The 56,077-nt window shown below is 64.5% G+C and carries 55 protein-coding genes and 1 tRNA gene (2 of these 56 cut by a window edge); 24 read left to right on the top strand and 32 right to left on the bottom strand.

Annotated elements, in window-relative coordinates; translation table 11 throughout:
- The 3 genes from ACIPY3_RS17590 to ACIPY3_RS17580 form a co-directional block, all read right to left on the bottom strand.
- On the bottom strand, positions 1–216 hold the 5' end (the start) of the coding sequence (locus ACIPY3_RS17590) for an asparagine synthase-related protein (protein WP_400336228.1). Its footprint begins 1,425 nt before the window's first position; 216 of the gene's 1,641 nt are visible here — the first part of the coding sequence; its start codon is at positions 214–216; its stop codon lies off the left edge, out of view.
- A 102-nt stretch (positions 217–318) separates the two neighbouring features.
- On the bottom strand, positions 319–450 hold the full coding sequence (locus ACIPY3_RS17585; protein ID WP_400336226.1) for a lasso RiPP family leader peptide-containing protein: 132 nt from the start codon (positions 448–450) through the stop codon (positions 319–321).
- A 251-nt stretch (positions 451–701) separates the two neighbouring features.
- Positions 702–833: a keywimysin-related RiPP gene (locus tag ACIPY3_RS17580; RefSeq protein ID WP_397323659.1), complete on the bottom strand. Its 132-nt coding sequence runs from the start codon at positions 831–833 to the stop codon at positions 702–704.
- Positions 834–1,156: 323 nt separating this feature from the next.
- Here ACIPY3_RS17580 and ACIPY3_RS17575 point away from each other — a divergent pair, with 323 nt between their 5' ends.
- The gene (locus ACIPY3_RS17575) at positions 1,157–1,729 is read left to right on the top strand and encodes a recombinase family protein (RefSeq protein ID WP_400336224.1); all 573 of its coding nucleotides are present in this window, start codon (positions 1,157–1,159) and stop codon (positions 1,727–1,729) included.
- Positions 1,730–1,791: 62 nt separating this feature from the next.
- Here the strand turns inward: ACIPY3_RS17575 and ACIPY3_RS17570 are convergent, their stop codons facing one another.
- The gene (locus ACIPY3_RS17570) at positions 1,792–2,115 is read right to left on the bottom strand and encodes a hypothetical protein (protein ID WP_400336222.1); all 324 of its coding nucleotides are present in this window, start codon (positions 2,113–2,115) and stop codon (positions 1,792–1,794) included.
- A 303-nt stretch (positions 2,116–2,418) separates the two neighbouring features.
- On the opposite strand from ACIPY3_RS17570, the gene ACIPY3_RS17565 reads away from it, so the two are divergent.
- Positions 2,419–2,503: transfer RNA gene (locus ACIPY3_RS17565), tRNA-Ser, on the top strand.
- 60 nt (positions 2,504–2,563) lie between these two features.
- On the opposite strand, the gene ACIPY3_RS17560 is transcribed toward ACIPY3_RS17565, so the two are convergent.
- A complete protein-coding gene (locus tag ACIPY3_RS17560; protein WP_400336221.1) occupies positions 2,564–3,466 on the bottom strand; it encodes a LysR family transcriptional regulator in 903 nt (300 codons plus the stop codon).
- Positions 3,467–3,590: 124 nt separating this feature from the next.
- Between ACIPY3_RS17560 and ACIPY3_RS17555 the strand changes: the two genes are divergently transcribed.
- Complete coding sequence (locus ACIPY3_RS17555) at positions 3,591–7,052, top strand: proline dehydrogenase family protein (RefSeq protein WP_400336220.1); 3,462 nt, start codon at positions 3,591–3,593, stop codon at positions 7,050–7,052.
- Positions 7,053–7,159: 107 nt separating this feature from the next.
- Positions 7,160–7,963, top strand: a complete 804-nt coding sequence (locus ACIPY3_RS17550) for a DUF3800 domain-containing protein (protein WP_400336218.1) — start codon at positions 7,160–7,162, stop codon at positions 7,961–7,963.
- A gap of 126 nt (positions 7,964–8,089) precedes the next feature.
- Here ACIPY3_RS17550 and ACIPY3_RS17545 read toward each other — a convergent pair whose 3' ends face one another.
- Positions 8,090–9,001 carry an oxygenase MpaB family protein gene (locus ACIPY3_RS17545; RefSeq protein WP_400336216.1) on the bottom strand — a complete coding sequence of 304 codons (912 nt, stop codon included), beginning with the start codon at positions 8,999–9,001 and terminating at the stop codon, positions 8,090–8,092.
- 10 nt (positions 9,002–9,011) lie between these two features.
- Entirely contained in the window at positions 9,012–10,451 is a 1,440-nt protein-coding gene (locus ACIPY3_RS17540; RefSeq protein WP_400336214.1) for an MFS transporter, read from the bottom strand.
- Positions 10,452–10,548: 97 nt separating this feature from the next.
- On the opposite strand from ACIPY3_RS17540, the gene ACIPY3_RS17535 reads away from it, so the two are divergent.
- The 4 genes from ACIPY3_RS17535 (at position 10,549) to ACIPY3_RS17520 (ending at position 14,320) form a co-directional block, all read left to right on the top strand.
- On the top strand, positions 10,549–10,926 hold the full coding sequence (locus tag ACIPY3_RS17535) for a MarR family winged helix-turn-helix transcriptional regulator (RefSeq protein ID WP_400336212.1): 378 nt from the start codon (positions 10,549–10,551) through the stop codon (positions 10,924–10,926).
- Between the two features lie 160 nt (positions 10,927–11,086).
- Positions 11,087–12,631 (top strand): M23 family metallopeptidase, encoded by a 1,545-nt coding sequence (locus tag ACIPY3_RS17530; RefSeq protein WP_400336210.1) that lies wholly within the window; start codon positions 11,087–11,089, stop codon positions 12,629–12,631.
- 100 nt (positions 12,632–12,731) lie between these two features.
- Entirely contained in the window at positions 12,732–13,214 is a 483-nt protein-coding gene (locus ACIPY3_RS17525) for a glutathione peroxidase (RefSeq protein ID WP_400336208.1), read from the top strand.
- A gap of 140 nt (positions 13,215–13,354) precedes the next feature.
- Complete coding sequence (locus ACIPY3_RS17520) at positions 13,355–14,320, top strand: phosphodiesterase (RefSeq protein WP_400336206.1); 966 nt, start codon at positions 13,355–13,357, stop codon at positions 14,318–14,320.
- On the opposite strand, the gene ACIPY3_RS17515 is transcribed toward ACIPY3_RS17520, so the two are convergent.
- Positions 14,298–15,827: a stealth conserved region 3 domain-containing protein gene (locus tag ACIPY3_RS17515; RefSeq protein WP_400336295.1), complete on the bottom strand. Its 1,530-nt coding sequence runs from the start codon at positions 15,825–15,827 to the stop codon at positions 14,298–14,300. The two genes, ACIPY3_RS17520 and ACIPY3_RS17515, sit on opposite strands and share 23 nt — an antisense overlap.
- Here ACIPY3_RS17515 and ACIPY3_RS17510 point away from each other — a divergent pair.
- A complete protein-coding gene (locus ACIPY3_RS17510) occupies positions 15,762–15,935 on the top strand; it encodes a hypothetical protein (protein WP_400336299.1) in 174 nt (57 codons plus the stop codon). The two genes, ACIPY3_RS17515 and ACIPY3_RS17510, sit on opposite strands and share 66 nt — an antisense overlap.
- Here the strand turns inward: ACIPY3_RS17510 and ACIPY3_RS17505 are convergent.
- Entirely contained in the window at positions 15,932–16,852 is a 921-nt protein-coding gene (locus ACIPY3_RS17505) for a hypothetical protein (RefSeq protein ID WP_400336205.1), read from the bottom strand. The two genes, ACIPY3_RS17510 and ACIPY3_RS17505, sit on opposite strands and share 4 nt — an antisense overlap.
- Before the next feature lie 137 nt (positions 16,853–16,989).
- On the opposite strand from ACIPY3_RS17505, the gene ACIPY3_RS17500 reads away from it, so the two are divergent.
- Together ACIPY3_RS17500 and ACIPY3_RS17495 are read left to right on the top strand one after the other, a co-directional pair.
- Positions 16,990–17,289 carry a type II toxin-antitoxin system VapB family antitoxin gene (locus ACIPY3_RS17500; RefSeq protein WP_021471645.1) on the top strand — a complete coding sequence of 100 codons (300 nt, stop codon included), beginning with the start codon at positions 16,990–16,992 and terminating at the stop codon, positions 17,287–17,289.
- Positions 17,282–17,950, top strand: coding sequence for a LytR C-terminal domain-containing protein (locus ACIPY3_RS17495; RefSeq protein WP_400336204.1), 669 nt, complete (start codon positions 17,282–17,284; stop codon positions 17,948–17,950). The genes ACIPY3_RS17500 and ACIPY3_RS17495 overlap by 8 nt, the downstream gene beginning before the upstream one ends.
- Before the next feature lie 4 nt (positions 17,951–17,954).
- Here ACIPY3_RS17495 and ACIPY3_RS17490 read toward each other — a convergent pair whose 3' ends face one another.
- Complete coding sequence (locus ACIPY3_RS17490; RefSeq protein WP_400336203.1) at positions 17,955–18,635, bottom strand: TetR/AcrR family transcriptional regulator; 681 nt, start codon at positions 18,633–18,635, stop codon at positions 17,955–17,957.
- A 221-nt stretch (positions 18,636–18,856) separates the two neighbouring features.
- Here ACIPY3_RS17490 and ACIPY3_RS17485 point away from each other — a divergent pair, with 221 nt between their 5' ends.
- The 6 genes from ACIPY3_RS17485 to ACIPY3_RS17460 all read left to right on the top strand — a co-directional run bounded on the left by ACIPY3_RS17485 (position 18,857) and on the right by ACIPY3_RS17460 (position 25,692).
- Positions 18,857–19,561, top strand: a complete 705-nt coding sequence (locus ACIPY3_RS17485; protein WP_400336202.1) for a hypothetical protein — start codon at positions 18,857–18,859, stop codon at positions 19,559–19,561.
- A gap of 124 nt (positions 19,562–19,685) precedes the next feature.
- Positions 19,686–20,687, top strand: a complete 1,002-nt coding sequence (locus ACIPY3_RS17480; protein ID WP_400336200.1) for a LacI family DNA-binding transcriptional regulator — start codon at positions 19,686–19,688, stop codon at positions 20,685–20,687.
- A 214-nt stretch (positions 20,688–20,901) separates the two neighbouring features.
- Positions 20,902–22,236 carry an extracellular solute-binding protein gene (locus ACIPY3_RS17475; protein ID WP_400336198.1) on the top strand — a complete coding sequence of 445 codons (1,335 nt, stop codon included), beginning with the start codon at positions 20,902–20,904 and terminating at the stop codon, positions 22,234–22,236.
- A 34-nt stretch (positions 22,237–22,270) separates the two neighbouring features.
- Entirely contained in the window at positions 22,271–23,212 is a 942-nt protein-coding gene (locus tag ACIPY3_RS17470) for a carbohydrate ABC transporter permease (protein WP_400336196.1), read from the top strand.
- A 2-nt stretch (positions 23,213–23,214) separates the two neighbouring features.
- Positions 23,215–24,111, top strand: a complete 897-nt coding sequence (locus ACIPY3_RS17465; protein ID WP_400336194.1) for a carbohydrate ABC transporter permease — start codon at positions 23,215–23,217, stop codon at positions 24,109–24,111.
- A 42-nt stretch (positions 24,112–24,153) separates the two neighbouring features.
- The gene (locus ACIPY3_RS17460) at positions 24,154–25,692 is read left to right on the top strand and encodes an alpha-N-arabinofuranosidase (RefSeq protein WP_400336193.1); all 1,539 of its coding nucleotides are present in this window, start codon (positions 24,154–24,156) and stop codon (positions 25,690–25,692) included.
- Between the two features lie 113 nt (positions 25,693–25,805).
- Here the strand turns inward: ACIPY3_RS17460 and ACIPY3_RS17455 are convergent, their stop codons facing one another.
- Entirely contained in the window at positions 25,806–26,504 is a 699-nt protein-coding gene (locus tag ACIPY3_RS17455) for a DsbA family oxidoreductase (RefSeq protein ID WP_400336293.1), read from the bottom strand.
- Between the two features lie 131 nt (positions 26,505–26,635).
- On the opposite strand from ACIPY3_RS17455, the gene ACIPY3_RS17450 reads away from it, so the two are divergent.
- Entirely contained in the window at positions 26,636–27,685 is a 1,050-nt protein-coding gene (locus ACIPY3_RS17450) for a glycosyltransferase family 4 protein (protein ID WP_400336192.1), read from the top strand.
- Here ACIPY3_RS17450 and ACIPY3_RS17445 read toward each other — a convergent pair whose 3' ends face one another.
- The 5 genes from ACIPY3_RS17445 to ACIPY3_RS17425 form a co-directional block, all read right to left on the bottom strand.
- Positions 27,686–28,216 (bottom strand): GNAT family N-acetyltransferase, encoded by a 531-nt coding sequence (locus ACIPY3_RS17445; RefSeq protein ID WP_400336190.1) that lies wholly within the window; start codon positions 28,214–28,216, stop codon positions 27,686–27,688.
- 74 nt (positions 28,217–28,290) lie between these two features.
- Positions 28,291–28,683, bottom strand: coding sequence for a universal stress protein (locus ACIPY3_RS17440; protein ID WP_397323692.1), 393 nt, complete (start codon positions 28,681–28,683; stop codon positions 28,291–28,293).
- A 21-nt stretch (positions 28,684–28,704) separates the two neighbouring features.
- Complete coding sequence (locus ACIPY3_RS17435; protein WP_400336187.1) at positions 28,705–30,243, bottom strand: tripartite tricarboxylate transporter permease; 1,539 nt, start codon at positions 30,241–30,243, stop codon at positions 28,705–28,707.
- Positions 30,243–30,746, bottom strand: coding sequence for a tripartite tricarboxylate transporter TctB family protein (locus ACIPY3_RS17430; RefSeq protein WP_397323694.1), 504 nt, complete (start codon positions 30,744–30,746; stop codon positions 30,243–30,245). The genes ACIPY3_RS17435 and ACIPY3_RS17430 overlap by 1 nt, the downstream gene beginning before the upstream one ends.
- The gene (locus ACIPY3_RS17425; protein ID WP_397323695.1) at positions 30,743–31,750 is read right to left on the bottom strand and encodes a Bug family tripartite tricarboxylate transporter substrate binding protein; all 1,008 of its coding nucleotides are present in this window, start codon (positions 31,748–31,750) and stop codon (positions 30,743–30,745) included. The genes ACIPY3_RS17430 and ACIPY3_RS17425 overlap by 4 nt, the downstream gene beginning before the upstream one ends.
- Positions 31,751–32,046: 296 nt before the next feature.
- Between ACIPY3_RS17425 and ACIPY3_RS17420 the strand changes: the two genes are divergently transcribed.
- Complete coding sequence (locus ACIPY3_RS17420; protein WP_400336185.1) at positions 32,047–33,624, top strand: ATP-binding protein; 1,578 nt, start codon at positions 32,047–32,049, stop codon at positions 33,622–33,624.
- Entirely contained in the window at positions 33,621–34,289 is a 669-nt protein-coding gene (locus tag ACIPY3_RS17415; RefSeq protein WP_400336183.1) for a response regulator, read from the top strand. Before ACIPY3_RS17420 ends, ACIPY3_RS17415 begins: the two co-directional genes overlap by 4 nt.
- Positions 34,290–34,299: 10 nt before the next feature.
- Here ACIPY3_RS17415 and ACIPY3_RS17410 read toward each other — a convergent pair whose 3' ends face one another.
- Entirely contained in the window at positions 34,300–35,199 is a 900-nt protein-coding gene (locus tag ACIPY3_RS17410; RefSeq protein WP_400336182.1) for a LysR substrate-binding domain-containing protein, read from the bottom strand.
- Positions 35,200–35,300: 101 nt separating this feature from the next.
- Here ACIPY3_RS17410 and ACIPY3_RS17405 point away from each other — a divergent pair, with 101 nt between their 5' ends.
- Positions 35,301–36,371 carry a YeiH family protein gene (locus tag ACIPY3_RS17405; protein ID WP_400336181.1) on the top strand — a complete coding sequence of 357 codons (1,071 nt, stop codon included), beginning with the start codon at positions 35,301–35,303 and terminating at the stop codon, positions 36,369–36,371.
- Positions 36,372–36,375: 4 nt separating this feature from the next.
- Here the strand turns inward: ACIPY3_RS17405 and ACIPY3_RS17400 are convergent, their stop codons facing one another.
- The 13 genes from ACIPY3_RS17400 to ACIPY3_RS17340 form a co-directional block, all read right to left on the bottom strand.
- Positions 36,376–36,852 carry a heme-degrading domain-containing protein gene (locus tag ACIPY3_RS17400; RefSeq protein ID WP_400336180.1) on the bottom strand — a complete coding sequence of 159 codons (477 nt, stop codon included), beginning with the start codon at positions 36,850–36,852 and terminating at the stop codon, positions 36,376–36,378.
- Positions 36,849–37,859, bottom strand: coding sequence for a Gfo/Idh/MocA family protein (locus tag ACIPY3_RS17395; RefSeq protein ID WP_400336178.1), 1,011 nt, complete (start codon positions 37,857–37,859; stop codon positions 36,849–36,851). Before ACIPY3_RS17395 ends, ACIPY3_RS17400 begins: the two co-directional genes overlap by 4 nt.
- Positions 37,860–37,863: 4 nt before the next feature.
- Complete coding sequence (locus ACIPY3_RS17390; RefSeq protein WP_400336176.1) at positions 37,864–38,748, bottom strand: TolB family protein; 885 nt, start codon at positions 38,746–38,748, stop codon at positions 37,864–37,866.
- Positions 38,745–39,635, bottom strand: coding sequence for a DUF1080 domain-containing protein (locus ACIPY3_RS17385; RefSeq protein ID WP_400336174.1), 891 nt, complete (start codon positions 39,633–39,635; stop codon positions 38,745–38,747). Before ACIPY3_RS17385 ends, ACIPY3_RS17390 begins: the two co-directional genes overlap by 4 nt.
- A gap of 4 nt (positions 39,636–39,639) precedes the next feature.
- Positions 39,640–40,638, bottom strand: coding sequence for a sugar phosphate isomerase/epimerase family protein (locus tag ACIPY3_RS17380; RefSeq protein WP_400336172.1), 999 nt, complete (start codon positions 40,636–40,638; stop codon positions 39,640–39,642).
- Between the two features lies 1 nt (position 40,639).
- A complete protein-coding gene (locus ACIPY3_RS17375; RefSeq protein WP_400336171.1) occupies positions 40,640–41,818 on the bottom strand; it encodes a Gfo/Idh/MocA family protein in 1,179 nt (392 codons plus the stop codon).
- A gap of 29 nt (positions 41,819–41,847) precedes the next feature.
- Positions 41,848–42,969, bottom strand: coding sequence for a Gfo/Idh/MocA family protein (locus ACIPY3_RS17370; RefSeq protein WP_400336169.1), 1,122 nt, complete (start codon positions 42,967–42,969; stop codon positions 41,848–41,850).
- Positions 42,966–43,712, bottom strand: a complete 747-nt coding sequence (locus ACIPY3_RS17365; RefSeq protein WP_400336167.1) for a sugar phosphate isomerase/epimerase family protein — start codon at positions 43,710–43,712, stop codon at positions 42,966–42,968. The genes ACIPY3_RS17370 and ACIPY3_RS17365 overlap by 4 nt, the downstream gene beginning before the upstream one ends.
- Positions 43,713–43,778: 66 nt before the next feature.
- Positions 43,779–44,672 (bottom strand): carbohydrate ABC transporter permease, encoded by an 894-nt coding sequence (locus ACIPY3_RS17360; protein WP_397323712.1) that lies wholly within the window; start codon positions 44,670–44,672, stop codon positions 43,779–43,781.
- Positions 44,672–45,640 (bottom strand): carbohydrate ABC transporter permease, encoded by a 969-nt coding sequence (locus tag ACIPY3_RS17355; protein WP_400336165.1) that lies wholly within the window; start codon positions 45,638–45,640, stop codon positions 44,672–44,674. Before ACIPY3_RS17355 ends, ACIPY3_RS17360 begins: the two co-directional genes overlap by 1 nt.
- Before the next feature lie 11 nt (positions 45,641–45,651).
- Complete coding sequence (locus ACIPY3_RS17350; RefSeq protein ID WP_400336163.1) at positions 45,652–46,968, bottom strand: ABC transporter substrate-binding protein; 1,317 nt, start codon at positions 46,966–46,968, stop codon at positions 45,652–45,654.
- Between the two features lie 111 nt (positions 46,969–47,079).
- Positions 47,080–47,874, bottom strand: coding sequence for a hypothetical protein (locus tag ACIPY3_RS17345; RefSeq protein ID WP_400336161.1), 795 nt, complete (start codon positions 47,872–47,874; stop codon positions 47,080–47,082).
- Positions 47,871–48,962, bottom strand: a complete 1,092-nt coding sequence (locus tag ACIPY3_RS17340) for a Gfo/Idh/MocA family protein (protein WP_400336159.1) — start codon at positions 48,960–48,962, stop codon at positions 47,871–47,873. Before ACIPY3_RS17340 ends, ACIPY3_RS17345 begins: the two co-directional genes overlap by 4 nt.
- A 189-nt stretch (positions 48,963–49,151) precedes the next feature.
- Between ACIPY3_RS17340 and ACIPY3_RS17335 the strand changes: the two genes are divergently transcribed.
- Positions 49,152–50,372, top strand: coding sequence for an ROK family transcriptional regulator (locus ACIPY3_RS17335; protein WP_400336157.1), 1,221 nt, complete (start codon positions 49,152–49,154; stop codon positions 50,370–50,372).
- A gap of 100 nt (positions 50,373–50,472) precedes the next feature.
- Positions 50,473–51,666: a CynX/NimT family MFS transporter gene (locus ACIPY3_RS17330; protein ID WP_400336155.1), complete on the top strand. Its 1,194-nt coding sequence runs from the start codon at positions 50,473–50,475 to the stop codon at positions 51,664–51,666.
- 219 nt (positions 51,667–51,885) lie between these two features.
- On the opposite strand, the gene aceB is transcribed toward ACIPY3_RS17330, so the two are convergent.
- Both aceB and aceA read right to left on the bottom strand, forming a co-directional pair.
- Positions 51,886–53,538 (bottom strand): malate synthase A, encoded by a 1,653-nt coding sequence (aceB, locus tag ACIPY3_RS17325; protein ID WP_400336153.1) that lies wholly within the window; start codon positions 53,536–53,538, stop codon positions 51,886–51,888.
- 239 nt (positions 53,539–53,777) lie between these two features.
- A complete protein-coding gene (gene aceA / locus ACIPY3_RS17320; protein ID WP_400336152.1) occupies positions 53,778–55,091 on the bottom strand; it encodes an isocitrate lyase in 1,314 nt (437 codons plus the stop codon).
- Positions 55,092–55,234: 143 nt separating this feature from the next.
- Between aceA and ACIPY3_RS17315 the strand changes: the two genes are divergently transcribed.
- Positions 55,235–56,077, top strand: the 5' portion of a protein-coding gene (locus ACIPY3_RS17315) for a helix-turn-helix domain-containing protein (RefSeq protein ID WP_400336150.1). It continues 672 nt past the right edge of the window; only the first 843 of its 1,515 coding nucleotides appear in the window; the start codon lies at positions 55,235–55,237; its stop codon lies off the right edge, out of view.

The following is a 56,077-nucleotide window of genomic DNA, read 5'->3' as shown; positions in this document are numbered from 1 at the left end:
CTCGATGTCGGTCCAGTACAGCGTCCGTGCCGTGGAAAGCGAGCCGTACGCGAAAGGGGCGTAGCGCGGCTCCGGACCTTCAGCCGGATTGTGGTTGCGGCTGTGCCGGGCAACGGAGTCGTAGTCCGGATCGAGGAAGGTGGCCTGGGCGCCGGCAGGAATCAACCCGGCTTGGCCAGCGGCGGAAGCGTGGTGGGGAAGGAAGTATTCATGCATGGAATCGATGGCACCTGCGGTCTTCGTCGGAGGGTGGAGAGTGGCGCAGAGCGGGAGCCCCGTCCCGAGGGTAGGGCTCCCGCCTGAACGGCGTGACGCGGGTTAGCCAATGGTGATCTTGATGAAGGCATGACCGCCGAAGATGTCACGCCAACGGCCGAACCAATAACCATTCGTCACTTTGCGGAACGAACCGACCCGTGCGACGCGCGGAGCGTAATAGGTGTTTTCCATCGTTTTCCCTCCTTCCCTTGGAGAGTCTGGTTTCACTGAGTTGTTTGCTGGATAACGAACAAACCCGGGGATTCCCTTGGTTTGAAATTCATTGTTCCACCAGCTAATTCCCGAAAGTCAATTCCGGGAAAGCCGGCTCGGAGCCGGGTGGGCCACCTCGTGCAAGGGATGATCCTTTGCCAAAACCCGTTGCCGAAATCAACACGGGTTACCTCAAAGAGGCGGGACCCGTCTTGGGTGGGTTCAAGGTTCTAGCAGAACCAGGGCTTGAAAATGGAGCGGCCGCAGAAGAGGTCGCGGTAGCGGCCACACCAGATTCCGTTGGTTACCTTGCGGAACGAGCCGGCGTGGGCAATGCGGGGAGCTGAATAGCTGTTTTCCATCGTGATCCATCCTTTTGAAGGAAACGTGATCAGGCGGATTGCCTGACGTGAATTGAGTATTGCCATCGATGGGAACAGCGCAAAATCCCCATAACCAGCGATTTTGCAATTCCGACCCGCATTCTTCGCCGTGTGTCATAATGGCCGTGCGGAGGCCATAAGCGGTTTCCGTGGTCGGCTCCCGGAGGGTTCCCTCTAAAGTCGATTTCTGCAAACGAAACTTCCCGCCGGGTTTCATGCGCTTGAACGAAAGGGTTTGCATGTCAAAAGTCGTTCTCTGAATCAAAAAGCGAGAAACCCAAGAAAGGGAGGTTTTTGGGAAATTGTTGGAAGGAAATATTTCAGTTGGTTACGCGAGGGAAGGGACGGTGGGTCCATCGCTTTCGTTCCAAATCGCAACCCTCAAGGCGGCGGGAGCAGTGAAGGTGTATGAGGAGCGCGCCTCGGGAGCTACTGAAATCAGGGAGCAGTGGCGGGCTTGCATCGAGGACCTGAAGAGCGGAGATACGCTCATGGTCAGCGACATGTCCCGGCTGGGCCGCAGTGCGGTGGATCTCGCCGATATTGTTGCCTCGCTCGCCGGGAAAGGCGTCAGGTTTCGCGCCCTCGCCGAACCGTGGCTGGATACGGGGAGCCCGTGCGGTCAACTCATCCTTGAGATCTTCGAATCGATTGGCAGGTACGAGCGCAACAGGATGTCCGAACGGACCAGGGCCGGGCTGAATGCGGCGCGTGCCCGGGGCCGGCTGGGCGGGAGGCCTCCCGCGATGACGCAGAACAAGCTGGAGACGGCCCGCGACCTCAGGCTCAAGAAGATGACCCTCGGCGAAATAGCCAGCACGCTGGGTGTCAGTATCTCCACCGTCGCCAGGGCCTTGGGCGGTGGCCCGCCCTAGGGCCTGGGTAGTGAACCCAACCGATCAAGCAGGCGAATCCCCGGATGTGGGGGCCCAGACCCTCACCGCCACCCCTGTACCGGCCAGGTCATGAAAGCCGGTTCCTCATACGGGTGTGCTGCCCGTAAAGCCAGCACCACGCCGTCGAGCATGTCCTCGGCAACCACGCACTCAACCCGCACTTCAGGCACCTGCTCCGCCACGCCCACTTCACCGATGAAGGGTTTGGCTCCCGCGAGGGGCGTGAAATGACCCGTCCCCAGGGACGTGAAGGCGCAATGCGAGTAGTCGCCGATCCGCCCGGCGCCGGCATTTCCGATCGCCCGCAGAACCGCGTCGACGTGGTCTGCCGGCACGTAGGCGACCAGGGCATGGAGCTGCATCATGGGCACATCCTGTCAGTAAAGAACCCCAAATGGCGGCCGAACCATTGCATATCCGCGAGTCACAGCGGACCATAAGTATGTACACCGATTGGGGCAATTTCCAGATTGTGAGCTGCGGGGCCTGGGCAAGAGGGGCCGGACCCGGCAGCTCAACGGTGATACCGCAAGAATGGGCGCGTTGGGGGCGTCCATTTTTCCGTTAAGGGATGGGCCGAAAACGCTGCCTGATGTGAGTGCCAACCCCCGATTGGGCGATGCCGAAAATCTCGGGTACAGTGGTATCTGCTTTCGGTTCGAAAGCAAGGAGAATTCGCCTAGCGGCCTATGGCGCACGCCTGGAACGCGTGTTGGGTTAACGCCCTCGGGGGTTCAAATCCCCCATTCTCCGCGGTTGGCCCCGGTCCCTTGGACCGGGGCCTTTTGCGTGCCCCGGGGATAGTGTCCGGGATTACTGGCGGTGCGCGGCTGCCACCCGCTCCAGAACCTCGCGGCAGGCGAGGATGGCGGGGTGGATCCGCCCTGCTGTCCGCGTGGACGTGAAGATGGTCCGGGCGGGCAATCCGGGGAGGTCAAGCAGTTGCACCGGCCGCTCCATGTCCGTCCACACAAGATCGGGCATCAAAGCCACGGCGTTTCCTGACTCGATGAGCCGGATCTGTGCCTGGAGGTCCGCGGTTTCGTAGCGGACGTCCGGCTCGAAGCCGGCCGAGCGGCAGGCCTGCTCTGCCCAGTGGCGTGACGCCGCTCCGCGGGGTTCCATGACCCAGGGCATGGATGCCGTGTCCGCGATCGACGCGATGTGTTCGCCGCCCAGGCCCACTGGGGGAGTGGCGAGCCGGATGGCGTCGCTGGTCAGGGTGGCCCGGTCAAGGCCGGTGTGGTGCGGGGCAGCGTGACCGGGGTACTGCTCGGCCACCACAATGTCGAAGTCCCGGGCCCACGTCTCATAGAGGGCTGTCTCCGGTTCGCGCTGTGTCATTTCCACGCGGACCTCGGGGTACTCCTGGCGCATGATGGTGAGGAAGTCGGGGAGCAGCGCGAGTGCAGCGGACTGGAAGACTGCCAGCCGCACAGTTCCGGTGACCGTGGACAGGGAGGCGGCCAGTTCGGTCTCGGCGCGTTCCAGCGTTTCCAGGAGCGCGGCTGTGTGCGCCACCAGGATCTCCGCCTGCGGTGTGAGCTGCACGCGGCGTCCGGCCTTCCGGAGCAGTTCCACGCCGGCTTCCTTTTCCAGGAGCGTCAACTGCTGGGACACCGAGGAAGGGCTGTACTGCATGGCATCGGCCACTTCCGCGAGTGTCCCGCGGATCTTCAATTCGTGCAGCAAACGGAGCCTGCGGACGTCCAGCACGGCTGCCTCCAAAACATCGGGATGGATAACGAATATTCGTCAGAAAAGATCGCTTTTCCTAATGGGATTGTAGATCCATACTGATGGAAACAAGCAAACTACTCCGTCCCATAAGGAGCCCTTCATGACCAGCACTCTCCCGGATGCGACCTCCCCGCGCACCCAGGATTCCGGGCAGTTCGACGCACTGGCCACCGAAGCCATTGCCTTGGTCCGTCACTGGTTGACAGAAGCCAGCAAGATCCCCGTTGATGTCTCCGCCCAGCGCCTTGCCGGCGTCTTGAAGGACCCCAACGGATTGGACTTCACGGTGGGATTCGTCGACGGCGTCATCCGCCCCGAGGATCTCTCGGTCGCCGCCCGGAAACTCGCCGAACTTGCCCCCAAGGTGCCCACGTTCCTGCCGTGGTACATGCGCAGCGCGGTCCGCGTCGGCGGCCTGATGGCCCCGGTCATGCCGCAGGTGGTCATTCCGATCGCCCGCCGCGTGCTCCGTGAGATGGTGGGTCACCTGATCGTGGATGCCACTGATGCCAAGCTCGGCCCGGCCATCTCCAAGATCCGCCAGGACGGCGTCCACCTCAACGTCAACCTCCTGGGGGAGGCAGTGCTGGGCGAACACGAGGCACAGCGCCGCCTCGACGGGACGCTCAAGCTCCTTGCCCGCGAGGACGTGGACTACGTCTCCATCAAGGAATCCTCCACCGTGGCCCCGCACTCCCCGTGGGCCTTCGACGAAGCCGTCAACCACGTGGTGGAGAAGCTCACTCCGCTGTACCGCCTCGCTGCGTCCTTCAGCAAGCCCAAGTTCATCAACCTGGACATGGAGGAATACAAGGACCTGAGCATGACCATCGCCGTCTTCAAGCGGATCCTGGACATGCCTGAATTCAAGAACCTCGAGGCCGGCATCGTCCTGCAGGCCTACCTTCCGGACGCGTTGGCTGCAATGCAGGAACTCCAGGAGTGGGCCGCGGCCCGCCGTGCCCAGGGCGGTGCTCCCATCAAGGTCCGCGTGGTCAAGGGTGCCAACCTTCCCATGGAGCAGGTTGAGGCATCCCTTCACGACTGGCCGCTGGCAACATGGGGCACCAAGCAGGATTCGGACACCAGCTACAAGAGCGTCATCAACTACGCCCTCACGCCGGAGCGCGTGGACGCTGTCCGCATCGGCGTCGCCGGGCACAACCTGTTCGACGTTGCTTTCGCCTGGCTCCTGGCCAAGCAGCGTGGTGTCACTGAGGGCATCGAGTTCGAAATGCTGCTCGGCATGGCAACCGGTCAGGCCACGGCGGTCCGCAAGGACGTTGGCAGCCTGCTCCTCTACACACCCGTAGTCCACCCCGGCGAATTCGACGTCGCCATCGCGTACTTGATCCGCCGCCTCGAAGAGGGTGCCAGCCAGGAAAACTTCATGTCCGCGGTCTTCGAGCTCAGTGAGAACGAACCCCTCTTTGAGCGCGAGAAGCAGCGATTCCTGAACTCCCTGGCGCATCTCAGCGAGACCGTCCCCGGACCGAACCGCACGCAGGACCGCCGCCTCCCGGCTGAGCCTGCCCCGACCGAGGGCTTCCGCAACACCCCGGACACCGATCCCGCCCTCCCCGCAAACCGCGCCTGGGGCCGTGACATCCTGGCCCGCATCCCCGGTTCCACGGCAGGCAACAAGACCGTCGAGTCCACCAAGGTCTCCGATGCTGCCGACCTTGAGCGCATCATCACCACCGCCGTCGACGCCGGTAAGGCTTGGGGTACGCGGCCCGCCGCCGAGCGTGCCGCAATCCTGCATCGCGCCGGTGAGGTCCTCGAAGCCCGACGCGCCGAACTCCTCGAGGTCATGGCTTCCGAGACCGGCAAGACCATCGACCAGGGCGATCCCGAGGTCAGCGAAGCGATCGACTTCGCGCACTACTACGCCGAGCGCGCCAAGGACCTTGAAACGGTGGACGGCGCCACGTTCGTCCCAGCCAACCTCACCGTGGTGACCCCGCCGTGGAACTTCCCGGTGGCGATTCCCGCGGGCTCGACGCTCGCGGCACTCGCCTCAGGTTCCGCCGTCGTGATCAAACCCGCAAAGCAGGCCCGCCGTTCAGGTTCCGTCATGGTGGAGGCCCTGTGGGAGGCAGGCGTTCCGAAGGACGTGCTGGCACTCGTGCAGCTCGAAGAGCGGGAGCTGGGCACCCAGTTGGTCTCGCACCCGAGCGTTGACCGCGTGATCCTCACCGGTGGCTATGAAACCGCAGAGCTGTTCCGTTCCTTCCGCCAGGACCTGCCGTTGCTCGCGGAAACCTCGGGCAAGAACGCCATCATCGTCACCCCGAGCGCGGACCTGGACCTGGCAGCGAAGGACGTTGTGTACTCCGCGTTCGGCCACGCCGGCCAGAAGTGCTCCGCCGCGTCCCTCGTGATCCTGGTTGGCTCCGTGGCCAAGTCCAAGCGGTTCCACAACCAGCTCATCGACGCCGCCCGTTCCCTGACCGTTGGCTACCCGGAGACCGCCACCACGCAGATGGGACCGATCATCGAGCCTGCCAACGGCAAGCTCCTGAACGCCCTCACCACCTTGGGCGAGGGCGAAACCTGGGCCATCAAGCCCGAACGCCTGGACGACTCCGGCCGGCTGTGGTCCCCGGGCATCCGCTCGGGCGTCAAGCGCGGCTCCTACTTCCACCTGACCGAGTTCTTCGGCCCGGTCCTGGGCGTCATGACCGCTGAAACCCTCGAAGAAGCCATCGCTATCCAGAACGAGATCGAATACGGCCTCACCGCCGGGCTGCACTCCCTGGACTCCGCCGAAATGGGCATCTGGATGGACACCATCCAGGCCGGCAACCTCTACGTCAACCGCGGCATTACCGGTGCGATCGTGCAGCGCCAGCCGTTCGGCGGCTGGAAGAAGTCCGCGGTCGGCGCCGGAACCAAAGCCGGTGGCCCGAACTACCTGATCGGCCTGGGGTCCTGGCTCCCTGCCGAGGCGACGGCCAAGCGGGGCACCACGCTCCGGGGCGCAGCCTCGCAGATCCTGACCGCTGCCACGTCGGCTGATGTTACTGCCGAGGAACTCCAGACCCTCCAGCAGGCACTCTTCAGCGACGCCGCTGCCTGGGATTCCGAGTTTGGCACCCGCAAGGACGTCTCCGGCCTGACCGCCGAACGCAACGTCTTCCGCTACCGTCCCCTCCCTGTCACCATCCGCCTTTCCGAAGGCGAGCGGCTCGTGGAGCTGCTCCGGGTTGTGGCGGCCGGCGCAGTGGCGGGATCGGCACTGAAGGTGAGCTCCGCCGTCGTACTTCCCGACGCCGTGGTGACCGTGTTCGCGAACCTGGGCGTCAGCGTGCGGGTTGAGGACGACGGCTCGTGGCTGACCCGCGCGGCAAGGTTCGACGGCGGCCGCATCCGCCTGATCGGCGGCGACTTCACCGCGCTGAGCGCGGCGACCGGTGGCCGTCCGGACATCGCTGTCTACCACGGTGCGGTGACCCAGGCCGGCCGGATCGAGATGCTGCCGTTCCTCCGCGAACAGGCTGTGTCCATCACAGCCCACCGCTTCGGCACGCCGAACCACCTCTCGGACGAACTGATCTAAGCCCGGAGGCCACGAAGCCGGGCAGGCGGGGTGATTCCCCTCCTGCCCGGCTTCGCCTCCTTCGATCGCGTCAGAAATCATCGATCCCTCCCACCTACAGAAGACCCGTGTTTGCGGGGCTGGGCGCGGGAGGAGCTGTTGTGTATTTCTGCTACATCGATGATTCGGGCGATTCCAGGATTGGCTCCACGATGTCGGCGCTTCTGGTGGAAGACAAGCATTGGACCGGACTCCTGAAGTCATGGCTTGAAGGGCGCCGGCGCATCCACGATGAATGGGGCGTGGGCAAGAATACGGAAATACACGCGAACAAGTTCCTGAAGGGACGGGGTTCTTTCTGTGATACGCCCCAGCAGGACAGGAAATTCGGCAAGGCTGCCCGCGCAGCCGCCAGTAGGGTCCTTCTTCGGACCCTGGCTGACTACGAACAATTCAGAGTTGTCAGCTTCGGAATGGCAACGACGCGAAATCACGAACTTTACAAGGAAGTCATTGCACACCTGGATGACTGGGCGCGCTCCGAGGATACATACGTAGTTGTCTTCTACGACGGTTTGCAGGGCTTTAAACATCTGCTCGATGACGACATCCTGGAGCCGCACCAAGGGCGGGAGCAGTGGACCGCAGCAGCCAGAAACGCGGCCGCCTACAGGAGGGTCCATCGCAGCCTCGACATCGCGGACCGGCGGGTTCTGGAAGATGTTTTGATGCAGGACAGCAGGTACAGCCAGCTGATCCAGGCGGCCGACCTGATTGCCTATTGCTCATTCCACAAACACCTGCAGGACCATCCCGAAATTTGGGGTGACGGCATCACGCCCTTGCCCGGGGCAGCGATCGCCTTCAGCAGGCTCCGCAAGCATTGGTTGGATGGTTCGGACCAGGGAATGATTTGGTGGAGGCATCCTTAACGCAAGAACCCTCCGGCAATCGGAGGGTTCGCGGGATGCAAGACCCTTTGTACAGCCAGATGAACTGCCTAGGGCCTTGCATTTACCAAGCTACCACTCTCACTTGTCACGTCAAAGTGCGGTCGCTTAGTTCGGCCAACCCAGCCGCTCCAGCCGGCTGCGGGCCGCGAGTTCGCTGGGGCCGCGCCGGCCCAGGGCCAGGCGCACCATGGCGAGGGCCACTTTGGCAGCCGGGATCGCGTGCAGCGGGACCGGGCCGATCCGGGCCGTCTTGAGTCCAAGCATCTCCCGGTACTCCGGTTCGAGGCTTTCGACGGCGGCCGCGAAGAGAATGCGGTACCCCGGCCGCAGCAGGGGGCTCAGTGGCGGGTGCCGGATGAAAGCCACGGTCTCGGCCAGCCGTTCGTCTGAGCGGAGGACCCCGGAGGCGCGCCACTCGTCGATTTCGCGGCGGACGGAGGCCTCGGTGAGGGGCGGATACTCGACGCCCATGAGCCGGCCCGCCGAGGCCCACTGACGGACGTACGCGTCCGGTCCGCCGGGAATTGGCCGCCCGAAGATGCGGTGCGCCGTGAGGAAGGACTCCGCGTAGGTCACATGGACCCACCGGAGGAGTTCGGGATCGTTGGCCTGGTACTCTCGCTGGACCCCGTTCCCATCCACATACGTCCCCCTGACGTGTTTGTGGATCTTCCGGACCCGGCCGCTCGCCTCTCCCGCCGCTTCCGTGGACCCGTAGGTCACCGTGAAGATCCAGCGGATGGTGGTGGCGAGGCGGCCCAGGGGATCTTCCTTGAAGCCGGAGTGCTCGTACACGCCGGCGAGTGCTCCCGGATGCAAAGCCTGCATCAGGAGCACCCGGATTCCGGCAACGATGGTGGACATTGAGCCGTGGACAGCCCAGACCGCCGACCCCGGAAGGTGATATCCGGCGTCGTTCCCTTCTGCAAGGCGCGGCACCCACTCCGGCGGCGTTCCGGAGGTTCCCGTGAACGTGCGCTGGAGCTCGTGCCGGTAGTCGAGGAAAAGATTCCTCATGCCTTACAAACTACACGCGGGCGCGGCCCTTGGCAGGTGCGGCTGCCACCAGCAGGGCGGCAATGGCGACGGCGGCACTCAGGATGAGGCCCGGACGGTACTGGTCAAGCATTGCCTGGGCGCTGACGGTGCCTTCGGCGTGCCCGTGCCCGCTCACCAAAGCCGTGGTGACGGCGAGGACGAGTGCTGCACCTACCTGGGTGCTGGTTTGGATCAGGCCGGCGGCGAGTCCCTGCTCGGAATCGCTGATGCCTTCCGTGGCCAGCACGTTGATGGACGGGAAGGCCAAGGCGAATCCGATGCCCAGCAGGACCACCGAGGGCAGGATATCCAGCGCGTAGTTGGGTGTGGTGCCGACGCGGAGGAACAGGACGTAGCCCAGGCCAAGGGCTGTGAGTCCGGTGAGGATGAGTTGCTTGGCGCCGAACTTTTCGATCAGCCGGTCCGCGAAGGGCGCACTCGTGGCCACGAGCAGGCCTGCGGGAAGGAGTGCCAGGGCCATGCCCAAGGGAGTCCAGCCGAGCACCGACTGCAGGAACATGGTGACGATGAACTGAAAGCTCAGGTAGGACCCGAAGAGCCCGACGGCGCTGAGGTTGGCCCGGGCCACCCAGCCTTCCTTGAGGATGCCGAAGCGGATCAACGGGTGCTTTACCTTGTTCTCGATGACCGCGAAGGCTGCCAGCACGGCGGCAGATACTGCGAATCCGGCGATTGTTGCCACAGATCCCCAGCCCTGCTCGGGCGCGGACACCAAGGTGTACACCAGGCCGAGCATGCCCAGGGCCAGCGTCACGGCGCCCCAGATGTCGTGCCCGCTGTTCTCGGCAGACGGCTTGTCCTTCGGAATGAACTTGATGCCCAGCAGCACCACGATCACGGCGATCGGTACTGAGACCAGGAAGGTCCAGCGCCAGCTCAGGCTGGTCATAAGGCCCCCAACCACCAAGCCCAGGGAGAAGCCGCTGGCACCGAACGTGGTGAAGATGGAAAGCGCCTTGTTGCGGGCGCGGCCCTCGGCAAAGTTGGTGGTGATGATGGAGAAGCCGGTGGGTGCCGTGAAGGCTGCTGCGAGGCCCTTCACGAAACGCGTGGCGATCAGGATGGCGGGGTCGTCAACCAAGCCGCCCAGCAGCGACGCGGCCGCGAAGACTGTCAGGGCGATGAGGAAAATACGACGGCGGCCCAGCAGGTCCGCGAGCCGCCCACCCAGGAGGAGCAGGCTTCCGTAGCCAAGAACGTAGGCGGAGACGATCCACTGCAGGGAATCGGTACCGAGGTTGAGTTCGTGGCCGATGGAGGGCAGGGCAACGCCAACCATGGAAACGTCCAGGCCGTCGAGGGCAAGGACGGTGCAGACGACCATCAGCAGCAACCATTGGGCGCGCGTCCAGCGAACGGCTGAAACCAGGGCATCGGCAGGTCTTTGAAGGGTGGTGGGTGATGTCATGTTCTTCAATGTAGATGACGCGTCATTGAATGACAAGGAATATGACGTGTCATCTTATGACGTGGATTCAAATGGTGTCATGAACTAGAATCGGACCATGGCAACCACGCGTGACCGCCAACTGGTAGAGCAGTGGCGCACCATCCAGGACTCCTACTTCCGCACGGCGGGAGCCCTGGACCGTGCCCTGGAAGCAAAGTTCGACATCGGCCTGAACGAATTCGAGATCCTTGACCTCGTGGCCGAATGCGCGGACGCCGCGTGCCGCATGAAGCAATTGGGGGAGCGCACCCCCATGACCCAGAGTGCCGTGTCCAAAGTGGTGGACAGGCTGGAAAAAGCCGGCTTGGTTTCACGCCAAACGTGCGCCGATGACCGCCGATCCCTCTTCCTCGAACTGACAGAGGCAGGCCGGGCCCTGCATGCTTCGGCTGCTATTGAGCACCGGGCCCTGCTCAAGGAAAACCTGGCGTGAGCCGACCCTCCCGAATGCTCAAGGCGTCTTGAGGAAAAACTGAGCCAACCTTTCACCAGCGGGCAACCTGGAAGACTTTATTTTCGCCCTGAGAACGGCAACAATGGTGCTTGCACGCCAGGCTGGGGTTTGGTGCCGCTGGCTTTTGGGGAGTGTTTTTGTGGGCAAGCATCATGAATCAGACCGGGTAGCAGTCCTGGTGCGCACCGAGGGTTTTCGCCGCGTCTTCTTCGCCGCAACCCTCGCAGTGGCGGCGTTCTTCGCTTTCGGATTCCAACCGCTGACGTCCGCGTCCTCAACGTCCCTGAATGGAGCCTCGGCCCAGGGCGTGGTGGGACCGAATTCCTTGGGCAGCCTGACGCCACCCGAGGCCCAGACCCTGGTTATGGACAACCTGCCCGAACCTCCTCAGCAAACGGCCGGCACGCCCATGGTGTACTTCGACCGGGCACTGGTCCACGCTGTAGGTGCCGACGGGTCAGGCGCCCTGAATGTCGCATCCGCCGGGCTGCCCCGTCCGCCTGCCGGATACTTGTACGCACCCCTCGAGGTGCTCAACCCCAGCTCGCCCTACGGCTACCGCTACAGCCCGCTGACCGGCCTGCCCGGTGAGTTCCACTGGGGACAGGACTACGCCGCGGCCTGCGGAACCCGCGTCTACGCTGCCGATTCCGGTGTGGTCAAGGCCGTGGGCTGGCACATCTGGGGCGGTGGCAACCGCGTTGAGATCGAGCACGGCAACGGTCTGGTGACCACGTACAACCACCTTCAGGCCATTGGAGTGACCCAAGGCCAAAGCGTCCGGGTTGGCCAAGTCATCGCCGAGGTCGGAACTACCGGTTGGTCCACTGGCTGCCACCTCCACTTCGAAACGATCGTCAACGGCCTCCACACCAACCCCAACCAATGGCAGCTCCTGCCCACCAAGCAAGTGGACCCGCTGCAGACGATCGCTTTTGTCAACTACCAGCCCGGTGTCGGTACGGGTTCCAGCGCGCCGCAGTGGGCCGTCCCCGTTTCGGACGGCACCAACCGCGCGGTGATTGGCGGTGAACACGAGGAAGACGTTGCCCCGCCGGTGACTGTCGCCCCGAGCAACCCGGGCGGTACTGGCAGCACGCCGGGCACCACCACGCCTCCCGTGACGCAAACCCCGACGGCGACTGCCTCGCCTTCGCCGTCCGCTACGGCTACGCCAACCCCGACGGCGACTGCCTCACCTTCGCCGTCCGCTACGGCTACGCCAACCCCGACGGCGACTGCCTCACCTTCGCCGAGCTCTACGGCAACGCCGACGCCGACGCCGACCCCGAGTGCGACCACCACGGCACCAGCTGCAACGGCCACGACGCCGGCTCCGGTCACCACCACTGCACCGGTCACCACCACTGCACCTGCACCGGCAGTCGCTCCCGCCGCGCCCGCCACCCAGCCGAGCGTCCCTGCGTCGGCGCCTGTCGCCGTCGCGCCGGCACCGAAAGTCGTCGCTCCGGCACCAGCGGTTGTTGCGCCGGCTCCTGTGGTGACGCAGCCGGCGGCACCGGTCACTCCGGCAGCGCCTGCGCCTGCTCCGACTACGACGCTCGTGGCCACGTTGCCAACGGTGGTCCTGCCGCCTGGATATGTCCTGATTGCTCCGGACCTGGTCCGGAAGCCGGACGGCACCACGGTGCCGTTGTCCAGCCTCATTCTTCCCACCCCGTAGCGCGGCGAAACGCGGTCACCCCGCGTTTCGTGGCCCTTACGAAGCTCCCGTAAGCTCGATGGCGGCAACCCCGCCAGCCGACGTCGTCAGGAAGCGATCCATGAGCACCCTCTACAGCATCCCCCTCACCTTCAACGATGGCACCGAAGCTGATTTCGGCCGGTTCGAGGGCAAGGCGGTGCTGGTGGTCAACGTCGCTTCCAAGTGTGGCTACACACGCCAGTACGCCGGCCTGGAGGAGCTCTACGGGAAGTACCGCGAGGACGGCTTGGAGGTCCTCGGTGTTCCGTGCAACCAATTCGCGGGCCAGGAGCCGGGTTCGGACCAGGAAATCGCCGAGTTCTGTGAGCGCAATTTTGGCGTCTCCTTCCCACTGACCGCCAAGGCCAACGTCTTGGGCAAGGAGCAGCATCCCCTGTTCTCCGAGTTGACCCGGGACCAGGACGGCCAACCGGTCAAGGTGAAATGGAACTTCGAAAAGTTCGTCATCAACCGCCAGGGAGAAATGATCGCACGGTTCCCATCCGCCGTTGAGCCCGACTCCGAAGACCTTGTAGAAGCAGTGGAAAAGGCATTGGCATAAGCCTGGAATTCCAGAAAGGAGGAAAGTAATTTTCCAACATTCCGCCGGATATTAGCCAAGTGTTGGCTTCCCGTCTGGTTGGATTGGTCCTACTGGGGTTACACGGGAGGCGCCGTCTCCCACCTAACGCTAAGGCAGCTATGGAGCTCATCGAGGCCGAGTACCCGAAACCAGGTCATGTGCTGTTGCACTTGAGCGATCTTCACCTGGTGGGTGGACCCGGCACACTCTACGGATCGGTGGACAGCGCTGCCAGGCTGCAGGAGATCTGCGATCAGATCATCGCCTCCAAGCTGAAGCCGGAAGCCATCATCTTCACCGGAGACCTCGCCGACCGGGGCGAACTCGAAGCGTACCGGCGGCTTCGCGAGATGATCGAGCCCGTGTGCGATGCCCTCGGAGCCAAGGCCATCTGGGCCATGGGCAACCATGACGACCGCGCCAATTTCCGATCTGCTTTCTTGGACGCCTCTGAAATCAGCAGGCCCCAGGAGCCAATGGACCGCAGCTACTTCGTCAATGGCCTGCGGATCATCACCCTGGACACCACGGTTCCCGGTTTCCACCACGGCGAACTGTCCGGGCAACAGTTGGAATGGCTCGCGGACGAACTCTCCACCCCTGCGCCGGACGGCACCATCCTCGCGCTTCATCACCCGCCCGTGCCGTGCGTCCAGGACCTGGCAGTCCTGGTTGAGCTGCGTGGCCAAGCCGCGCTGGCCGCCGTCGTCCGCAATACGGATGTTCGATCCATCCTGGGCGGGCACCTGCATTTCTCCACCACGGCGAGCTTCGCCGGCATCCCTGTCTCGGTCGCCTCCGCCACGTGCTACACGCAGGATCTGGGTGTCACAGCCGGTGGTCAACGCGGGCGCGACGGTGCGCAGGCCTACAACATGGTGCACGTGTACGAGCACACGATTGTGCACTCCGTGGTGCCGATGTCCGGCGGCGTGACCGTGGGCGAGCCCGTGGATGCCGAGGAGGTTCAGCGGCGGCTTGCCGCAGCCGGGATCTCCATCCCGAAGCACCCGCGGACCAGCCGGCCGCGGCAGCCCCGGGTGGCTGCGGCTCCGCGCAGTGCTACTTCTCCCAAGGTGCTTTGACCGGGAAGTACTTCTCCAGGAAGTCGGTGACCAGCCCGGCCCGTTCGTCGGCGTGGACCTCGGGGAAGCTGCCATCGTTGAGGCAGAAGAGGTCCATGTTCCGCTTCGCCAGGAGCTTGGGCAGGTAGTGCAACCCGGACCACAGGGTGGTGTCAACGTACTTGACCTTGGCGTTGGTCTGGGTGACTGCACGGCCCGTCAGGAGCGCGTAGTAGTGGTAGAACGAGTTGGTCACAGAGATGTTGTCCGCGGCCCGGAAACGGCTGGCCGCAGTCTTGGTGAACTCCTCCGGGAACTCCTGCTCCATGCGTGCCACCACGCTGCGGCGGATCGGGGCGGCGGTGTGTTCCAAGTGCCGGGTGGTGATCCTGCCGAAGCGCTTCCAGAGCAGCTTGCGGTTGACGCGGGCCGCATTTTCAAAGCCGCTGCGTTCGGCGTCGTTCTCACCCAGTCCGATCCTGGTGTCGGCTTCGATGAACTTGGTGATGCCTCCGGGGGTGAAGAACATGTCCGGGCCCACGGGACGGCCGAAGAACATGTCGTCGTTGGAGTAGAGGAAATGCTCCGAGAGCCCATCGATGTGGTGAAGTTGGCACTCGACGGCCTGTGAATTGTGCGTGGGCAGCACCGAGGGGTCGGCGAAAAACTCCTCGCTGCGGACAATCGTCACCTTGGGATGGTCCGCCAGCCAGGCCGGGGCGGGGGAGTCCGTGGCGATGAAGATCCGGCGGATCCATGGTGCGAACATGTGCACCGAACGCAGCGCATACTTGAGTTCGTTGATCTGGCGGTAGCGGGCCTCATGGTCGTCGCCCTCGCCCAGGACGGCGTCCGCCTGCTGGGCCCGCCGCGCCGCGATGTAGGCGGGGTCCGAGCCGTCAACCCAGGAGAAGACGATGTCCACGTCGAAGTCGATATCGCTCGCGTGGTCCGCGAACATGTTCTCGATGGTGGGCCATTCCAGTCCGTGGCGTTGCACCGAGCCGCGGACGGCGTCCTGGCGCAGCAGGGTCCGGCGGGTCAGTGAGTTCTCCACCGGCAGTTCCAGCCGGTCGCCGTCGAAGCGCCACAACTCCAACTGGACACCGAGCGCGGGGCCGTACCAGAGGCCGCCTTCGGTCTCCACGCGGGGCCGGTACAGCCGGAAGATCCGTGATTTGCGGTTGGCGGACAACTCGCCGTCGGCCACCAGCACCGAGGCCTTCGTCTTTGCGTCCACGGTCATCGAGTAGAAGGGTTCGTTCCGGAATGCTTCCACCAGTGCGTCCCGCACGGCCTTGCGGGACTCCCAATCCACGGCGATGACGGGCCGTTCGTCGTTGCCGCGCACCAGGATGAAATCGACGCCGGCAGCGTCCAGTGCCGCCCGGACGGCCAGGAGGTCGGACACCATGGCCTGTTGCGGTGTGAGGTCCGCATTAACCAGTGCGTACCGCCCGCGGTGACGGACGACGTCGGACCTGTGTTTGAGGTGCGCGACGACGGCAGGCGAGGACGCCTCGACGATCGCGTCCTCTTCGACGGTGGGGCTGCCGTGGTAAACCGGATCGACCTGTGCTTCAGTGATGGCTGCTTCTCCGTACTGTTCGTGGTGCGTGAGGGGGCCGGCTTCTAGATGTCCAGTGCTTCGCGCCAGCTGCGCAGGAAGGCGCCGCCGGCGTCGTCGTGGATGACGTCGTCCGCCAGCTCCAGGTCGGCTGCGGTGAGGATGGTGTAGGGCTTGACGGGCACGCCGTCCGCGGGACGGACGTCCACGTGCTTGACCTCGTGGTCGTTGTGGTGGAGCCAGTCTGCCATGGCGTAGTCCGTGCGGGAATCGCCCACCGTCCGCCAAGCCAGCGGTGTGATGCCTTGGGCTGCAAGAAGTTCGACGGCGCGGCTGGCGCCCAGGTCCTTGCCGAGGCGCACGGATTCGATGTCCGTGGAAATGATGGTGGGGTCCAGCCGGTAGTCGGCAGTGTCGTCCGATTCCGGTGCATGGTGGTCCAGGAGAGCTGCGTTGAGGCCGTGCCGGTTCAGGATATCCAGGGCATCGGCGTCGAAGAGCTTCTGTTCCTCGAGATAGTCGGCGCTGGCAACGTCCAGGTGCTGTTCCACGGAGACCATGGCCCGCTTGGTCTCGTCGAAGAACATGTGCGCCGAGTAATCCTCGGCCACCAGCCGGCGGATATCGTCCCCGTAGGCCTTGGGCACGGCGAGCTCATGGTCCACGTGGATGGGGCCCGGTCCGGCGGCGGTGTAGCTGAACCAGACCGCGCCCTTTTCGCAGATCGCGTGGATGACGGTTCCGGCAGGCATCCCGGCGGCGATCATCGGTTCCATGACCTGCTCGGCGATGAAGGCGTCAGAGCGGCCGGTATTGAAGATGACGGGAATTCCCGCGGAAGCCAGCGCCACGAGGTCTGCAATGATGTCCGGCTTGACGTCCCGCGTCACAGGGCTGGCAATGGGACCATCGACGTCGAGCAGCAGCGCGAGGGCCGGGGCTTTCTGGGCAGCGGTCCGGTCAGTGCCGTGGAGCGGTTGAGTCATGCCCCTATTCTGTCAGTCCGCGGCGGCTCCTCCACAGCTGTGACGCAGCGCGAAAGGATAGTCACCATTTGGCTACAACCTTCGTGTGCTGCGGGTCACAAGTTCCGTTAGCGCGGCAACTTCCATAGGCTTGCAGGGTGATCTTCAAAGCCGTGGGCGAGGGACGCCCGTACCCTGACCATGGATACTCTGCGCCGCGAGACTGGGCGGCCCTCCCGCCGCGACCCGTCCGGCTGGACGAATTGGTGACCACCAAGCGCACTTTGGATTTGGAGGCATTGTTGGCCGAGGATTCGACGTTTTTCGGTGACTTGTTCCCCCACGTGGTCCAGTACCAGGGCGTCATGTACCTGGAGGATGGCCTGCACCGGGCAGTCAGGACGGCGCTCCACCAGCGCACGGCCATCCACGCACGCGTGTTAGTGATCGATGGCTAAGCGGCCCGCGGACGCCACCCGGCTCCATGGCCACCACGTGGTCACGGGAGCCGAGCTCCGTGCCACGTTCGCTGAAGACGCCGAGGTTCCCCGCTCCAGGTTCGGGAGACGACTCTTCCACGGCATTGTCCTGGTCCTGTTGATCGGCGTCATTGCCGCCGGAGCAGTCGGTGCCTGGGCCGTCATGAATGGCGTCATCAAAGTCCCTACGGCCGTAGCCAGCAAAGCCCCCAGCAGCCTGTGTCCCAGCACCACGTTCGATTACATCCCGAACGAAACCGTGAACCTCAACGTCTTCAACGCCACCTCCCGTGGTGGATTGGCCCGCACCGTCGCTGACCAGTTCACGTCGCGCGGCTACAAGGTGGCCTCCGTGGATAACAGCGACACCGCCTACTCGGGCGTGGGCGTGGTGATTTCCGGTGTCAAGGGGCAAGCGGCAGCCTTCAACATCCAGCGGAACCTTGCAGGGACGGACTACTACCAGGACAACCGCGAGGACGAGTCGGTGGACGTCGTCCTCACGCCGGGGTACCAAGGCCTGGTTGATGCGCAGCTCGTGGACCAGACACCCGGGAAGCTCAGTTGTCCGCGCGAGGACCAGCGCGTAGTGGACGGGACCAAGTGGCCCATCATCCCCACCAATCCCGCAGGACAGTAGGGAGCTAACTGGCCAGCGTGTCAGCCGCGCCGTTGCGCACTGGCCGTCCGGCGTCGTCGAAACGCGCGCCCGCACCCAATTGGATGAACCGCACCGTCTGCGCCGTGGCGGTTTCGACGTCGGCGAGCGGGGCCGGGACCTGACTGTCGCCGTCGGGCGTCCGGTTGCGGCGTGCGGCGCTGGCGGAGAGCGTGCCATGGATGAGCCGCGCCAATTGGGCAACATCGATGTCCGGCAAGTAGCCCTGCTGGACTCCGTCATTGAGGATGTCCTCAAGCAGGATGTTCAACTCGCCCACATGGTCCGCGAGTTTGGAGAAGGAGCCGGGGGAGAGGACTGCGGCCATTGCCGGACCTGGTGGGAGGTGACGGCGGCTCAGGTCCTCCACTTGCGCGCGGACGTAGAGCGCCAGGCGGTCTACGGGGTTCTCCAAGGCCGCGAGCGACTCGCGAAGGTCCACGATGAAGCGCTCGGTCTCGTCCAGGGCGTACGCGATCAGCAGTTGCTCCATGTCCGCGTAGTAGTTGTAGACGGCCGTGCGGCCCACCCCTGCGTGGCGGGCCACGTCCGTCATGGTGAGCCCGGGGAGCCCATGGGTGAAGAGCAGCTCTCCGAAGGCGGTCAGTATCCGTCGTTGGGTCTCGGCGCGTTGGGCAGCATTCGTGGCGGCCGTGATCCTTGGCATATAGACACTTTACAGGGATCTGTCAGCAAGTTGGGCAGCTTCGAATCATGCGTTCCTTCTTTGGCACCATCACGGATGCGCAGGGCTCGCCACTGCTTAAAAGAAAAACTCCGGGTCCGCCGGAGCGGAATAACCGGAGCTTCCAATTCGTGGCCACAAGTAACATGAAACAGCGGTCAGCGAGGGCTTGCGTGCTCCACTCTACCGGTTAGGAAATGTCGGTGACAACCACAAGCGATGCGTGGATCGAGGACTGGCTCAGCGCGGGCCGTTTTGCAACCTACCTTCAAGCTGCCGGCGGTTCGCGCGTTCGGGCCTTGGAACTCTATGAGTGGAACGCCCGCCTAAGCGCCGCCTTTCTCCGTGATATCAGCCACCTGGAGGTTGGGCTGCGAAACGCCTGCGACCGCCAACTGCAGGCAGCCACCACGGGTGGTGACACGCACTGGACTGACCCCGCGACGTTGATGCGTTTGTTCCCGGCAGCATCGCGATTCGACAGGGCCAAGGGGAGGCGCATCGATGTCAACAAAAACCCGCGGGACAAGGTCGAACGCGCGAGGGAAGCTGGGACGGCGTCGCCTGGCATTGCAGTGCCCTCTCCCGCACCGTTGCCAGGTAAGACGATCGCTGAACTTATGTTCGGGTTCTGGACCTTTCTGTTCGCTGACGGACACGAGAAGACCCTCTGGGTGCCGTATCTTCATAGAGCCTTTCCACCCGGGACCGACCGCAGCAGGCTAAGCCAGACGCTTACAGCGATCAGAGAATTCCGCAACCGCATCGCCCATCACGAAAATATCCTCAAGGGCTCCGAGATCGAACGACGTCGTATCGTCAGCGCCACACAAATGCTCTCGCCGGAACTCGCCGCACACTGCCAAGCCACCAGTGAAGTGTCGGCCATTCTTTCCAAGCGGCCGTGAGCCTCCCCGGATCCCGAACGCTGCGGAGTTGCCTGGTGGACGCGGACACCCTGCCGCCGCAGCGGGGTGGGGCGCAAACTCGCGTAGCATCGATCCAACCGGACAAAATTCACAAGGGGGACTGTTGCGGGCAACGGTCAAGGACGTGGCGCGCCGCGCGGGGGTATCGCCGAAAACCGTCTCAAACGTCATGAACGGGATCGTGCCGGTGAGCGAATCGACGCGGCTCCGGGTGGAGCAGGCCATGCAGGAGCTGGACTACGTTCCCAACTTGTCCGCGCGGGGTCTCCGTAACGGCCGGTCCGGGGTCATCGGGCTGGCCTTGCCGGACCTGGCTACTCCCTTCTCTGCCGAGATGGCGCACCATCTGGTGGAAGTCGCGCATGAGCAGGGTTGGAGTGTCCAGATCGAAGAAACCGGTTCGGACCCGCATCGCGAGCAGGAACTCATGACGCGCGCCAGGGCAAACCTGATTGACGGGCTCATTCTGAACCCAGTGGTGTTGCAGGAAAGTGCTGTGAAGGTTGGGATATCCCTTCCTCCCGTGGTCCTTTTGGGTGAGGTAACCCAGCACTTGGCCGACCGCGTGTATGTGGACAGCTTTGCCGCGGCCCGGGACATGACTTTGGCGCTGGCGAAGAATGGACGACGGCGGATTGCGGCCTTGGGCATCAACCGCGGACGGCATTCGGCTACTGCGATCCACCGGGCGGCCGGTTATGAAGCGGCGTTGGAATCACTCGGCATCGACGCTGATGACGAGCTCCTGATCCGCTGCGAAAAGTGGACTTCCGAGTCGGCTGCGCGGGCGCTCACGGAGTACCTGGAGTCCCATCCCGTGCCGGAAGCCCTCTTCTGCTTTACGGACTCCATGGCGCTGGGCGCGCTCAACGCCCTGTGGAAGCTCGGAATCCGTGTGCCGGACGACATCGCCGTTGCCGGATTCGACGACGTTGCGGACGGTCGCTTTGCCGTCCCGCCGTTGACGACGGTGTCTTTCGACAAGCGCACCATCGCCTCCGAGGCCATCCGGCTGTTGACGGAGCGGATGGCCAGCAGGCATCAGGAGCAGCGGGTGGTCCAGGTGCCTTATTCGATCGTGGAGCGGGCCAGCACGGGCGGTTGACCACTCGGCCGCCACGGTTCAGGTGTGGGTTGACCTGTCAGGGGAAACAAATTGTTTGCGCTAACAATTTTCTCTTGCCCTGTCCATTACATCGATGTAATGTGAGACCTGCGTCACTCAACGGGCCACCATTCACCCGGATCGGGACGCTCCGGAACCGGACTTTTGCAATGAAGCAGTGCCCTTTCAGCGGACCCATCCAAAGGAGTGACGGGTGAAGCAGTTCGAATCTTTGACCGGGAGACAGTTATCCCGGAGGCAACTCATCGCCGGATCGGCGGCCTTGGGAGGCCTCGCCCTTGCCGGCAGCCTCACCGGTTGCGGCGGCGCGGCCCAGGCAACGACAGCGCAGGACATCGACTTCTGGCACCTCCTGTCCGGCGGTGACGGGATCAAGATGCAGGCCATGATCAACAGTGCCAACCAAGCCAATCCCGGATTCACGGTGCACCCCACAGTCCTTGCCTGGGGACCGCCGTACTACACCAAGCTCGCCATGGCTTCGGCGGGAGGACGTCCGCCAGAGGTCGCCATCATGCACGCCAGCAGGGTGCCCGGCTACGCTCCCGGCGGCTTGATCGATCCGTGGGACCTGGATCTCCTGGGCGAGAACGGCATCACGGGCGAGCACTTCGCGCCGCGGATCTGGGAGAAGAGCCAGCAGGGCGGCAAGGTCTTCTCCATAGCCCTGGACTCTCACCCGTTCATCATGTTCTACAACAGGGACGTGGCGGACAAAGCCGGGGTCATGGCAAGCGACGGCCAACTCCAGGACGTCACGTCGCCGCAGGACTTCAAGGCCATGGCGGTGGAGATGCAGAAAGTCACCGGAGCCCATGGCCTGTCCTTCGGCTACCTCGGCAGTGGTTCCCAGATGTGGCGCCTCTTCTACACGCTCTACAAGCAGCACGGAGCGGACATGGAACTGACCCCGGGCCAGCCCATGAAGGTGGACAGGGACGCGGCGATCGAGTCCTTGGAGTTCATGGCATCGCTGTTCGACGACACCATCGCGGCCAAGAGCGGTGACATCAGCACGGGCATCGCCGAGTTTGCCCGGGGCGGTTCCGGAATGCTGTTCAGCGGTGTGTGGGAACTGCCCACCATGAAGAAGGCCGGCATCCCCGTGGATGCCGCCACCATCCCCACGCTCTACGGCACACCTGCGTCGTACGCGGATTCGCACTCCTTCGTCCTTCCCCGGCAACTCAGGGTCAATGAGGAGAAACGGCGGGACGTCTACAAGTTCGTCAGCGACGTCCTGAAAGGCTCGCTGTCCTGGGCCGAGGCAGGCCACATTCCCGCATACCAGCCAGTGGTCCAATCCCAGGCCTACCGCGAGCTGACGCCCCAGATCCACTACGCCAACGCGGCGGACATCATCGCCTACGATCCCGAGGCCTGGTTCAGCGGCTCGGGCTCGGATTGGCAGACGTATTTCGCGGAGAACGTCCAGAACGTGCTCCTCGGCAGGGACAAGGCCTCCGCTGGATGGGATGCCTTCGAACACCGCACCAACACCCTTCTTTCCCGACCCAACCCGGTGTAACGGGCCAAGCCCCGAGCGACAAAGGAGTCCTTAGATGAGTTCCCCTACCTTGTCCCGGCGAAACCCCGGGACCCCCACCATTCCTGCCGCAGGTGCTGCCTCGTCCCTGCGACGCTCCCGCGACAACCTCAGCGGCTGGGGTTTTGCCACCCCGTTCCTGGTGTTCTTCCTGGTGTTCCTTGTGTGGCCGCTCATCTACGGGCTGTACATGAGCTTCACCGGCAAATCCCTCACCGGGGCCAATGACAGCCTCATCGGTTTCGCCAACTACGCCGAAGCCCTGGCCGACGCAGACATGTGGCGGTCCCTGGGCAATACCGTCTACTTCACCGTGATCAGCACCGTTCCCTTGGTCCTGGTGGCCTTGGTGATGGCGGCCCTGCTCAACATCGGGCTGCCGGCACAGTGGCTCTGGCGGCTCTCTTACTTTGCGCCGTACCTGTTGGCCTCCACGGTGGTGAGCTTGTTCTTCACCTGGATGTACAACCCGCAGTTGGGCCTGATCAATGACTTCCTGGCCAAGATCGGCCTGCCCAAAGTGGCCTGGCTCAACGATCCCAACGTGGCCATGTGGGCCATAGTCATCGCCACGCTCTGGTGGACCGTGGGCTTCAACTTCCTCCTATACTTGGCAGCCATGCAGAACATTCCTGCCCAGCACTATGAGGCGGCATCGCTGGACGGCGCGGGGGCCTGGCGGCAGTTCTTCTCCATCACTCTGCCGCAACTCACGCCAACCACGGTGATGATCGTGCTCCTGCAAATCCTGGCCTCATTGAAGATCTTCGACCAGGTGTACCAAATGACGGCCGGTGGTCCCGGCGGATCAACCCGTCCCGTGGTGCAGTACATCTTCGAATCCGGGTTCACCGGTTACCGGCTGGGCTACTCCGCAGCCATCTCCTACATCTTCTTCGGACTGATCGTGTTGGTCTCCGTCATGCAGTTCGTCATCACCCGCCGCAGGAGCGCATAACCATGGCAACCACAACCCTTACCCGGCCCGCGGCACCGCAAGCGGCCGCGCAGCAGCTCCGCCAACCCCGCAAGAAGCCGACCATCGGCAAGATCGCGGCGATCGTCGTCGCGGCCTTGATCGCCGTCTTGTGGCTGATTCCGTTCGCCTGGGCCACCGCCACCGCCTTCAAGACCGAGACGGACGCCGCCGCTCCAAAGGTGACCTGGGTGCCGCCGTCGGGCTTTACGGTGGACGCGTTCGTCAAGGTGTTCCAGGACGGCAACATCCCGCTCTGGACCTGGAACTCGCTCTACACGTCGGTGGCCATCACGGCAATCACGCTGGTGATCTCGGCACTGGTGGCGTATGCCCTGTCCAGGATCGACTTCAAGGGCAAGAAGGTCCTCATGACCGTGATCATTGCCTCGATCATTGTCCCGCCACCGGTGCTGATCATCCCGCTGTTCTACCAAATGCTCGCACTGAACATGATCGACACCTCGTGGGCCATCATCCTGCCGCAGGTCATCCACCCTGCCATGGTGTTCGTGCTCAAGAAATTCTTCGACCAGATTCCCCGTGAACTCGAGGAAGCCGCGGTGATGGACGGTGCCAGCCGCCTGCGGATCTTCACGCAGATCATCCTGCCCTTGTCCCGGCCCATCCTGGCCGCCGTCGCGATCTTCGTGTTCATCGGCGCGTGGAACAACTTCCTGTGGCCGTTCATCGCCACCAACGACGATTCATTGCTGACCCTGCCCGTGGGACTGCAGACCATCAAGAGCGCCTACGGCATCCAGTATGCGCAGAACATGGCATCCGCCCTGCTCGCGGCGCTGCCGCTGATCCTCGTCTTCCTGTTCTTCCAGCGCCAGATCATCAAAGGCGTGGCGACGACGGGACTCGCCGGAACCTGATCCGGCACCTTTTCCAGCAATCACCCAGACTTAAGGAGAACCATGTCCCGCGCCCGCATTACCCTCGACCGCGATTTCACGGTGGGAGAAGTACCCCGCCGCCTCTTTGGCTCCTTCGTGGAGCACATGGGCCGCTGTGTCTACACCGGCATCTACGAACCCGGGCACCCCGAAGCCGACGAGCACGGCTTCCGGCAGGACGTCCTCAAGCTCGTCAAGGAGCTTGGGGCTACCGTCATCCGGTATCCCGGCGGCAACTTCGTGTCCGGCTACAACTGGGAAGACGGGATTGGCCCGCGGGAGAACCGGCCCCGCCGGCTCGACGGCGCGTGGCACACAGTGGAAACCAACGCGTTCGGCCTGCACGAGTTCGTGGACTGGTCCAGGCAGGCCGGCACGGAGATCATGGAGGCCATCAACCTTGGCACCAAGGGCGTCGAGGAAGCCCGTGCCATCGTGGAGTACTCAAACCACCCCGGAGGCAGCTACTGGTCCGACCTCCGTGCGAAGAACGGCCACAAGGATCCGTTCGACATCAAACTCTGGTGCCTCGGGAACGAGATGGACGGGCCATGGCAGATCGGCCACAAGACCGCCGATGAATACGGCCGCCTGGCCCAGGAAGCCGCCAAGGCCATGCGGTACGTGGATCCGTCCATTGAACTCGTGGCGTGCGGCAGCTCGAATTCCAGGATGCCCACGTTCGGTGACTGGGAGCAGACGGTCCTCACGCACACCTATGACGAGGTGGACTACGTTTCCCTCCACGCCTACTACTTCGAAGAAGAAGGCGACGTGGGCAGTTTCCTGGCTTCCGCCGTCGACACCGATTACTTCATCGAGTCGGTCATAGCCACCGCGGATGCGGTGCGGGCGAAGGGCAAGCACAAGAAGCACATCAACCTGTCCTTCGACGAGTGGAACGTCTGGTACCAGCGTGGCCGCGATACCGAGGACCAGCTGAGCAACATCGTCAGGGGACCGTGGCGCGAGCATCCCCGCGTCATTGAGGACAAGTACAACGTGACGGACGCCGTGGTGGTGGGCACGCTGCTCAACTCACTGCTGCGCCATGGCGACCGCGTGCACATTGCCAACCAGGCGCAGCTGGTCAACGTGATCGCGCCGATCCTGTCGGAGGAAAACGGTCCGGCATGGAGGCAGACCATCTTCCATCCGTTCGCGCGCATGGCCGAACTGGCCAAGGGACAGATCCTGCGCTTGTCCGTGGACTCGGACAAGTACTCGAACAACCGATTCGGTGACACGGACCTGGTGGACGTCAGCGCCACCTGGAACGAGGAAACCGGAAGGGTGGCCTTGTTCTTTGCCAACCGTGGGCTGGAAGAAGCGGCCGACGTCGAGGTCGCCCTGCGCGGTTTCGACGCCCGCCAAGTGCTGCGCGCCGAGGTCCTGGAAATGCCCGACGGCGGCGACCGCTTCACCATCAACAGCCAGTCCCAGCCGGACCGGGTCGGATTGGTGCCGCTGGAGAACGTCAAGGCCAGCGGCTCGGAACTGCGCCTGACGCTGCCCGCGTTGTCCTGGGCCGTCGTCGAGCTTGAGGTGGCGAAAGCCTAGCGCCGCACCCAGCCGCGTGGCACCCAACTGGGTCGCAGTTAAGCGCGTTTTGACGGCTCAAAACGCGCTTAACTGCGACCTACTTGGGTTGAGGTACGACGGCGGGTGGCTGGCTAGATGCTGCAGCCGTCGGGGCCGCAGGCCTCGGCGTCCGTGGCGCCCACCGGGATGAGCGGATTGGCTTCCTGCCAGGCCTGGTTGAGGGCCTGGCTGAAGAGCTCGGCCGGCTGGGCGCCCGAGATGCCGTACTTGCGGTCAATGACGAAGAACGGGACGCCCGTAACACCGATGGCGCGGGCCTCGTTGATGTCCTGGTTGACCTCTTCGGTGAACTTGTCCGTGGTGAAGAGCTCCGCGACGTCGCTTTCCGGAAGGCCCAGGGAAGCGCCGAGTTCGCTGAGATAGTCTTGGTTGCCAATGTCCTTGCCGTGCTCAAAGTGGTCGCTGAGCAGGCGCTCCTTGGCAGCATCCTGGCGGCCATGGGTGGCGGCGAGGTGGATGAGGCGGTGCGCCGTAAAGCTGTTGGCGACCACCACCTTGTCGAAGTGGTAGTCGAGGCCTTCGCCCTTGGCGGTCTCCGTGACGTGGGCGAACATCTGCTTGACCTGCTCCGGGGCCATGCCCTTGCGCTTGCTCAGGTAATCCAGTTCCGTGCCGTCGTAGTGCTCAGGCACGGAAGGGTCCAGCTGGTAGCTCTTCCATTCAACGTCCACTGCTTCACGGTGCGGGAACTGTGCCAGGGCAGTTTCAAAGCGGCGCTTGCCGATGTAGCACCAGGGGCAGGCGACGTCGGACCAGATCTCAATCTTCATGGTTTCGTCAACCGGAAGGAACGGGGGAGCATTCCGGAAAAGCCCTGTTAGATTCCTCACGGGGCTTATAGCCTTATTGAGGGTTGTGCAGTCAGCTCCTGGTTTGGGGGTTTTTGCGCGGAGGCCCCAGCATGCGCATCGGACTCATTGTTGGACCCTGGTTCACCGTTCCGCCTGAGAGATACGGCGGCACCGAACGGGTTGTTGATGCCTTGGCACGGGCCCTCGTGGATGCCGGGCATGAGGTCCTCCTTGCGGCGGCTTCGGACAGCACGTGTCCTGTGCCCCAGCTGAATGGCTTCGGCCCCAGTGCCCCGGAGGAACTTGGGTGCACGCTGAGCGAGCTAAGCCACGTGGTGCAGGCCTACCAAGGGATGCAGGGCATGGACATCATCCACGACCACACCTTGGCGGGTCCCCTCTATGCGCACCGCCCGGCCGACACCCCCGTGGTGACCACCATCCACGGCCAGCTCACGGGGCAATCGGCCGGGCTTTACCGCGCGATGGCCGGGGACACTGCCATCATCGCGATCTCCCACGACCAACGGTCCATGGTTCCCGACCTCGACGTTGTCTCCGTCATCCACCACGGACTGGACCTCTCTACAGTGTCGGTGGGCGACGGAAGCGGTGGCTACGCCTGCTTCGTTGGACGCATGTGCCCGGACAAAGGCCTCATGGAAGCGGTGCGCATTGCACGGGAGGCAGGTGTCCCGCTCCGGATCGCCGCCAAGATGCATGCCAAGGACGAAGTCCGGTTCTACCAGGAAGTGGTACGGCCTTTCCTTGGCCCGGACGAAGAGTTCCTCGGCGAGCTCTCCGACCCGGAAAAGTATGAACTCATGGGTGGAGCCGTAGCCCTGATCAACCCCCTCCAGTGGCCCGAGCCGTTCGGCCTGGTGATGATCGAGGCACTCGCCACGGGTACCCCTGTGTTGGCCACCAGGATGGGTGCAGCTCCCGAGATCGTGAGGCACGGTGAAACCGGTTATCTCGCCGGCGTGGGAGAGTTGGCCGACTACGTGGAGGCTGCGGGTTCCCTGTCAAGAGCAGCCTGCCGTCGAGCGGTGGACGAGTACTTCAGTGCCACCCGGATGGCTGAGGAGCACGTGGCGTTGTACTCGCGGGTGATCGAAGAGTTCCGTTCGAGGGCCTTTCAGGCGGCTCCCTCCGCCTGACTAGAGCCGGTGCTCCATCACGAAGTCGTGCTCCACGGAGTCGCCGAGCTTGAAGGACTTGGTGCCCACCCGCTGGAAACCGGACTTCTCGTAGAAGCGGATGGCCTTGGCGTTCTCGCTGTTGACGCCCAGCCACACACCGGCCGCGCCCTTGTCCGCGGCATCGGCCAAGGAGGCCCTGATCAGGCGGGACGCTGCACCCTGGCCGTGATGGTCGGGGTGCACGTAGCACTTGCTGAGCTCAGTGGCGGGCAAAGCCGAGAGGACCGAAGCGACGTCCGGGTCGCTTGCCGGTTTGGCGATCAGCATGGTGTACCCGTTCAGCTGCCCACCGTCGTCGAGCACCAGGATGGTGATGTTCGCATCGGCGAGGTACTCCGTGAAGTTGGCCTCGCTGAGCGTGCGCTCAAGGTGGGCCTGGATGTCTGCCGGCGATGCTCCGGGAGGGCAGGCCAGCGGAAAGGTGACGGCGGCCAGTTCGGCGAGTTTGCCGGCGTCGTCCGTGCGGGCCGTGCGGATGGTTTCGGTCATGCGGTCCCCCTGGGAAAGTGTGTACGGAAAATGCCCCTAAGAACGCATCTTAGGGGCATTTTCTGGATGGACTCCTAGTCCGCCTTCACCGCCAACACCGGGCAGTCGGCCTCAAGGAGGATCCGCTGCGAGACGCTGCCCATGATGAGCTTGCCCACGGGGCTGCGCCGGCGGAGGCCGATCACAATGAGTTCCGCGTCGTGTTCGTCGGCAGCGTCCAGGACCTCAGCCGCGGCATCGTGGCCACGGACCGGTTGTTTGATGGTGTGCTGGATGCCTTCCTGCGCCAGGCGGTCCTCCACGGTCTGGATGTCCGGCTCCTGGGCGTAGCGGTTGTCCACCAGTGCATCGCCCTTGGAGGAATTGATGACGAGCAGCGTGTCCTTGCGGTTCTTGGCTTCGGCGATGGCCTGCGTCAGGGCGGCTTCGCCCTCGGGTGTGGGGACGTATCCCACCACGATGGTCATGGGTTCTCCTGTTTCTGGTGGTTAGTCGCTGTAGTCGGCAGCGCCGGAGTTGGCGGGGAGCAGCGGGTCCTTGGCTGGCCGCTTGGGTTTGATGAGCTTGTAGGCAAAGGGCCACACCAGCACGATCGCCACGATGATGTAGACCACGATCGCGATCGGCTCGCTGAAGAGTCCGGCAGGGTCGCCGGCGCTCAGCTGCAGGGTCTTCCGGAGCTGGCCTTCAATGCGCGGGCCGAGGATGACGCCCAGGATCAGCGGCAGGACGGGGAGCCCGAAGCGGCGCATCATGAAGCCGAGTGCACCGAGGACCAGCAGGATCACCAGGTCGAAGGCCTGCAGGTTCACCGAGTATGCGCCAAGGGTGGCGAAGAACAGGATGCCCGCGTAGAGGTAGGGCCGGGGGAGTTGCAGGAGCTTCGCCCAAAGGGGAGCCAGCGGAAGGTTGATCAGCAACAGCAACAGGTTGCCGATGAACAGGCTGGCAATGAGGGCCCAGACCAGTGGTCCCTGGCTGGAGAAGAGCTGTGGTCCCGGCTGGATGCCGTAGGTAGTGAAGGCAGCCAGCATGACGGCGGCTGTTGCGTTGGTGGGCAGGCCCAGCGCGAGCATGGGGGTCAGGGTGCCGGCCGCTGCTGCGTTGTTGGCAGCTTCCGGCCCGGCCACGCCTTCGATGGCCCCCTTGCCGAACTCTTCCTTGTGCTTGCTCAGCCGCTTTTCCGTGACGTAGGAGAGGAACGTGGGAATCTCCGCACCACCGGCAGGCAGGGCTCCGAAGGGGAAACCAAAGGCGGTGCCGCGAAGCCACGGCTTCCAGGAACGGGCCCAGTCCTTCCGGCCCATCCACGGGCGGCCCACGGGGATAATGTGGAGCGGGCTGCGGCGAAGGTGGGCAGCAACCCAGAGGGCTTCACCCACGGCGAAGATGGCCACCGCAACAACAACAATGTCCAGGCCGTCGGCAAGCAGCGGCTGGCCGAACGTCAGGCGGCGCTGGCCTGTCACGGAATCCATGCCCACCAGGCCGATCGCCAGGCCAAGTGCCAGGGAGGCGAAGCCGCGGAGCCGCGAGGAGCCCAGGACAGCCGTGACCGCCAGCAGGGCGAGGATCATGATGGCGAAGTAGCTTGGCGCCCCGAGGCTGACGGCGAACTTCACCACAATCGGCGCAAAGACGGCCAACAACGCGGTGCCGATGGTTCCGGCAACGAACGATCCGATGGCCGCGGTGGCCAATGCCTGGGCTGCCCGCCCGGCCTTGGCCATTTTGTTGCCTTCGATGGCCGTGACCACCGAGGACGATTCTCCGGGGGTGTTCAGGAGGATCGAGGTAGTGGAGCCGCCGTACATGCCGCCGTAGTAGATGCCAGCGAACATGATGAAGGCGCTGGTGGGTTCCAAGGCGTACGTGACAGGGAGCAGCAAGGCCACGGTCATGGCCGGGCCAAGGCCGGGCAGGACACCAACGGCCGTGCCCAGGAGCACGCCGATCATGGCGTAGAGCAGGTTCATGGGGGTCAGGGCGGTGGCAAAACCGTCCATCAGGGAGGACAGGACGTCCATCAGAGGATTCCTTCCAGAAGCCCGGCGGGCAGTGCGATGCCAAGACCGAGGTAGAAGCCATAGAAGGTCAGCAAGGACAGGGCCAGTGCGATCAGGCCGTCCCGGACATACTTTCGGCTGCCCAGGGCCAGGACGCTGCCCCAGAAAAGGACAGTTCCGGAGATGACCCAGCCGGCCCAGTCGATCAGCAGGATATTGAGGATGAACGCTCCGGCGAGGGGGAGGACGGTCTTCCAGTCGGCGGGGTGGGCGAGGTCCACGTCTTCGCCGCCCTCGGCTTCACCCTTTCCGCCACGGAGGACGTTGATGGCCAACAGCACGGCACAAACCACCAGGAGTCCGGCCACGATGAACGGCACAGTCTTGGGTCCAACCGGGTCCGACTTCGAGTACGGGGTGACCAGGCCATTGGCATCCAGGAAGACCAGGACCCCGGCCGCGCCGAGCAGGAGGGAGACCCCCAGCTCGGCGCGGCCTTTGAGGGCTTTTACTGCAGTGCTCACGCCAAGCCAAGCTTGGTGAGGACATCGGCAACGCGCTTGTCCTGGTCGGTCAGGAAGGTCTGGAATTCGTCACCGGTGATGAATGCATCGGTCCAACTGTGGGTCTTCAGGGCTTCCTTCCAACCTGCGGATTCATGCATCTTCTCCAGGGCCGCGATCAGGGACTTCTTGTCCTCGTCGCTGATGCCCGGAGGGGCCACGATGCCGCGCCAGTTGGTAAACACCAGGTCGATGTTGGATTCCTTGAGGGTCGGGGCATCCACACCGTCCAGCCGCTTCTCACCGCTGGTGGCCAGGACGCGGACCTCGCCCGACTTGATCTGCTCCAGGTATTCACCGGCGCCGGAGGCCGCGAAGCCGAGCTTGTTGCCGAGGATCGCTGGCAGCAGGTCACCGCCGCCGTCGTAGGAAACGAAGTTCACTTTGGTGGCGTCGATGCCAACGGCCCCCGCCAGCTGCATCGGCAGGAGGTGGTCCGGGCCGCCCGGCGAGGAACCGCCACCCACGGCGATGGATCCCGGATTGGCCTTCCATGCCTTCACCAGGTCATCGATGGTCTTGTAGGGGGAGTCCTTGCTGACCATGATCGCGCCGGGTTCCTCGATCAGGCGGGCCAGCGGGGTGGTCTGGGTCAGTTTCGACTCGGACTTGTTGGTGTAGCTGGCACCCACCACGCCCAGGCCCATGAGCATGGCCAGATCGCCGTTGCCCTTCTCGTTGACCACGCGGGCCAGGCCCACCGTGCCACCGGCTCCGGCCAGGTTGAAGACTTCGGTGTTGCTGGTGATCTTTTCGTCATCCAGGACCTTCGCCGCCGCGCGGGCCGTGGTGTCGTAGCCGCCACCAGGGGTGTTGGGGACCATGATCTGGAGCCCACTGATGGGCTTGGCGGCCCCGGAGCTTTCCGTGCCGGTGGAGTTCTTGCTGGTGGCGCCACAACCGGTGGCCATCAGGGCGATGCCGGCTGCTACGGCGGCAATGCGCAATGCGCGGATCTGGCGCATGGTGTTCCTCATCTCAGTGTGAAAATTCTTCGTCGAATTCCTGTGCAGGGTCCGTCGTCGGGTTCCTGCCCTGCCGTCGATGCTAGGACCGTCCGTGACGGGGATCACTCTTGTGTTCGCAGTGATCTTTAAGTTCATTGCGTTCACGCTCCGGCACGCTTCCGGCCAGCACTGGGGTATAGTTCCGGTACTCCATGGCGGACAGCCAGTGAACGCATCGGGGCCCCAGCAGCGTCCGGCAACGTGGACATCATCCAAAGGACCACACCTTGACTCGACCGTCTCGAAGAAGAGGCATGTCCCTGGCGGGACAATACCTTGTGCTGCAGTTGCTGATTGTCCTTGCCGTGCTGGTAGCTGTCGCCGCCATCTCCCTTGCCGAGTCCGCGGCAAATTTTGAACGTACGGAGGGACGCCGGGCGCTCTCCGCTGCCGAGGCCCTGGGGAACAATCCCACCGTGCGCGAATTGCTTCCGACGGCGGAACCCCGCGCCGGTTCATCGCTTCCGGCAGTTGCGGAATCGGTCCGTACGGTCTCCGGCTCAGCCCAGGTGGCTTTGGCCAAGCTGGACGGCACGGTGGTCACCGCGTCCGACCCGGGGCTGGTTGGCAAGGCCCTCCCGCTCGGTGAGAGCCGGGTGATGGAGGGGCGGGCCTGGACCGGCGTGGTGGCAGGCGGGAACACTCCGGTCCTCTCGGCCCACGTCCCTGTCCTGGACGATGCCGGCAAGATGATCGGCATCGCCTCCATCAGCCGCAACTACCCCTCCACACTGGAAAGGCTGGGAGACGCCGCACCGAACCTGCTCACCTACCTGGGCGTGGCCAGCGTCCTGGGCGTTGCCGGTTCCCTCCTGATGTCCCGCCGGGTGAAACGGCAAACCCTGGGCATGGAACCGCACGAGATCACCGGCCTGGTGGAGAACCGCGAAGCCATGCTGCAGGGCCTGAAGGAAGGCGTGGTGGCTTTGGATCCCCACGAACGGATCACGGTGGCCAACCAGAGCGCCAGGCAACTCCTGGGCCTGCCGGACGATTGCGTCGGAAAGCGCCTCGGCTCCTTGTCCGTCGATCCTGCGTTGAAAGTGGTCTTGGCGCGGGAGCAGGCGGGTCCGGACCAGTTGGTGTTGGTGGGGGACCGCTTGGTGGTCATGAACAGGGTGGCGCTGACGTCTGGTGGACGGGACATCGGCTCCGTGACCACTTTGCGGGACCGCACGGAGATGTCTTCGCTGGAACGCGAACTGGGGGCAACCCGCACCGTGACCAACACCCTCCGCGCCCAGGCCCACGAGTTCGCCAACCAGCTCCACGTGATCTCCGGCCTGCTCCAGCTGGAGGAATACGACTCGGTGATCCAGTTCGTCAACGGAGCCACGGTGGACCGCACGCGCCTCAACGACGAAGTCACCAGCCGCATCCAGGACCCCGCGCTCGCCGCTTTGCTGATCGCCAAAACCAGCCTTGCGGCTGAGCGCGGAGTGGAGCTTCAGCTCGCGCCGGAATCCGCACTGCCGCGCGTACCGGAGGAACTCTCCCGCGACCTCGCCACCGTTGTGGGGAACCTGGTGGACAACGCGTTCGACGCCGTGACGGGCCTTCCCGGGGCATCGGTCACTGTGCTGGTGGTGGACATGGAAGACAGGGTAACGGTGACCGTGCGGGACAATGGTCCGGGTGTGCCGGATGATGCCGTGGATGAAATCTTCCAGCAGGGCTTCTCTACCAAGGATCCGGATCCGGGTGAGGCGCGTGGTTTCGGCCTGGCCTTGTCCCGCGTCATTTGCCGGCGTGGCGGGGGAGACCTGACGGTCTCGAACGAGGGCGGTGCCGTGTTCGCCGCCCGATTCAGGAAGGAGGCAGTCCGCCCGTGATCAAGGTCCTGATTGTCGATGACGACTTCATGGTGGCCAAGGTGCATGCCGGCTTCATCCAGCGGACGCCGGGCTTCGTGGTGCTCGGAGTGGCGCACACCGGCGCGCAGGCCGTGCTGGAAACGGAGCGGCTCCAACCGGACCTGGTGCTGCTGGACATCCACCTCCCGGACATCAATGGCCTGGACCTCATGCACCAATTGCGTGAGGTGGCCCCGGACCTGGATGTGCTGGTGATCAGTGCCGCGCGGGAGGTGGAGACCGTGCGCAAGGCCCTGCGCGGCGGGATTGTGCACTACCTCATCAAGCCCTTTTCCCAAGCAGATCTCCAGGAACGGCTTGAACATTACCTGAACGCGTACCACGGCCTGGATGGCTCCAAGGTGGAAGCGGAGCAGTCCGACGTCAACAGGGTCTTCGGCCTCGGTGCCTCGGAGCGGAGCCTGCCCAAGGGGTGCAGCGTTGAGACGTTGGAGCGGGTTGAGGAGACGTTGAAGGCGGCGTCTGGAGACCTTTCAGCAGCCGAGGTGGCCGAGCAGCTGGGGACCTCGCGGGTCAGCGCACGGCGTTACCTGGAGTACCTCCACGATGCCGGCGCTTTGGACGTGAAGCTGAAGTACGGCGTCGGACGTCCGGAAAGGCGGTACGTGCTCAAGGCGCGGTGACTGCTGTAATTCAGTTGCTTGCCTTGGCGATGCGGATCAATTCCGCGGCGCTGCCGTCGGGCCTGCGTTCGGGGAGCCAGACGGCCCGCAGGGAACGCGTGAGATCCAGTCCTTGAACAGGGACGGCGACGAGTTGCCCGGTGGCGAGTTCGGCCGTGACGGCGAGCTCGCTCAGCACGGCCACGGCCGCGCCCTCGGCCGCTGCTGCTTTGACAGCCACGGTGCTGGCGAGCTCCAGGCGTGCCTCGGGCAACGGCGTCCCTGATCGTTCCAGGGCCCTGACCAAAGTGTCGCGGGTTCCCGACCCTACCTCCCGGAGCACCAGGTCGGCGGCGGTCAGTTCTTGGGGGTCCACCGGTGTACGCCTGCGCGCCCAGGGGTGGGTAGTCCCCACCACCACAACCAGCTCATCGCGGGCCACGGTGGTTGAAGCAACAGTGCGCGGCAGTGCGGGCGTTTCCACGAAGCCCAGGGGAACCTGCCGGGCGGCTACCTGTTCCAGGACCTCCCCGGAGTTGCCCACGGCCAGGCTGACGTGCAGGTCCGTGTGTGCCCTCCGGAAGCGTGCCAACCAGCGCGGGGCCAGGTACTCGGCAATGGTGAGGCTGGCCGCCACGGTCAAATGGGCAGCTTGCTCCTCAGCCAGGGACCGTGCGCCCAGGATCATCCGGTCCATGGCGCCGAGGGCCTCGCGCGCCCAAGCCGTCACCACCTCGCCCTCGTTCGTGACCCGGGAACCCGCGGGGGTACGGATCACCAGGGTGAGCCCAAGTTGCCGTTCCAGCCGGGCGAGGGCGCGGCTGGCATTGGGCTGGGCCATGCCCACCCGGCGGGCCGCAGCGCCGAGCGAGCCTGTCTCGGCGACCAGGACGAGGATTTCCAGCGCGGTCAGATCGGGGCGACTGCTCATGCTTGGAAGATATGCCTAGGGTTCAGCTCATGTCAATTAAGCATGGGTTCAGGCCGAAGTGAGGGCTATCGTGGGCTGCGGTTTCGGGGGATCGTGGAACCATGAGCACCATCAGGCCGCGTACGGCACCCGTTTCGGAGACGCCGAAGGCACACGCCGCGGCAGCTATCCGGGCTCTTGCTCCCGGACTTGCTGCCTGCGTTGTTGCCGTGGGCGTCGCCTTCGGGCTGCATGCTTTGCTGCCATCCCTGCCGGCCATGACCATCGCCGTGGTCCTGGGGATTGTGGCCGCCAATGTGCCCGGCGTTTCCGGTTGGGTAGGAGGCCCCTGGCAAGCGGGGCTGCGCTTTGCCGGCAAGCACTTGATGCGTGCGGGCATCGTCCTTCTGGGGCTGAAATTGAGCCTGGGAGATATCGCTTCGCTGGGCTGGCAGGCTTTTGGGCTCATCGTCGCCGTGGTGTTGCTCGCCTTTGCCGGGACCTACGCGCTGGGCAGGCTCTTCAAGCTTCCCGGCGATGTCCCGCTGCTGATCGCCACAGGGTTCTCCATTTGCGGTGCCTCGGCGATCGGTGCCATGGCTGCCGTGCGGGGAACCAAGCATGAGGACACCGTGCTGCCTGTTGCGCTGGTAACCCTGTGTGGCACGTTGGCCATTGGTACCTTGCCACTGCTGATGCACCCGCTGGGTTTGGACGTCGTGACCTTCGGCCGCTGGGTGGGAGCGTCAGTACACGACGTGGGACAGGTGGTGGCTGCGGCCCAGACCGCCGGTGCGGTTGCCTTGAGTGCTGCGGTGGTCATCAAGCTCACGCGGGTGGTTTTGCTGGCACCCATCGTCGCGACGGCTGGCGTGTGGGAGCGCCGCCGGCGGGTGCGGAGTGCTGCAGGCACCCCGGGCACCCCAGGTAAGTTCCCGCCGATCGTGCCGCTCTTCGTGCTTGGTTTCCTGGCCATGATCGCCCTCCGCACCCTTGGCTGGGCTTCGCCAGCGGTGCTGGATGTCGGGGGCCTGCTGCAGGAGATCGCACTCGGGGCCGCCCTCTTTGGGTTGGGCTCCGCGGTCCGGGTGCGGGAACTCCTGCACGCCGGACCACGGTCCCTGGTCATGGCCTTGTGCGCGTGGGCGTTGATCGCCGCCCTGGGCCTGGGCGCCGTGTGGTTGATGGCCTAGAAATTCACGTCCCTACCGTCTTCAGGTAGTTCCGGATGCCATCCACCACCAGCTGGTGGTCTTCATCGGAGGCCAGTCCGGACACAGTGATCGCGCCGATGACCCCCGCACCCTTTACCCGGATGGGGAAGGAGCCGCCAGCCAGGGTGTAGTCGTCGTGCGAAAGCCAACCCCCGCCGAGCGGGCTGTGGCCAGCAGCGGAAAACTGTTCGGACAAGAGCGCAGTGCTGTGCTCAAACCGCAGCACTGAGGCCGACTTCCGGCGGATCCATTCTTCCTGGTCGGACGTGGCTCCGGGCAGGACGCAGCGGAACAGCACGATATTGTGTCGGCGAATATCAATGGCCACACCGAAACCGGACGAGATGGCGTGGTTGGCGATGAGGGAGCCGAGCCGCCAGGCATCGTGGTGGTCGAAGCTTGCGAAGACCAGTTCCTCTTCCTGGGCCCTGAGTTCCGCGAGCCGGGGTGTTTCGCTCATGACTTGTCCGCCTCGTAGCTCAGCCCGATCTGCCGGCGGATCTCGTCCATCGCGGCCATGATCGCCACCGTTTCCGCGGGTGGGAGGATGGTTCCGGCCGTTTCCCCAGCGGCCACGAGCCGCTCCAGCTCGGCGGCCTGGTACTGCATGCCGCGGCTGGTCACGGGCTCATCGAAGCGCTCCACCACGGAGCCATCCACGGCATGGACCGTGAACGGTACCGGGTTGTACCAGGTGTGCTCGATGTCGATCCACCCCTCTGTCCCGATCACCAAAGCACGGTTGGCGCTCGCGGCGTCCAGTTCGCAGTCCACCAAGGCCTGCGCACCGCCGTCGTAATCGAAGATCGCCGCGGTCTGGCGGTCGACGCCGGTGGCCGTCATCGATGCGCTCGCGGTGACACGCGACGGCGCCCCGAGGATGTCGATCGCGAAGGAGACCGGGTAGATGCCGAGGTCCAGCAGCGCGCCGCCGCCGAGGGCGGGGTCGTTGAGCCGGTGCGCGGGATCGGTGGGGAGGCTCTGGTTGTGGCTGGCCACCACCTTGCGGACCTCGCCGATGGTCCCGGCGGCGATGACCTCGCGGATCCGGATCATGTGGGGCAGGAACCGGGTCCACATGGCCTCCAGCGCCACCAATCCCTTGGACGCAGCCAGGTCGGTGATCTCGCGGGCCTCCCGGGCGTTCATGGTGAACGATTTCTCCACGAGGACATGCTTCCCGGCGTTCAACGCCAGCAGCGCGTTGGCGTGGTGCATGGGGTGCGGGGTGGCGATGTAGATGACGTCCACCTCGGGGTCCGCGGCGAGGTCCTCGTAGCTGCCGTGCGCGGTGGGAATGCCGTGCTGTTCGGCGAACGCCTTGGAGGAGTCCAGGGAGCGGGAACCCACGGCCTGCACCGTGAAGCCGTTCCCGCGCAGGTCCGCGGTTTGCAGTCCGGCGATGAAGCCGGTGCCGAGGATGCCCCAACGGATGGTGCCGTCGGAAGTGCCATGGGGGTGGGTCACGTGCTTAGTCCTTTGGTGAGTCAGTGAGGGGGTACGCGACGAACGCGAACCGTGAAGAGTCCGGCGACCAGCTGTTGACGTTGAGCGTACCTTGGCCACCAAACAGCGGCCAGATGTGCAGCGGAGTGTGCCAGTCACCTGTTGAGACGAGCACGACGGCGACCGGCAAGTCCGCGGGGTGGCCTTGGGTTCCGCTGGGGAACCGGATGTAGGAGGCGTACTGGGCATCCGGGGAAAGGTGCGGGAACCAGTCCACCGTGTTTGTTTCCAGGAGTTGTTCGAACCCTGTCCCGTCCACGCGGATCCGGGCGAGCTGGGCATGGCCTTTGTCCGTGCTGAAGGATTCCGTGTTGAGGTAAAGCCACTTTCCGTCCGGCGAGTACTCCGGGCCGTCGCAGTGGCCGTCTCCAACATCGACGCCGGCGGCAGCACCGCCGTCGGACGCTATGGTCATGAGGCGGCCCGGCTGCGTGAAATCCCCGTCCGCGATCCCCACGTACGCGAGCTCCTTGCCGTCCGGGCTGACTCCGTGGAGGAAGTGCCAGGAGCCGTCGTCCCCGGTGATCCGGGTGGCGTGGCCGCCGGTGAGCGGTGCCCGGTAGATGTGGCCGTCGTTGGCGGAGAGGAAGATGTTCTTCCCGTCCGGATCCAGGACGTGATCGTTGTTCAGGTCGGGTACGCCGGTGAGGGGGATGTGGGTGAGTTCGCGGCTGGCCACGTCCAGGCGCCACAGTTTCCCGTCGCCGTTGAGGATCAAGGACTGCCCGTCGAGGGTCCAGTTGGGTGCTTCGAGGAGGATGCTGTCCGTGCTGTAGAGGAGTTCGGCTTCGCCGGTGACCGATGCGATCCAGACTTCGCTGCGCTGGCCGGGTTGGAGGGTGCGGTTCACTCAGTGTCCTTCCCGCCGTCGCCGGCGAGTTCCTTGATCCGGATGTTCCGCCAGCGGCATTGCGCGCCCTTTCCCCACCGGGCTTCGCCGAACATGGAGTCGTTGTCGTGCACTTCCAGCGCAATGTGGCCCCGGGTGCCCAGTGTTTCGAGGACGTCAGCGGGGTTGTAATTAGGCGAATCCAGGGTGGCCGTGTCCAACTCTGCGATCTTCACGCCATTGACCCACGTGGTGATGACCGGCAAGGCTCCGACGCAGCGGATACGGAGCTCGTTCCAGTCGTCCCAGCGCCAGGCGTTGAGAAAATCCTCGACGTCGGCCGCGTAGCTCAAGCGGGCACGCTTCTCGTCAGTGACGGGTTCCACGGACGTGGCCGGGTCATCGGCGATCAGACCCGTGGGGCGGCCGTCCTCATCGAGGGCGACGTCCACGGCGAAAGGAACCGCCGAGAAACTGGCCAGCCCGTTGCCGAAGAACCCGCCAATGCCGCCCGAAGGCCGGTGGTCCACCAGCACCTGGAAACCTTCCCAGGAATCCGGGCGACGGCGAAGCATCACCCCCGTATCCGCCGGCCAGTCCGGGCGCATCTCCAACACCAGTTCGAAATCACCGAAGGCCTGCTCGCTGACGAGGTAGCCGCCGTAACCGCTGCCGGGGGAGTCCTGTTCGCCGATCAGCACGCCGTCCTCCACGAACCAGTGCGCGGGGTGCTTCTCCGGTTCTACTGGCGGGGTCAGGCCCAGGGCTTCGAAACGCTCCAGGAGGAGGGGCCCGCCGGGGTACTCCGTACCGTACACGCGAGGTACGGAGTACCAACCGGCCAAGGAGGAGCCGTCGAACAGCGGGACGAAACCGTCGCCGTCGTCGTTCTTTACCGTTTCCGCCACGCGCCTAGTCCTGGCTGAAGGCGGCGTCGAAGCTGGTTTGGGAGGCGGGGAAGTCGAACTTCTTGAGGGCTTTGAGGGCTTCGGGGGCGCCGTGGAGGCGGTCCATGCCGGCGTCTTCCCATTCGATGCTGATGGGGCCGTTGTAGCCGATGGCGGTGAGGGCGCGGAAGGAGGCTTCCCAGGGGACGTCGCCGCGTCCGGCGGAGACGAAGTCCCAGCCGCGGCGGGGGTCGCCCCAGGGCAGGTGGGAGCCGAGGACGGTGTTGCGGCCGGTTTGGCGGACCTTGGTGTCTTTGCAGTCCACGTGGTAGATCCGGTCTTTGAAGTCCCAGATGAAGGAGACGGGGTCGATGCCTTGCCACATCATGTGGGAGGGGTCCCAGTTCAGGCCGAATGCTTCGCGGTGGCCGATCGCTTCGAGGGTGCGGACGGTGGTCCAGTAGTCGTAGGCGATTTCGGAGGGGTGGACTTCGTGGGCGAATTTCACGCCTTGTTCGTCGAAGACGTCCAGGATGGGGTTCCAGCGGTCGGCGAAGTCCTGGTAGCCGGCGTCGATGATCTTTTCCGGGACGGGCGGGAACATGGCGACGTATTGCCAGATGGAGGAGCCGGTGAACCCGACCACGGTGTCCACGCCCAAGGCTTTGGCTAGCCGGGCGGTGTGTTTCATTTCTTCGGCGGCGCGCTGCCGGACGCCTTCGGGGTTCCCGTCGCCCCAGACCTTGGAGCCGACGATGGCTTCGTGGCGGAAGTCGATGGGGTCATCGCAGACGGCCTGGCCTTTGAGGTGGTTGGAGATGGCCCAGACCTTGAGGTTGTACTTGTCCAGGAGTTCGAGTTTGGAGTCGACGTAGCCGGGTTCGTCCCAGCGCCAGGCGTCGAGGTGGTCTCCGGAGACGGCGATTTCCAGGCCGTCGTAGCCCCAGCCCGAGGCAAGCTTGGCGACTTCCTCGAGGGGGAGGTCGGCCCACTGGCCGGTGAACAGGGTGTACGGGCGGGGCATGTCAGGCTCCTTCGGTGGTGTTGGATAGCTGGATCAGTGAGCTTTTGGCAGCTGCGGACTCTTCCACGGCGGCGAGGATGTGCTGGACGTTCAGTCCTTCTTCGAACGACGGCGACGGCTGGCTTCCGTCCCGGACGGCAAGGAGGAAGTCGCGGATTTGGTGCGTGAAGGTGTGTTCCCAGCCGATGATGTGACCCTGCGGCCACCAGGCTTCGAGGTAGGGGTGTTCGGGTTCGTTGACGAGGATCCTCCGGAAGCCCTGCTCCCGGACGGGAAGGGTGGCGTCCAGGAAGCCGAGTTCGTTGAGGGCTTCGAGGTCAAAGAGGATGGTGCCTTTGTCGCCGTAGATTTCCAGTTTCAGGGAGTTCTTTTGTCCGGTGGCGACGCGGGAGACTTCCACGGAGGCGATGGCTCCGGAGGTGAGGGTGAGCGTGGCCCAGGCGGCGTCGTCGACCGTGACGTCTTCCGGGCCGTCAGGGCCGGGGCGCTGGTCCACGAAAGTGTGCAGGCGGCCGGTGACCTCGGTGACGGCGTCGCCGAGGAGGTAGAGGATCTGGTCGATGGCGTGGGAGGCGATGTCACCCAACGCTCCGGAGCCGGCGGTTTCCTTCCGGAGCCGCCAGGTCATGGGCGATTCGGCGTCGGAGAGCCAGTCCTGGAGGTAGGCGGCTCGGATGTGGCGGATGGTGCCGAGGCGGCCTTCGGCAATCAACTCGCGGGTGAGGGCGAGGGCGGGGACGCGGCGGTAGTTGAAGCCGATCATGGACTGCACGCCCCGGGCGCGGGCCTTGGCTGCGGCGGCGGTCATGAGTTCGGCTTCGGCCAGGGTGTTGGCGAGGGGTTTTTCGACCAGGACGTGTTTGCCTGCTTCGAGGGCGGCGATGGCGATTTCGGCGTGCATCCAGCCCGGGGCGCAGATATCGATGATGTCGATGTCGTCCCGGTGGATCACGTCCCGCCAATCGGTGGCGGATTCGGCCCAACCGTACTTTGCTGCGGCTTCCGCGACCTGGGTGGCGTCCCGGCCAACGAGCACTTTCTGCTCGAAGGCCGGGACGTCGAAGAAACTGGCCACATTCCGCCACGCGTTCGAGTGGGCCTTCCCCATGAAGGCATAGCCGATGGCGGCCACACCGAGTGGACGGTCGGAAGGCAGGGACGAGTGGGCGGGGGTGGTCATGTTCTTGTTCCTCGCTGGTTGCTGCGGATTTAGAGGGTAGCGGTTTCCGGTGCCCAGTCCTCAGGGACGGCTGCCGAAGCGGGTGCGTTGCTGGTGACGTCCACGAACGAGCCGGACTCGACGGACTCGGAGATCGAGACCATGGTGTCCAGCACGTGGTAGGCCAGGTCGCCGGTGGCGCGATGCGCTGAACCGGAACGCAGGGCACGGGCCATGTCCAGCACACCGAGACCGCGGCCCTGGGCCGGACCGGTGGCGGGGATGATCTCCGGTTCCTCCGCGCCAGGACGCCAGAGCTTGAGGTCGCCGTCGAAGTAGTTCGGGTCAGGCAGCGACAGGGTCGCCTCGGAGCCGGTGATTTCCACGAAGCCCATCCGCAGGCGCGGGGACTCGAAGGAGAACACACTGTGGGACGACTGGCCGCCTTCGAACTGCGCCATCGCGGAGACGTGGGTTGGGACCTCGACGGCGAATTCCTCGCCTGCCTTGGGACCGGAACCAACGATCCGCGTCTTCTTCGCGGCGGAGCCGACGGCGGCCACCTTCCGGACCGAACCGAAGGTCTGGATCAGGGCCGTGAGGTAGTACGGGCCCATGTCGAACAGCGGGCCCGCGCCCTGGGCGAACAGGAACGACGGGTTCGGGTGCCAGGATTCCGGGCCGGGGGTCTGGAAGGTGGTCATGCCCGTCAGCGGGGTGCCGATGTCCCCGCGTTCGATGATCCGGCGGGCGGTCTGCAGGCCGGCACCCAGGAACGTGTCCGGGGCGGTGCCCAGGCGGATGCCCGCGGCGTCGGCGGCCTTGAGCAGGCCGAGCCCGGATTCGCGGTCCAGGGAGAACGGCTTCTCGGTCCAGACGTGCTTGCCCGCGTTCACTGCGGCCGTGGCCACCTCCACGTGCGCGGCCGGGATGGTCAGGTTCACGATGATTTCGACGTCGGGATGGTTCAGTGCCAGCTCGGGGGCACCGAACTCGGCGATCCCGTATTCCTTGGCACGGGCCTCGGCGGCCTCGACGAAGAGGTCCGCGATCACGTGGACTTTCAGGTCCGGGAACGTGGTGAGGTTGTCCAGGTACTGCTTGGAGATGTTGCCCGCGCCGATGACGGCGACGCCAACAGGGCCCTTGCGGGTGGACGGTGCGAAGCTCATGCCTGGGCACCTTCCTTTGCCGTGTTGAGGTAGTTCAGGGACTCGGTGATGCCCTGGAAAATGTCGCCTGAGTAGTCATCGAATTCCACGACGCCCACTTCCAAGGACTTGGCTGCGGCGATAACGTCCAGGACCGGGATGGTGCCTTGGCCAGCGGGCTGCTGGGCCTTGATGTCCGTGGTGGCCGGGCCGTCCTTGATGTGGATGAACTTCACCCGGTCACCCAGGCGCGCCAGCAACTCCACCGGATCCTGGCCGCCCACGGCAGCCCAGTAGGTGTCCACTTCCAGGACCAGTTCCGGGTCCAGGAGGGATTCGAAGTACTCCAGCGCCGTAGTTCCTTCGATGGTGGACTCGAGCTCCCAGGCGTGGTTGTGGTAGCCCACCCGGATGCCGTACTCGGCGCCCTTCTTCGCGGCTGCATTGAGCTTGGCCGCGGTTGCCTGGATGTCCTCGGCGTTCTGCCAGTGCTCGGCGGGCAGGTAGGGATCGATCACCGTGGCGATGCCCAACTCCTTCGCCGCAGCGAAGATCTCATCCTGGTCCTGGGACAACAGCGGCGCGTGGCCGGAAGGGGCCGTGAGCCCGTTCTCCTTCAACGCTGCGCCAAGCTCGGAAGCAGTAGCCACGAAGTTGTACGGCTCAACCTGCGTGAAGCCGATCTCGGCGACCTTCTTGATGGTTCCAGGCAGATCCTCGGCGATCGCGTTGCGGAGGGTGTACAGCTGGAGTGAGTAAGACATGGGATTCCTTTACAGGGAGTGGGTTTTTTCTGACGTTACGCTTCGGGTGCAGTGAGCGGGAGGGACCTAGCGGCCGGCGAGGGATCCGCCGATTCCGCCGACGCTGAAGTACTTGTTCAGGGCGGCGAAGACGATGATCGGCGGGAGCATCATGATCACGGCGAGGGCCATGACTCCGGACCAGTCGGTGAGGTTTTGCTGGAAGAAGGACTGGACACCCATGGGAAGGGTGAAGATTTCGTTGGAGCGCAGGAACACGATCGCTACCAGGTAGTCGTTCCAGGCCAGCAGGAAGGCGAAAATCGCGGTGGACAGGATGCCCGGGAGCGAGTTGCGCAGCACCACTTTGGTGAAGGAACCGAACACGGAGCACCCGTCGATCCAGGAGGCTTCCTCGAGGCTGATCGGGATGGAGTCGAAGTAGGCGGCCATCATCCAGGTGGCCACGGTCATGGTGGAACCGACGTAGATGATGGTCAGGCCCATGAGGTTGTCCACCAGGCCCATCGCGGCGAAGAGGATGAACAGCGGCACCACCGAGGTGATGATGGGCAGGGACTGCATGACGAACAGCAGGAGCGAATAGCCGGAGACGGCCTTGGACCGCCCGCGGGAGAGCACGTACCCGGCCGGTGCAGCGACGGCGACGGAGACCACCACTGTGGCCAGGGTGGTGATGAGGCTGTTTTGCAGCCAGATCCCGGCGAGGGTCTTGGAGAAGACCCCGGTGATGTTCTCAAGGGTGAGGCCCGTGGCGGTGCTGTTCGGGGCCGGGGTGAGGGCCAGGATGATAGTGACCATGATCGGCACCAGGACGATCGCGGTGATGACCAGGATCAGGGCAAACCGCCACCAGCGTCCGCGCATGCCGGCTTCGGACAGGACGCGGCGGGCTTTGCCTGGTTCCGCGATGCCCAGGGCGGGGCCGGACTCGGGGTGGGCGTGGAGTACTGCGCTCATTATTCGACGCTCGACTTTCGGATCTGGCGGTACAGGATGACCGAGACGACTACCAGGGTGATGGTCATGAGGAAGGCGATAGCGACGCCGGGGCCGGTGGCGAAGTCCTGGAAGACGGTGCGGTAGGCCAGGACCACCAGGGAGGTGGTGGCGTCAACAGGGCCGCCGCCGGTGAGCAGGTAGATGGTGGGGAAATCGTTGACGCAGAAGATCGTCATCAAGATCCAGGAAATGTAGGTGGAGCGGGCGATCAGCGGGAGGGTGATCTGGGTGAACTGCTGGAAGCGGGAGGCGCCGTCCATGCTCGCTGCTTCATAGACGGTGTCATCCACCGAGGCAAGGGCCGCGGAAGTCATCATCATCATGAAGGGGAAGGAGACCCAGACCTTGAAGATCATCACCGTGACCGCTGCGAGGGTGGGGTCGGCCAGGAACAGCGGGGTGCCCAGGCCGAGGCCACGGAAAATCGAGGGGATCAGGCTGTCCGGGGTGGCAACCAGCCAGTTCCAGGCGGTAGAGGACACCACGATCGGGACCACCCAGGGCAGGAGCAGCAGCACTTTGAAGGTGCCGCCGGCGGGGATCTTGGTGCGGAGCAGCAATGCCAGGCCAAGGCCCACGGCCCAGGACCCGAACACTCCAACAATGGTGAACAGGAGCGTGAACTGGGCGGCCTTCCAGAATGCCGGAGAGGACAGGACCTGCTGGAAGTTCTGGATTCCGACGAAGTCGCCGGTCTGGATCAGGTTGCCGTCGTGGGTGGCCTGGACGCCAGCCTGGAACAGCGGGTAGCCGTGGATGAGGACCAGCAGGATCACCGAGGGGAGCAGGAGCCAGAAGAATGTCCTGGAGGCCTGGGCGGAGAGTTTGCTCTTCCGGTTCAGGTTCAGGGACCCGCCCCCGGGCCCGCCGGGGGCAAGCCCCTTGCGGGCCCGGGCCAGGCCGGACTGCGCTGTAGTGGAGGACATGGTGCGGGCGCCTACTTCTTCAGGACGGACTTGAGGCCCGTTTCAAAGGCCGTCAGCGCGGACTTGGCGTCGGTCTTGCCGGTGAGGACGGTCTGGGTGAACTGGTTCAGTGCCTGGCCGCCGTCCAGGGCTGCGAGGTCGGCGCTGAGCGTGGTGCCCTGCGAAGCGAAAGTCTTGGCGATCGGGACGTATTCCTTGACGATCTTGACGTTGTTGGCGTCGGCCGTGAATTCGGGGAGTTCGGTGATGGACTTGAACACGGGCAGGGCGTTCATGAGCTTCTGCTGCCACAGTTCCTTGAGCTTGCCCAGGTAGTAGACCACGAACTCTTCCGAGGCCTCCTGGGACGGGGTGTTGGTGTACATCATGATGTTGTTCGGGAAGATCAGCGCGGCCTTGTCCCCGTGCGGGCCGGCGATGGGGCTTGCTACGACGAGGTCGCCGGAGGTATCGCCCACGCGCTCGGGAACACCTAGGGTCAACATGCCGTAGGCCGCCTTGCCGTCTTTCCACTGGGCGTTCAGGTTGTCCGAGGTGTAGCTGACGGCTGCGGGATCGATGACGCCGTTGGAGACGAGTTCGAGCATGAACTCGATGGCTTCAACGTTGCGGTCATTCATGACGTCCAGCTGGCCGTCCTTGGTGAACACGCCGCCGCCGTTGTTGATCATCATCATGATCATCAAGTGGTTGCCGATGTTGTTGCCCGCGCCGGAACCGGTGGCGAAGCCAACAGCGCCGAGGGACTTCATCTTCTTGCCCGCCTCAAGCAGGGAGGCCCAGTCGGTCGGGACCGCCACGCCGGCCTTCTCGAAGAGCGACTTGCGGTACCAGAGCGGACGGATGTCCAGCTGCCACGGGACGGCGACGTAGCCCTTGGACGTCTTGAAGGGTTCCACCACACCAGGCAGGAAGTCGTCGAACATGCCGTTGGACTTGAGCTTGTCGATGACCTTGTCCGCGTAGGCGATCTGTCCCTGCTCCTCGAACTGGAATGCCTGGAAGCCACCACCGGTGGAAACGGCGGGACCGGTCTTGGACGCAATGGCCGAGGAGAACGTCTGGTAGAAGTTGTTCCACTGGATGATCTGGTACGTGGCCTTGCTGTTCGCGCCGGAGAATCCTTCAGCGATCTTCTTCGCGGCGTCGTTGTAGGCCGGCGTGGCCCACGGCATGTCCCAGAACTTGATGGAGCCACCGGCGCCACCGCCCTGCGAGGCCGAGCCTCCGCCACAGGCGGCCAGGAGCGGAACCGACGCGGCTGCCGCCGTCAGGCCGAGGAAACCGCGGCGGGAAAAGGCTTTGTTGGCTGCGGGCTGAACATTCATGATGATTCCTTTCGGGACCGGTCCACTTTCCTGGTGGCCGGGCCAGCTCAACGTTGAGAAGGGCAAATGCTGCGAATGACTGGTACTGCTTCTTGTGAAAAGGGTTGCGAACTAGGAGAGGGTGGACAGGGATTCCGTCAGCGCCGCGAAGCGATGCAGATCGGTGGGAGCAGTGCCGGAGTCAAGGTGGTCCTTGAGCCGGCGCCACGTGGCGCGGTGGGCGGATTCGTAAAGCGTCGGCAGGAGCAGTTCGCCCTGCGGTCCGGTGACTTTGACCGTTGCCGGCCAGGCTGCCAGGGGGTCCGGAAGCGTGACTCCCACGCCGCCGTCGTCGGTCAACAGACTGATGTGGACGCCGGCGGGACGTGCGTTGGACAAGATGCCCTGCAGGGCAGCGGGCGCTCCGTTGGCGAGCCGTGCGGCCACGGTGTAGCCGTGCGGTCCGCGGACCACGACGTGCAGGTCAATAAGGGAGCCGGTCAAACGCACGACGGCGGCAACATGGTCGGCGAGCAGCTCGCCGGAGTCGCTGCCCGCCGGGGCCGTGGCCACCGAGTCGAGGACGGCGGCGCGGCCGGCCATGGTGCGGACGGCATCCTCGGCTCCGGCCGCGGCGGGGCTGGAGGCCCAGCGCTGGTCGAGGACGATCGCGGTGCCGTGTGCGTCCGCCGCCTGCTGGAGGTCTTCGACGCTTTCGGCTGCCGGGTTCACCACGATGATGCCGCGGGCGCCGGCGTCGATTGCTTCGATAGCCTGGTCCGTCCAGCCGGGGCGGCCGTTGATGACGCGGACATCGGCCGTGGTGGAGGCGTGGGCAAACGTTTCCGGCAGGGAGGCTACGGCCAAGGCCACTGCGCCGGCTTCCTGTGCCTCCGGAGTGGTATGGACCGAGTAGTGCTTGCTCATGCGTGGGCTCCTTCGCGGACCGCCTGCTGGGCACGGTGGTCCGCGTCCACGGCGGCAACCGTGGCTTCGGCGATGTCCAAGGCGAACGTGAGGTCATCGATCAAGGTTTGGGCCGACGGCGGTTGCTTGGTTCCGGTAGCGATGGCTGCCAGTTCGCGCCATTCGCCTTCGTAGCCGTTGTGGTCGAACGGGCCGTGGACTGTTGTCTCGTCGCGGCGACTGAACGTGGTCACTGCGGACCCTGCCTGCACGTAGGACGGGGTGAAATCGATGCGGACAGCCTCCTCGTCGGAGAAAGCCTCAAAGCTCCACTCCGGCTTCCAGGTGTTGTTCATGGCTGCGCGCAACTCGATGGTCCGGGTTGGTGTGCGCAGGGAGATGACGTAGCCGAACGGGCGGACATGCCGTGCTTCGAGGACCTCGACCTCCTCGAAGTCGGGAGTGAAGCGGCGGACCAGGGGGAGGTCGTGGATGGCCAGGCCCATGATGCCGCCCCGGAGCATGCCCTTGATGACCTCGACGTCCTTGTAGTCCGGGGTTCCTCCGGCGGGGCGGGTGATGATCTCCGTGGCGAAGTCCTCGAAACGGGCATTCGGCGGGAGAACGATCGAGGAGCGGATGGTATGCGCAGTTTCGGGAAGGGAACCCCAGTTGGCTTCGGCGGCCAACCAGCCGGGATCGAAGGTATGCATGGCGCCGACGATGATCGGCACTCCCGTTTCCTCGCTGACCTCCGAGATCTCCGCCGCCTCTTCGGCGTTCCACGCGAAGGGCTTCTCGCACAGCACGGCCTTCTTTCCGGCGCGGCAGGCCGCGATGACCTGTGCTGCGTGGAACTGGTGTGGGCTGCAGATGGCAACAACGTCTACTTCGGGGTCGCCCAGGAGGGCGTCGATGCTGGTGCTGTGGGTGGCGCCCACCCGTGCGGCAACGGATTCCGCAACTGCGGGATCCACGTCCATGATGTGGCGGACAGTGAGGAGATTGCCGAGGCGGGCGAGGGAGGGGAGGTGGATTGCCTGGGTGACGGGGCCGGCGCCGAGGATGCCGACTCCGAGTGTTCGGGCAGCGTCTGTGTGGCTGGACAAGTTCAGTTACCTCTTCGTAAGCAGAATCAGAACGGTAGATCGACGCCGGCGATACCGGACATCGTTAGTTGTGATGTGGTGCTGCTCACAACCTATGGGGACTTTTGCCGAGCGTCAAGCAAAAGTTGAAATATTCCCGACAATCTTTTGGTGCGTGACACGCATAACCATCCGTGCTTCACTGTTTCCATGACCTCAGCACCCGGAAATGACGCTGGTAAAGACGCCTCGGCGCAGGACGCCGGCAGTCTTTCGCGTGCTGGAGATCTCTTCCAACTACTCCGCGACGGGCAAGCCAGGACCCGGGCCGAACTCGCGCTGACTACTGGCCTCGCACGTTCCACCGTCGCCTCGCGCATCGATGCACTCATCAGTTCCGGACTCGTTGGCCCCGCCGGTGAGGCAAGCTCCAGCGGCGGCAGGCCGCCGTCGCGCTTTGCCTTCAACCCGGCCGCGCGCGTAGTGCTCGCCGTCGACGTCGGAGCCACCCACGTGATCGTCGCCGTCACGGACCTCGGCGGAAAAGTCCTCGCCGAACGGCGCCTCAAGCAGGAAGTCGCCGACGGGCCGGAAGTTGTCCTCGGCAGGGTCATCGCGGCGGGCAAGGAACTGCTGACCGAAGCCGGACGCGACGTCGGCGACCTCGCAGGCATGGGCATCGGCCTGCCAGGTCCCGTGGAACACGACACCGGACGCCCGGTCAAGCCGCCGATCATGCCCGGTTGGGACGGCTTCGACGTCGTTCCTTACGTTCAGCGCTCACTGCCCGTGCCGGTGTTGGTGGACAACGACGTGAACATCATGGCCCTTGGCGAACGCACCGCCTATTGGCCCGAGCACGAGAACTTCCTGTTCATCAAAGTGGCCACCGGCATCGGCGCGGGCATCATCAGCAGCGGTGACCTGCAGCGCGGCGCCAACGGTACGGCCGGCGACCTGGGGCACGTCCGCGTGCCGCGGGGCGACGATGTCCTCTGCCGGTGTGGCAACCACGGGTGCCTCGAAGCGCTTGCCTCAGGTCCCGCGGTCGCACGACAATTGGCGGCCCAGGGACTGGAAGCCGTCACCGGCGCTGACGTGCTGCGACTCGTGGCGGAGGGAAACCTGCAGGCGATCCAGGCGCTCCGCCAGGCCGGCAGGGACGTCGGCGATGTCCTGGCCACCGTGGTCAACCTGCTTAACCCGTCGATGATCGTCATTGGCGGCAGCGTGGGGGAGGCCGGCGAGCACCTGGTGGCCGGTATCCGCGAGGTGGTTTACCGCCGGTCGCTGCCGTTGGCCACCACGCACTTGCGGATCGGCATCTCCATGGCAGGCGACCGGGCGGCCATCCTCGGCGCAAGCCAAATGGTCACCCAGCACGTGCTGTCGCCCGCCGTGATCGAAGCCACGCTCCAAGCCACCGGTTAGGAACGACTTCCGGCGCCCTGGTGGCTGCAAGCGTGATAGCAATGAAAGTGATGAAAACGCTTCCTGTCATTTCCCGGCCCGTCACTGTCCGGCCCGTTCCGTGAGTCAGCTCCTTGCCAAAGTCCCGCGCGGTTGGCTGATCCTCGCTTGCATAGGCCTTATTGCCCTCAACATGCGTGGGCCGTTCGTCGCCGTTGCTCCCGTGGTGGATTCCCTGCGGCAGGATCTCGGGTTCTCTCCCGTTGAGCTCGGCCTGCTGACCGGCATTCCGGTGCTCTGTTTCTCCCTGGCGTCGCCGCTCGCGTCCATGGCCGGGCGGCGCTTCGGGGCGGAATTCGCCATCATGCTCACCCTGCTGGGCGTCCTGGCAGGCGTGGTGATCCGTTCCAGCGGTGGCGGCGTTCCTGTCATGGTGGGCACGGTGCTCATCGGCGTGGCCATCACCATCGGCAACATTGCGGTGCCGTTGATCATCCGCAGAGACTTCGCTCCGCGCCGGCAAGCCACCGCGATGGGCGTGTACACGGCTGCGTTGAATATCGGCTCGTTCCTGACATCCGTGGTGACTGCGCCGCTCGCCGACCTCGTAGGCTGGCGGCTCTCCCTCGCGGCGAGTGCGTTGCTGGCCTTGGCGGCGATCGTGTTCTGGCTGCCTACCGTTGGCGTGCGACGGGCCCTGGTTCCTTCGCCCGTTCCGCCCGTGCCTGCATCTGCGTCCGGTCCCACGCGCGGAGTTGGCTGGCTCGTTGCCGGGCTCACGCTGGGCTTCGCGGGCCAGGCGTTCTCCTACTACGGCGTCACCGCCTGGCTGCCGAGCTTCCTTTCCGACGAGCTCGCCATGGGCACCGCCGAAGCAGGCGCTGGTTCGTCGCTGTTCCAGATTTTCGCGATTGTCGGCGGCTTGGGCGTGCCACTGCTGGCCCGCTTCTCGAGTACGACGACGGTGGCGGTCACCTTGAGCGCGCTGTGGCTGACCGTTCCCGTTGGCCTGTTGTTCGCGCCCGGCCTGTGGTGGCTGTGGTCCTCGCTGGGTGGGATTGCCCAGGGCGGCGGCATCACGGTCATCTTCATCGCCGTCATCAAGTTCGCCCATTCCCAGGCAGCGGCGGGAAAGATGTCCGCCGTCGTGCAGGGCGTGGGTTACTGCTTCGCCGCCTTGGCTCCGACGATCGTTGGCTACGTCCACAGCGTGTCCGGCGGCTGGACCGTTCCCTTGCTGGTGATCCTGGGCTCGGTGCTCACGTTCTGCATCTGCACCACGTTGTCCGTGCGCTGGGTGGCCCGCCAATCCTGAGCCGCCCGCAAGGTGAGCCTCCCGCACAAGGCGAGCCCCGCCGTCGTGCGTACCCAACTGGGTCGCAGTTAAGCGCGTTTAGACGGCTCTAAACGCGCTTAACTGCGACTTACTTGGGTGCGGAAAAGCCCCCGTGCTGGGCTGCCTCCCCGACCATCGGGGTCACTTGTTGCGAAGAGTGCAGGCAGCCCAGCGTCGGGGCTTCGGTTTGGCCGTTCGCTAGGCGGCGACCAATTCTTCTTGCGTCGCCTCTTCCCTGGCTTCGGTGAGGAAGCGGGCGTAGGCCGGGATGGTCAGGAAGGTGGGGAATTCTTCGGTGAGGGTGACTTCCTCGAAGATGCTGCGGGCGTCTGCGAAGCGGTCACCGTCGAAGCGTTCCAGGCGGGCGAATTCCTCGTCCAGCATGTCCTGGACCCACTCACGGGAGATGATGTCCCCGTGCTCGGTGATGGCGTGGGCGTGGATCCACTGCCACAGCTGGGAGCGGGAGATCTCCGCGGTGGCGGCGTCTTCCATGAGGTTGTGGATGGCCACGGCCCCGTTGCCCCGGAGCCAGGACTCGATGTAGCGGATGCCTACCTCGATGTTCAGGCGTATGCCGGACTCGGTGATGGTTCCCTCGGTGGTGGAAAGGTCGATCAGGGCGCGGTCGTCCGGGGTGACGTCCTCGCGGCTGCGTTCCAGTTGGTTCGGCTTGTCACCGAGTACTGAATCGAAGACTTCGCGGGCCACGGGAACCAGATCCGGGTGGGCCACCCAGGAACCGTCGAAACCGTCGTTGGCTTCGCGGGTCTTGTCGGCGCGGACCTTCTCGAAGGATGCCATGTTGGCTGCCTCGTCCTTGCGGTTGGGCACTGCTGCTGCCATGCCTCCGATGGCCATGGCCCCGCGGCGGTGGCAGGCCCGGACCAACTGTTCGGTGTAGGCCCGCATGAACGGCTGGGTCATGGTCACCTGGCCGCGGTCCGGGAGGACGAAGCGCGGGCCACGGATGCGGAAGTTCTTGATCAGGGAGAAGATGTAGTCCCAGCGGCCGGCGTTCAATCCGGACGCGTGGTCGCGCAGTTCGTACAGGATCTCTTCCATTTCGAAGGCGGCCGTGATGGTTTCGATCAGCACCGTGGCGCGGATGGTGCCCTGCGGGATGCCGAGCAGGTCCTGGGCCAGGATGAAGATGTCGTTCCAGAGGCGTGCTTCGAGGTGGTTCTCGATCTTGGGCAGGTAGAAGTACGGGCCCTTGCCCTGGGCCAGCAGGCGCCGGGCGTTGTGGAAGAAGTAGAGCCCGAAGTCCACGATGCCGCCGGCGATCGGCTTGCCGTCGATCAGCAGGTGCTTCTCCGGCAGGTGCCAGCCACGGGGACGGACCACGATGGTGGGCAGCTCCTCGGCGGGCCTGAGCTTGTACTCCTTGCCCTCGGGGGAGGTGAAGTCGATCCGACGCTCCAAGGCATCGGTCAGGTTCAACTGGCCCTGGATGACATTGCGCCACGTGGGCGTGGACGAATCCTCCATGTCCGCCAGCCAGACCTTCGCCCCCGAGTTCAAGGCGTTGATGGTCATCTTCTTATCCACCGGACCCGTGATCTCCACGCGACGGTCCTCCAGACCCGGAGCCGGGGGAGCCACCCGCCACGACGGATCGTTGCGGATGCCCTCGGTCTGTGGGAGGAACCGCGGGTCCTGGCCACTCGAAATCGCATTGCGGCGGGCGTGCCTTGCCTGCATCAGCTCCTGCCGCCGATCGGCGACCGCCCGGTGCAGCTTGCCGACGAACTCAAGGGCGTCGGGAGTGAGGACCTCGTTCTGCCGCGAAATGGGCTGCGCGGTCAACGTGATGCCATTAATAGTGAAGTTGTCGGTGAAGCTGTTCATTTCGAGACTCCTAAGAAAATGTTCGACGGCGGCACTGGTCACCTTGGGGGCCGGGCCGGGCAATCCTCCGCGTGCTATTCCCCATCCCGCTCGCTGGGCCTCGCAGAGCTCGGCCGGCGTCCGGGACAGGGCCCCTTTTACGCACGCTTCCGGATTCCCCATCCCGGCCGGGGGCGGTGAGTGCCGCCGTCGTGCCTTTGGTGAGCGAAGCGAACAGCTCACCTTTGGGCGGTTGGTGGTTAGTGGAACTGGCCCTCTTCGGTCGATCCGACCAGTGCGAGGGTGGAAGCGTTCGGGTTGAGCGCTGTGGCGATGTCGTCGAAGTAGCCGGTGCCGACTTCGCGTTGGTGCTTGGTGGCGGTGTAGCCGCGGGATTCGGAGGCGAATTCCTTCTCCTGGAGTTCGACGTAGGCGCTCATGCCTTCGCGGGCGTAACCGTGGGCGAGGTCGAACATCGAGTAGTTCAGGGCGTGGAAGCCGGCCAGGGTGATGAACTGGAACGTGAAGCCCATGGCGCCCAGTTCGCGCTGGAACTTGGCGATGGTGGCGTCGTCCAGGTGCTTGCGCCAGTTGAACGACGGCGAGCAGTTGTAGGAAAGCATCTGGTCCGGGTACTCGGCCTTGACAGCTTCGGCGAACTTGCGGGCCAACTCGAGGTCCGGGGTGCCCGTTTCCATCCAGATGAGGTCCGAGTACGGGGCGTAGGCCTTGGCACGGGCGATGCAGGGTTCGATCCCGTTGCGGACCTTGTAGAAGCCCTCGGCGGTGCGTTCTCCGGTGATGAATTCGCGGTCGCGCTCGTCAACGTCGGAGGTGATCAGCGTTGCTGCTTCGGCGTCGGTGCGGGCAATGACGACGGTGGGCGTGCCTGCGACGTCTGCTGCCAGACGGGCTGCGTTGAGGGTCCGGATGTGCTGCTGGGTGGGGATCAGGACCTTGCCGCCGAGGTGGCCGCACTTCTTCTCCGAGGCGAGCTGGTCTTCCCAGTGCACGCCCGAGGCGCCGGCGGTGATCATGGATTTCATGAGTTCGTAGGCGTTCAGCGGGCCACCGAAACCGGCTTCGGCGTCGGCAACAATCGGAACCAGCCAGTCCTCAACGGACTTGATGCCCTCGGCGTACTCAATCTGGTCGGCACGGAGCAACGCGTTGTTGATGCGGCGGACAACCTGCGGGACCGAGTTGGCCGGGTACAGCGACTGGTCCGGGTAGGTGTGGCCGGAAAGGTTGGCGTCGGCGGCAACCTGCCAACCGGAGAGGTAAATGGCACGGAGGCCGGCCTTGACCTGTTGCACGGCCTGGTTGCCGGTCAGTGCACCGAGGGCGTTGGTGTAGCCGCCGGTGGGAGCTTCCTCGGTGAGCTGCTTCCAGAGCTTCTCCGAACCACGGCGGGCCAGGGTGTGCTCTTCGGAGACGCGACCACGGAGACGGACGACGTCGGCAGCCGAGTAATCACGGGTGACGCCCTCCCAGCGCGGGTTGGCGGACCATTCAAGTTCCAGCGCTGCGGCCTGCTCTTCTGCGGTCAACTCTGGTTCAAACGATGCGGTCATTGCATGTCTCCTTGGTGGTTCCCGGGCCGGCCTCGGCTGCGTCGTTGCAACGTCGGCCGGCTACCGGGGTCTGTATTTCTTTTTCGTGAGAACTACTTTTCTGCAGTTTCAAGAGGCTTTCTAGAGGAAAACCATGGAAAGAAATGCAGTTCTTCGCGTATTCTCAAGAAATGTCGCCTGTGAGTTGGAGCCGCGACGTCGCGTCGCCGTCGTCGTCCCCTGTAACCCCCGAACTGGACGTGATCAGCCTTGGCCGCCGCGTGCGCCATTTGCGCAAGCAAGCCGGCCTGACGCTCGATGACCTGAGCGCCGCCGTCGGGACCGCACCCAGCCAGTTGAGCCTGATCGAGAACGGCAAGCGGGAACCCAAACTCGGGCTGCTTCAGCAGCTCGCAGCGTCACTGAACGTGAGTATCGACCAGTTGCTCGGAGCCGAGCCGCCGAGTCGTCGCGCGGCGCTCGAAATCGAGCTGGAACGGTACCAGCGCGGGCCTCTCTACGAGTCGCTGAACCTGCCCAAAATCCGCATCAGCTCGCGGCTTCCGCTGGATGTGCTGGAGTCCCAGGTGGGGCTGCTGCAGGAGCTCGAACGCAAGCTCAATGAGCAGGTTGCGACGCCGGAAGAAGCCCGCCGCGCGAACGGCGAGTTGCGTGCCATGATGCGTGAGCGGGGCAACTATTTCCCCGAGTATGAGGCAGAGGCGCAGAAGGTCCTCAAAGGGGTGGGCTACACCTCGGGCCCGCTGAGCCAGCACGTCATCGCGGACATCGCCGAGAACCTCGGTTTCTCGCTGCACCACGTGGGCGATTTGCCGCACTCAACGCGTTCGGTGACGGATTTGAAGAACCGCAGAATTTACCTGACGCAGAACCAGCGGCAGGACCACGACCCCCGTTCGGTGCTCCTCCAAGCGCTGGGACATTACGTCCTGGGCCATGGAACGCCACGTAATTATGGTGATTTCCTGGCGCAGCGGGTAGCCACC

This window comes from Paenarthrobacter sp. NPDC089714, assembly GCF_044748905.1.
Taxonomy (GTDB): domain Bacteria; phylum Actinomycetota; class Actinomycetes; order Actinomycetales; family Micrococcaceae; genus Arthrobacter.
Note: the sequence above shows the minus strand (reverse complement) of the source record. Positions and strands in the feature narration are given on the sequence as shown.

Coding starts and splice junctions, on each gene's coding strand:
- ACIPY3_RS17495 (WP_400336204.1), top strand. CDS start 17,282: ATGGCTAAGCGGCCCGCGGACGCCACCCGGCTCCATGGCCACCACGTG.
- ACIPY3_RS17580 (WP_397323659.1), bottom strand. CDS start 833: ATGGAAAACAGCTATTCAGCTCCCCGCATTGCCCACGCCGGCTCGTTC.
- ACIPY3_RS17380 (WP_400336172.1), bottom strand. CDS start 40,638: ATGCCCCGCCCGTACACCCTGTTCACCGGCCAGTGGGCCGACCTCCCC.
- ACIPY3_RS17335 (WP_400336157.1), top strand. CDS start 49,152: ATGACCTCAGCACCCGGAAATGACGCTGGTAAAGACGCCTCGGCGCAG.
- ACIPY3_RS17410 (WP_400336182.1), bottom strand. CDS start 35,199: ATGAGCAGTCGCCCCGATCTGACCGCGCTGGAAATCCTCGTCCTGGTC.
- ACIPY3_RS17585 (WP_400336226.1), bottom strand. CDS start 450: ATGGAAAACACCTATTACGCTCCGCGCGTCGCACGGGTCGGTTCGTTC.
- aceB (WP_400336153.1), bottom strand. CDS start 53,538: ATGAACAGCTTCACCGACAACTTCACTATTAATGGCATCACGTTGACC.
- ACIPY3_RS17425 (WP_397323695.1), bottom strand. CDS start 31,750: ATGCGCCAGATCCGCGCATTGCGCATTGCCGCCGTAGCAGCCGGCATC.
- ACIPY3_RS17555 (WP_400336220.1), top strand. CDS start 3,591: ATGACCAGCACTCTCCCGGATGCGACCTCCCCGCGCACCCAGGATTCC.
- ACIPY3_RS17345 (WP_400336161.1), bottom strand. CDS start 47,874: ATGAGCAAGCACTACTCGGTCCATACCACTCCGGAGGCACAGGAAGCC.
- ACIPY3_RS17435 (WP_400336187.1), bottom strand. CDS start 30,243: ATGGACGTCCTGTCCTCCCTGATGGACGGTTTTGCCACCGCCCTGACC.
- ACIPY3_RS17470 (WP_400336196.1), top strand. CDS start 22,271: ATGAGTTCCCCTACCTTGTCCCGGCGAAACCCCGGGACCCCCACCATT.
- ACIPY3_RS17420 (WP_400336185.1), top strand. CDS start 32,047: ATGTCCCTGGCGGGACAATACCTTGTGCTGCAGTTGCTGATTGTCCTT.
- ACIPY3_RS17570 (WP_400336222.1), bottom strand. CDS start 2,115: ATGATGCAGCTCCATGCCCTGGTCGCCTACGTGCCGGCAGACCACGTC.
- ACIPY3_RS17440 (WP_397323692.1), bottom strand. CDS start 28,683: ATGACCATCGTGGTGGGATACGTCCCCACACCCGAGGGCGAAGCCGCC.
- aceA (WP_400336152.1), bottom strand. CDS start 55,091: ATGACCGCATCGTTTGAACCAGAGTTGACCGCAGAAGAGCAGGCCGCA.
- ACIPY3_RS17375 (WP_400336171.1), bottom strand. CDS start 41,818: ATGACCACCCCCGCCCACTCGTCCCTGCCTTCCGACCGTCCACTCGGT.
- ACIPY3_RS17405 (WP_400336181.1), top strand. CDS start 35,301: ATGAGCACCATCAGGCCGCGTACGGCACCCGTTTCGGAGACGCCGAAG.
- ACIPY3_RS17525 (WP_400336208.1), top strand. CDS start 12,732: ATGAGCACCCTCTACAGCATCCCCCTCACCTTCAACGATGGCACCGAA.
- ACIPY3_RS17465 (WP_400336194.1), top strand. CDS start 23,215: ATGGCAACCACAACCCTTACCCGGCCCGCGGCACCGCAAGCGGCCGCG.
- ACIPY3_RS17450 (WP_400336192.1), top strand. CDS start 26,636: ATGCGCATCGGACTCATTGTTGGACCCTGGTTCACCGTTCCGCCTGAG.
- ACIPY3_RS17355 (WP_400336165.1), bottom strand. CDS start 45,640: ATGTCCTCCACTACAGCGCAGTCCGGCCTGGCCCGGGCCCGCAAGGGG.
- ACIPY3_RS17505 (WP_400336205.1), bottom strand. CDS start 16,852: ATGACTCAACCGCTCCACGGCACTGACCGGACCGCTGCCCAGAAAGCC.
- ACIPY3_RS17520 (WP_400336206.1), top strand. CDS start 13,355: ATGGAGCTCATCGAGGCCGAGTACCCGAAACCAGGTCATGTGCTGTTG.
- ACIPY3_RS17535 (WP_400336212.1), top strand. CDS start 10,549: ATGGCAACCACGCGTGACCGCCAACTGGTAGAGCAGTGGCGCACCATC.
- ACIPY3_RS17460 (WP_400336193.1), top strand. CDS start 24,154: ATGTCCCGCGCCCGCATTACCCTCGACCGCGATTTCACGGTGGGAGAA.
- ACIPY3_RS17360 (WP_397323712.1), bottom strand. CDS start 44,672: ATGAGCGCAGTACTCCACGCCCACCCCGAGTCCGGCCCCGCCCTGGGC.
- ACIPY3_RS17455 (WP_400336293.1), bottom strand. CDS start 26,504: ATGAAGATTGAGATCTGGTCCGACGTCGCCTGCCCCTGGTGCTACATC.
- ACIPY3_RS17545 (WP_400336216.1), bottom strand. CDS start 9,001: ATGAGGAATCTTTTCCTCGACTACCGGCACGAGCTCCAGCGCACGTTC.
- ACIPY3_RS17490 (WP_400336203.1), bottom strand. CDS start 18,635: ATGCCAAGGATCACGGCCGCCACGAATGCTGCCCAACGCGCCGAGACC.
- ACIPY3_RS17400 (WP_400336180.1), bottom strand. CDS start 36,852: ATGAGCGAAACACCCCGGCTCGCGGAACTCAGGGCCCAGGAAGAGGAA.
- ACIPY3_RS17445 (WP_400336190.1), bottom strand. CDS start 28,216: ATGACCGAAACCATCCGCACGGCCCGCACGGACGACGCCGGCAAACTC.
- ACIPY3_RS17365 (WP_400336167.1), bottom strand. CDS start 43,712: ATGTCTTACTCACTCCAGCTGTACACCCTCCGCAACGCGATCGCCGAG.
- ACIPY3_RS17350 (WP_400336163.1), bottom strand. CDS start 46,968: ATGAATGTTCAGCCCGCAGCCAACAAAGCCTTTTCCCGCCGCGGTTTC.
- ACIPY3_RS17370 (WP_400336169.1), bottom strand. CDS start 42,969: ATGAGCTTCGCACCGTCCACCCGCAAGGGCCCTGTTGGCGTCGCCGTC.
- ACIPY3_RS17540 (WP_400336214.1), bottom strand. CDS start 10,451: ATGACATCACCCACCACCCTTCAAAGACCTGCCGATGCCCTGGTTTCA.